This window comes from Luteimonas sp. TWI382, from assembly GCF_039674545.1.
GTDB lineage: Bacteria > Pseudomonadota > Gammaproteobacteria > Xanthomonadales > Xanthomonadaceae > Luteimonas.
Genome location: NZ_JBDJNS010000001.1, coordinates 167,252 through 223,780 on the forward strand (window position 1 = coordinate 167,252; position 56,529 = coordinate 223,780).

Consider the following 56,529-nt stretch of genomic DNA (forward strand, 5'->3'; position numbering starts at 1 on the left):
TGCTGAAGCGCTTGCGCTTGAGCGCGGCTGCCTGCCGTGCGCCGCGCGGGTGGTGGCCCAGCAGGCGGTCGTAGGTGTGCACGACATCGGCATTGGAGGCCAGCGCGTCGAGCGCGAAATGCCGGCCGTCGGCGAGCTGCACGCCGGTCGCGCGCGATTGTTCGACCTCGATCCGGGCGACGTCGGCATTGAGTTCGATGCGCCCGCCCATGTCCTCGAACAGGCGCACCAGCCCACGCACCAGCGCGCCGGTGCCGCCACGCGGGAACCACACACCCCACTGCCGTTCCAGCGCGTGGATCAGGGTGTAGATGGACGAGGTCTTGAACGGATTGCCGCCGACCAGCAGCGAATGGAACGAGAACGCTTGGCGCAGGTGCTCGTCCTGGATGAAGCGCGCCACCATGCCATACACGCTCTTCCACGCCTGCAGCCGGGCCAGACGCGGGCCGGCGGCGAGCATGTCGCGGAACGACAGGAACGGCACTGCGCCCAGTTCGATGTAACCGGCTTCGAACACCTCCTTGGAGTACGCGAGGAAGCGCCGGTAGCCGGCGACATCGGCCGGGTTGCGCGCGTGGATCTGACGGTCGAGCGCCTCCTGGTCGTTGGCGTAATCGAAATGCGAGCCGTCCTCCCAGCACAATCGGTAGAACGGCTCGACCGGCAGCAGCTCGACGTAGTCGGCCATGCGCCGGCCGGTCAGTGCGAACAGTTCCTCCAGCGCCGAGGGGTCGGTGATGACGGTCGGACCGGCGTCGAAGACGAAGCCCTGGTCTTCGTAGACGTAGGCGCGGCCGCCGGGTTTGTCGCGCTTTTCGAGCAACGTGGTCTGCCAGCCGCCGGCTTGCAGCCGGATGGCGAGCGCGAGCCCGCCGAAACCCGCGCCGATGACCACGGCGCGTCTGGGTGCCGTCATGGTGTCTTCCTCGAGGCGATGGGGGTGTCGCGCACCGCGCGCCAGGCGGCTGCGACCGGGACCGGTGGCTTGCCGGCGACGATGCGCAGCTTGTCCAGGAATTGCAGTCGGTCGGCATAGAACCGCGCGATCAGGCCCGCCGGCAGACCATAGAAGCGCTGCATCACGCGCCAGCGGTCTTGCGGGCGTCCGGCACGGAACAGCATGCGGTTGAGCGCGCGGAAAAATGCCTGGCGTTGCCAGTGCGTGTGCGCCTCATTGCGGGTGAGCGCGTACAGGGAGGCAGCATCGAGCCGGGGGCTTGCGGCGATGCGGTCGGCGAGCCGGACGGCGTGGGGCAGCGAGTAGCCGGTGGTCGGGTGAAACAACCCGGCAGCAAGGCCGGCGCGCGGCTGGCGGCCGCCCTCGTCCCAGAACGCATCGAAGTCGCCGTCGAGCACGATCGGCAGTACGCCGCGTTCCTCGCGCAGGCAGGTCGCGACCTGCCAGCCGCGGTCGCGCGCGTAGCGGTCGATGTTCGCGCCGAGCGCATCGACGTCGGGCCGGGCGTCGTCGACGTAGTGGGTGTCCTCCACCAACACGGTGTCGGCGGAGAACGGCAGCAGGTAGACGAACCGGTAGCCCTGCCCCTGGGCCACGTCGGCGTCCATGATCACCGGCAGTTCCAGCCCATGCGGTTGCGCGGTGCGCAGCACGCGACCGAGAAACGCTTGGTGGCCGAGCGCCATGAATCGGCTGGAGCGCGCGCCGCGGCCGTCGATGACGGCTCCGGCGGTGTGCGTGCGACCATCGCCGAGCACGACCTGGGTCGGCGTCAGATCGACGACCGATGTGCCGCAGCGCAGCGCATCGCCGAGCGCGTCGCGCAGGCGCGCTGCGAGGGTGTCCGACAGCACGCTGGCATAGCCCCCGTCCAGGCGCCGCTGGCGCTCGGGAAACCGCACCGTGTACGCCGGCCAGTGGCGATGCACCAGCGGCGCGAGCCAGCGCCGCTGCGCGTCGCCGAGGTCGCTGTCGTGGAACGACCAGGTGTGGTTGCCGCCGGGCTGGGGACCGCGCTCGAGCATCAGCACGCGCAGGTTCGGGCGGGTATCGCGCAGGCGCAGCGCGATCAGTGCGTTGGCCAGCCCGCCGCCGACCAGGATCAGGTCGTGGTGCGCGTCCATCAGGCCGCCTCGGCCAACACGGGGCGGGCGGTGGCCGCCACCGCTTCCGCGATCCGGGCGGCGCGTGCGCTGCCGCCCGCGGCCTGTGCCGATGCGCCCAGGGCTTGCGCACGCTGCCGGAAGTCCGGTTCGGTGAGCAGCCGGGTGAGCAGGCGCCGCAGCGTGCTGGCGCCGACCAGGTGCGCGGAGGCTTTCAGGCCGGCGCCGGCGTGGACCACGCGCGCCGCGACGCCCGGCTGGTCGAAGGCGATCGGCAACGCGAGGATCGGTGTGCCGGCGATGCAGGCATCGAGGACGGTATTGAGCCCGGCGTGCGAGATCACCGCATTGGCGCGCGCGAGCATCGCGCGCTGCGGCACGAAGTCGACGACCTCAACCGCACCGGGGACCTGCAGGCTGCGCGCCTGGGGCGGCGACAGACCGCCGCAGTGGGCCAGCACCAGATGCGCATCCAGCCGGCGGCAGGCGCGCACGATGCGACGGAAGATCCCCAGCCGCTGGCCCTGCAGGGTGCCCAGCGACGCGAACACCACCGGCCGGTCCACGGCCAGATCCAACGGCAGCGGCGGATCGGGCGTGGCGTCGCGCAACGGGCCGACATGATGGAAGTGCGCGGGCAGCGCATGGCGCGGGAATTCCAGCCCGACGACGGTCTGGCTGAGCTGCGCGTACGGCGACAGGCAGTCGTGCAGCGCTTGGCGGGGCGACAGGCCGAATGCCGCCGCGTGGCGCGCGATCACCCGCCCGTGCGGCGCCATCAGGCGGTCATAGATGCGGCTGCTCGCCTCGCACAGCTGCCGTGTCCGGGCGTCATCGGCGTAAGCCCACGGCATCACCGGCAACGGCACGCCGGGCTCGCGGTTGACCGGCAGCGCGCAGGCGACCGAGACATAGGGCAGGCCGAGTGCTTCGGCCACCAGGCCGCCGGCCGCCTCCATCTGGTCGCAGACCACCGCGTCGACCCCCGCGCGCGCGAAGGCATCGGGCAGCGTGCGGCACAGCAGGTCGGTGGCCTCGGCGATGTCCTGGATGACGCGGCGCAGGCCCAAGGGGCCACCGGGCCGCGCGGCACGCCGCAGCATCGCGGCCAGCGTGCCGGCAGGCTGGTCGGCCGCCCCGACCCCGCGAAACCCGATGCGCGAGTCGCTGAGCCAGGCCGCGGCCTCGGGCAGGTGGAAGAAGGTGGCCTGGTGGCCGCGGTCGATCAGCGCCTGCGCGACCGTCTGCAGCGCGCGCATGTGACTGGGGAAGGGCGGGGCGACGAATGCGAAGTGGGTCATGCGGGCGGCGGGACGCGATCGCCGTGCCGGTCGCGCAGGGGAGCCCGGCCCAGGGCGTCGAGATCGCGGCTGCCGGTGCAGAAGCAGGCGATCCGTAACTGGCGCACCACGATCTCGAAATGGGCGATGACCGCCTCGGTCGAGGCCACCGCGCTGGCCAGCAACGACGCGGCCTGGCCGACGAGATCGGCGCCCAGGGCGATCGCCTTGGCGGCGTCGACGCCGTCGCGGATCCCACCCGAGGCGATCAGCGTGGCCTCGGGCAGCGCCCGGCGGACGGCAGCGATCGCCTGCGCGGTCGGGATGCCCCAGCCGGCGAAGGCCATCGCCACGGCCCGGTCCGCAGGATCACGTGCGCGTTCGGCCTCGACCGCGGCCCAACTCGTGCCGCCGGCGCCGGCGACGTCGATCACTGACACGCCGGCCGCCCACAGGCGACGGGCGACGTCGGGCGACAGGCCCGCCCCAACCTCCTTGGCCACCAGCGGGACCGACGTGCGCGCGGCCAGATGCTCGATCGCGGCGAGGATGCCGCGCCAGTCGCGGTCCCCGCCCAGCTGCACTGCTTCCTGCAACGGATTGAGATGCACGATCAACGCGTCGGCGTCGATCATCTCGATCGCACGCCGCGCGAGGTCCGGGCCGCCGTCGCGTAACTGCGCGGCGCCAAGATTGGCGAGGATCGGCACATCGGGCGCGCGGCGCCGCAGGTCCCGGGTCAGGCCGTGGTCGGCCGGGGTTTCCAGCGCCACCCGCTGCGAGCCCACGGCCAACGCGATGCCCAGCGACTGCGCGGCCTCGGCGAGGTGGCGGTTGATCGCGGTCGCGCGCAGCGCGCCGCCGGTCATCGAGCTGATCAACAGCGGTGCGCGCAACGGGCGTCCGAACAGCGTCGTCCCCAGGTCGATGGCATCGAGGTCGAGCTCGGGCAGCGCGCAGTGCTCGAACGCATAGTCGGCCAGACCGGTTGCGACGCGCGTGCAGGCGCGAGCGTCGTCGAGCACGATGTCCAGATGGTCGTTCTTGCGCGCCACCAACTGCGCGGCATCGTCGGCGCCAGATGCCAGCTTCATCGCGGCGCCCCGAACAGGCGGCTGCAGTACGCTGCCAGGGCGCCGTCCTCGCCGTAGATCTCGGCCAGCGTGTCGCGGGCGCGCCGCAGATGTGCGCGCAGCCGGCGCTCGACTTCGTCGGCGCCGAGCAACGCCAGCAGCGTCGATTTGCCGGCGTCCTGGTAACTGTCCTTGCCGGTGGACGCACTGTCGTGCCGGTCGCGCAGATCGTCTTGCAGCTGGAAGGCCTGGCCCAGGTCGAGCGCGACCCGGACGAGCGCACGCCGCGTGGCGTCGTCGACATCGCTGAGCAGCGCGGTCATCTCCAGCGCCGCCGCGAACAGCGCACCGGTCTTGAGGTGGTTGGTGTCGGCGATGTCGTCGGCGGCGCGGACGCCGCTGTCGCGCAGATCCAGGCACTGGCCGCGGACCAGACCCTGCGGCCCGATCGCGGTGGCGAGCACGCCGACCATGCGCGCGCGGGCGGCCGGGGTCGCGCCCGGCAAGGCTGCGACCGTCGCAAACGCCTGGCTGAGCAGGCCGACCGAGGCCAGCGCGGCGACGTCCTCACCGAAGCGACGATGGATCGTTGGCCGACCGCGTCGCAGCGTGGCGTTGTCCATGCACGGCATGTCGTCGAGCACCAGCGATGCGGCGTGCACCATCTCCACTGCGCAGCCCAGGTCGAGCAATGCCGACGGGTCGCCGCCCAGTTCCCGACCTGCGATGACGACCATCAGCGGTCGCGTCCGCTTGCCCGACGTGAGTGCGGCCTCGCGCATGGCCATGCAGACCAGATCGCGGTGATCCGCGGGACGGGGCAACAGGTCGGACAGGCGCGCGTCGACGCTGTCTCGCAGTCGTTCGGCCGACGGCGCATCCTGCAGCGGAACGGCCAGAGCTCGCATGGAGATTCCTCGGGATGCAGGGAAACGACGTGTTAGCCCGCCGGACCGAAGACCGGTCGCAGACGACGGCGTGCGATGCAGGGACGTGCGCCCCAATCCTCGCCGAATCCCTGTCGAGCCCGCGTTCACATCCCAAGAAACCGGGGTCAGAGTGCAATTTCCAAGGAAATTGCACTCTGAACCCGGTTCTAGAGGAGGCGGGCGCGGATTTCGGTGGCGATCCGTGCGGTTTCGCGCAGGGGAACGACGGGGGTGTCGGGCAGGGCGTCGCCCAGCACATGGAGGCGGCCGTCGGCGATCAGGCTGTCGACGAAGCGGCGCGGGCCACCGTCGATGCGCTCGGGGGCGAACACGAACACCGGGGCGCGGGTCGCGGCGGCCTCGGAGAGCATGTTGACCGAGTCGGCCGAGCAGACGATGCGGTCCGCCCAGCCGAGCAGGCCGGGGTAGGGGTTCGCGCCGTCAGCGTCATCTGCCCAGACCAGGGCGGCGCGTTGGGCGTAGCGGGCGCGCAGCGCCGCGCGCACGGGGAGCGGCGTCCGCCGCGAGCCCGCGATCAGCAGGCTGCCGCCGTCGCGGGCGATCAGCGCATCGAGCTGCGCGGCGAGGGTCTCGAATGCGGTGACATCGAAGCGCCCGTGCTTGGAATCGCCGCCCAGCAGCACTGCGATCCGCGGCCCTGGCAGCATTCCCAGTGCCGGATGCGCGGCGCGGGCGGCGGCCAGCCAGTCATCATCGACCGGATGCAGGCTGCCGCGCGCGACCAGCACGTTGTCGCCGCGCAGGGCGTCGTGCGCGGGTACGACGACGAGATCCCAGTAGTGCGGATCGATGCGCGGGTCGAGGATCTGCACCGTGCGGGCGCCATGGGCGCCGGCGAGGCGGGTGGCGAGTGCCGCCTGTCGGCCGCAGCCGATCGCGAGCGCAGGGGGCGTATGCAGCTGCGCTCGATATCGGTCGCCGAACGCGGTGTCGGCGCTGGGCAGGCGTCGGGGGGCGGCCCAGCGCCAGGGCGCCCGGGGCGTGAGATGCCACTGCGTCACGCCGGCAGCCGACGCCACCGCCGCCGCCAGGGCTTCGGCCTGTCGGGCGTTGCCGGCGCGGCCGTCGCTGACTGCCCAGATATGTCGGCAATCGGCGCCGTCGTGCGGGTTTCGTTCCACGAGTGTGACCATCCGTTCCGGGCGGTGCACGCGCGCCACCGCCGCGTGACTCTACACTGCGGCCCAATCCAGTCTTTGCGAGACGTTCGATGACCGATGCCCTGCCCGATGCCGCGCTCGACCAGTTGTTCCGCACCGCCCGGACTTACAACGGGTTCGGCGGACAGATCGACGATGCCACGCTGCACCGGCTCTACGACCTGCTGAAGTTCGCGCCGACCTCGGCCAACATGTCGCCGGCCCGCTTCGTGTTCGTCAGGTCCGCCGAAGGCAAGGCGCGGCTGGCGCCGGCGCTGAGCGAGGGCAATCGCGACAAGACGCTGTCGGCGCCGGTCACGGTCATCATTGGCCACGACGAGGACTTCCACGAGAAGTTGCCGTTCCTGTTCCCGCATACCGATGCCAAGTCATGGTTCGACGGCCCGCGCGAGAACCGGCGCGAGGCCGCGTTCCGCAACGGCAGCCTGCAAGGCGCGTACCTGATCCTGGCCGCGCGTGCGCTCGGCCTCGATACCGGCCCGATGTCGGGCTTCGACAATGCCAAGGTCGACGCCGAGTTCTTCGCCGGCACCTCGGTCAAGTCGAACTTCCTGGTCAATCTGGGCAAGGGCGATCCCTCGACGATATTCCCGCGCTCGCCGCGCCTGCCGTTCGACGAAGCCGCGCGCATCGTCTGAAGGCACCCGCACCCCCGCCCCGCAACTCCCATCCACGTAACTGAGGACACTGCCATGCGCACTACCCGTCTGCTGCTCCCGCTTGCCGCCGCCATCGCTCTTGCCGCCTGCGGCCAGCAGGACGGCGCGCCCGCCACCACCGCCGATGTCCCCGCCGCGTCCGCGCCCGCCCAGCCCTCGGGCGAGGCGATGGCCGAAACCCAGGACACCGCCCAGGCGATCGCCGGCGTGTCGGGCACCTACGTGCTCGATCCCCACCACACCGACGTGGTCGCGCAGTGGAGCCACTTCGGCTTCTCGCATCCGGTGGCGCATTTCGGCCAGGTCGAAGGCCGCATCGTGTACGACGCCGACAACGTGTCCGCCTCCTCGGTCGAGGTCACGCTGCCGCTGGCCGGCCTGAACTCGCATGTCTCCGAGTTCGACGACCACCTGCGCAGCGCCGATTTCTTCGACGCGGCCAAGTATCCCAACGCCACGTTCAAGAGCACGTCGGTCGAGAGCGCGGGCACCAATAAGCTCAAGGTCACCGGCGATCTGACGATCAAGGACATCACCAAGCCGGTGGTGCTCGACGTGACGATCAACAAGTTCGGCGAGCAGCCGATGGTCAAGCGCGCCGCCGCCGGCTTCGACGCCGTCGCGCAGATCAAGCGCAGCGATTTCGGCGTGGGCGCCTATGCCCCGAACGTCAGCGACGAGGTCGAGCTGCGGATCACGACCGAGGCTGTCGTCGCCGAGGACGCCGCCGCACCGGCCGCTGCCGCCGCGCAGTAAAGTCCGCTGCCGCCGGTGCGCCGGCGGCAGGGTCGCGAGTCCCAGCGGGGCCCGTGGTCAATCCCGGGCCCTGCGTATCTTCGTCGTGGGCGCCGTGTGCCCACGGCCCATGCCCCCACCCGACGCGCTGTGCGCGTCGACCCGCCCCGCGCGGGGGAGGTGACACGCGTTCGATGCGCGTCTCCCCTCTGCTCCATCGTCGCACCGCCAGGAGTGCCGTCATGAAACTGCATCGCCCCGCCGACGCTCGCGGCCAGGTCCGGACCGACTGGCTCGACAGCCGCCATACCTTCTCGTTCGGCCACTACCACGATCCGGCGTGGATGGGCTTCGGCCCGCTGCGCGTGATCAACGAGGACCGCGTCGCCCCAGGCGGCGGTTTTCCGACTCACGGCCACGCCAACATGGAGATCCTCAGCTACGTGCTCGAGGGCACACTGGCGCACGCGGACAACCAGGGCGGCCGCGGCGCGCTGTCGGCCGGCGAACTGCAGTGGATGGGCGCCGGGCACGGCATCGAGCACAGCGAGTTCAACGGCTCGGCGCAGGCGCCGGTGCACTTCCTGCAAATCTGGATCCAGCCCGACCGCGTCAACCTGCCGCCCGGCCACGCGCAGCGCGCGTTCGACCCAGCCGCGCGGCGCGGCACCTGGGCGGTCCTCGCCTCGCCCGACGGCCGCGACGGCAGTCTGGCGATCCGCCAGCAGGCGACGCTGCAGGGCGTGCTGCTGGACGAGGGCGAGCGTGTCGAGACGACACTGTCGCCGGACCGGCGCTACTGGCTGCAGGTCGCGCGCGGCGCGGTGCGCGTCGACGGCGAGCGGCTGGCGGCCGGCGATGCGCTGGGCTGGGTCGATGAGGCCGCAACGCTGGTCGTCGAAGGCGCGGGCGAGGCCCTTGCCGACGTCTTGCTGTTCGACCTGCCACGCTGAGCGCGGCCACCGCGGCGGGGGCCCGACGGGCAGCCGGCGCGCAGGCTAGAATGGCGGCCTTCCACGTTCGATCGAAGCCGCCGCCATGACCGCAGCCAACGTCCAGCCGACGCAAGCCAATGCCGCCAAGCAGTACGAGGTGCGCCGCGCCGACCTGCCGCTGAGCTGCCCGCTGCCGTCGATGGCGCTGTGGAATTCGCATCCGCGCGTCTACCTGCCGATCGAGGCCGAAGACGGCGCGGCCGATTGCCCGTACTGCGGCGCGCACTTCGTCCTGGTCGATTGACCGTCGGCGGCGTCGCCGTCCACCGCGCCGCATGCGTCGTCCGCTGACCGTCGTCCAGCTGTTGCCGGCGTTGTCGTCGGGCGGCGTCGAGCGTTCGACGATCGAGATCGCATCGGCGCTGGTCGCGGCGGGGCACACGGCCATCGTCGTGTCGGCCGGCGGGCGGCTGGTGCCCGAGCTCGAGGCCACCGGCGCGCGCCACATCGCGCTCGACATCGGCGTCAAGCGGCCCTGGGCGCTGCGCCATGTACGCACGCTGCGGCGGCTGTTCGCCGAGACCGGTGCCGACATCGTGCACGCGCGCTCGCGGCTGCCGGCTTGGCTGGGCTGGCTGGCGGTGCGCGGCATGCCGGACGCGCGGCGCCCGCGCTTCGTCACCACGATGCACGGGCTGAACTCGCCGTCGCGCTACAGCGCGATCATGGCGCGCGGCGAGCGTGTGATCTGCGTGTCCGAGACCGTGCGCGCGCATCTGCTGCGCCACTATCCGCAGACCGACCCGACTCGCCTGCGGGTGATTCCCCGTGGCATCGATCCGGTGCGCTTCCCAGCCGCGCCGCGTCCCGATCCGCAAGCGCGCGCGGCCGTCGCCGCCGCCCATCCGGCGCTCGGCGGCGACGGCCCGCTGTTGTTGCTGCCGGGCCGCGGCACCCGCCTGAAGGGACACGGCGATGCGATCGCGCTGCTGGCGGCCGTGCGCGCGCAGGGCCTCGATGCGCGGCTGTGGATGCCAGGCGCGCGCGAGGCAGGCCGCGAGGCCTACCTCGATGCCTTGATGCGCGAGGCCGAGGCAGCCGGCTGCGGCGCTGCGCTGGCGATGACGCCGCCGACCTCGGCGATCGTGCAGGCCTATGCGGCCAGCGACCTGGTGCTGCAGCTCTCCCGCAAGCCCGAGGCCTTCGGCCGCACCGTGATCGAAGCGCTGTCGTGCGCGCGGCCGGTGCTGGGCTGGGCCCATGGCGGCGTGGGCGAGCTGCTGGCCGAACTGCAGCCCGAAGGTGCGGTGCCGCCGTTCGACGCCGCCGCGCTCGCCGACGCGGCGATGGGCCTGCTGGTCCGGCCGCCGGCGCCACCGGCTACGATGCCCTACACCCTGCAGGCCATGCAGGCAGCGACACTGACGGTCTATGACGAACTCGACGACGACGATTGAGCCTGTGGGCACCACGCCTGCACCGCAGGCGGTGGGCTGGCGCTGGGCGCCGCACTGGGTGCTGGCGTTCGTGATCCTGTGGCCTGCGCCCGGCTACGCCGAAGGCGTGATGGTGCTCGGTGCCCTGGTGGCGATCGTGCTGTTGCTGCGCGCGCGCTTCCGTGGCGGCAGCGCGCTGCTCAGCGCCCCGGCCTGGGCGCTGACCAGCGTGCTGTTCTGCGCGTACTGGCTGCCGCAGCTGATCTCGGCGATCGACTCGGTCGATGTCGGGCGCGCGTTGCGCGAAGCCCTGGTCGACCTGCGCTACCTGCCGTTCCTGTGGTTGGTCGCCTCGGCGGTCGCCGACCGGCGGGGGCGCCGCATCACCCTGGGCGGGCTGGCGATCATCCTCGCGGTGTGGACGATCGACGGCCTGGTCGAGGTGTTCTTCGGCACCAGCCCGCTGTTCTTCGGCATCGACCAGCTCAAGCACCTGATCAGCCACCGGCCGATGTGCACGCCCGAGCAGGTGGCGATGGCCGACCGCCTGGGCGGCGTGCTCGGGCCCTGCAACCTCAAGCTCGGCATCGTGCTGGCGAGCCTGGCGCCGTTCGCACTGTATGCCGCCGGGCGGCGCTTCGGCGCAGCGGGCTGGGTTGTGGCCAGTGCCGCGATCGGCGTGGTGCTGCTGTTCGCCGGATCGCGCGCGTCGTGGCTGACCTACGCGCTGGTGCTGCTGTTCTCGGGTTGGCGGTTGCTGGGCTGGAAGCGGCTGCTGGCGGTGTTCGTGGCGGGCGCGGCAGTATCGGTGGTCGTGGCACTGGTCTCGCCGCAGGTGCGCGAGCGCGTCGAACGTACCGCGATGGGGCTGTCGGCCGACCAGTCGGGCGTCGACACTGCGCTGTCGGGCCGGACCCGCATCTGGGGCGCAGCCTGGTGCATGGTGCGCGAACACCCGGTCAACGGCGTGGGCGCGCGCGGCTTTCGCGAGGCGTTTCCCGATTGCGACCCGCGGCCCGGGCAAGTGGCCGAGTGGGGTGATGGCCCGGCCTACCACGCCCACCAGATCGTGCTCGAAGTCGCCAGCGAGACCGGCCTGATCGGCGTGCTGCTGTGGCTGGCCGGCCTGGCGCTGGCCTGGCGCGCGTGGCGGTACGCGACGCCGGCCGCGCGCGCATGCGCGCGGCCGGCGATGCTGGCGTTGGCGGTGACGGTGTTCCCGCTCAACACCCACCTGGCGTTCTATTCGACCTTCTGGGGCGGCTTCACGCTGCTGCTGTCGGCGCTCTATGCCGGCAGCTTGCTGGCGCGCGAGGAGCCGGCGCCGCCGGGCGACAACGCGGTGCGCTGAAGCCGAGCCCCTTCACTCGGCTCGGCGCCCGGTGCCCGCGAATGGCGTCAGTACAGCTGCGCGCCATCCGGTTGCCGCTTGAAGCGGCGATGGATCCACAGGTACTGATCAGGCGCGGCGCGGGCCATGGCCTCGATGCCGGCCATCACCGTGGCGGTGTCCGCGGTCGCGTCGGCGGTCGGATAGGGCGCCGGTGCTGGCGTCAGGGTCAGCGTGTAACCGCCATCGGGACGGCGCACGTGCTGGTAGAACACCACCGCCGCACCAGACATGCGCGCCAGTTGGTGGGTCGAGGTCAGGCTGTGCGCGGGCCGGCCGAAGAACGGCACGTAGACCGCGTCGCCGCCGCTGGGGTCCTGGTCGGGCGCGTACCAGAGCAGGCCGCCGCGCTTGAGGTGGCGCACGGTGCCGCGCACGTCGCGTTTGGGGAACATCGCCGCCGCATAACGCGCGCGGCCACGGCGCACCGCCCACTCCATCGCAGGCGACGTGTGCGGACGGTACATGCCGGCCAGCGGGACGTAGTCGCACATCAGCCGACCGCAGACCTCGAGCGTGGTGAAGTGGCCCGACACCACGATCACCCCGCGCCCCTGCGCGCGCGCGGCCTCGATGTGCTCGACACCCGCCACGACCAGCCCGCGGCGCAGCGGTTCGATCGAGCCCCACCACGCGCGCGCGAACTCGAACAGGCCAATGCCCAGGGCGTGGAAATGCGCGCGCAGCAGCGCCTTGCGCGCGGCGGCGTCGCGCTCAGGGAAGCACAGCGCGAGATTGCGGTCGGCGATCCTGCGGCGGCTCGCAAGCGCAAGCCGCAATGTCGTACCGATTGCACGGCCCAGCGCGCGCTGCAGTGGCCAGGGCAGGCGTGCGGCCAGCGCCATCAGCCCGATGCCGCACCACGCCGGCCAGTGGCGGGGGGCGAGCGGCGGACGGGGGAAGACGGGGGGCGCGGAAGACATACGGCCATTGTAGAAGCTGTGCGTCGCTGCGCCGTCTCTCGAATCCAGCCAACCGAATCCCGCACCACGCCCATCCGCTATCCTGTCGCGATGCGCGCCGACCTTACCGAACGACTGTTGCGCGGCCTCTATTCGGCGCTGCTGGTCGTGCTCGTGCCGGTGACGGTCTACCACCTGATCTGGCGGGGCTTCCGCCAGCCGGCCTACCTGCAGCGCTGGAATGAGCGCTATGGGGTCTACAGTGGCGCACCGTCGCCGACGCCGGTCTGGGTGCACGCGGTCTCGGTTGGCGAGGTCAATGCCGCAGCGCCGCTGATCAATGCCTTGCTCGAGCGCGATCCCGGGTGCCGGTTGCTGGTGACGACGATCACCCCGACCGGCTCGGAGCGGGTACGCGCGCTGTGGGGTGAGCGGGTCGAGCACGTGTACCTGCCCTACGACCTGTCGGGCGCGGTGCGGCGGTTCCTCGCCCGGTTCCAGCCCGGTATCGGCCTGATCGTGGAAACCGAGATCTGGCCCAACCTGCTGTTCTGCTGCCGCGATGCCGGCGTGCCGACGGTCATCGTCAACGCGCGGCTGTCGGCGCGCTCGTTGCGCGGCTATCGCGTGTTGCGGCCGCTGGTGGGGCGCGCACTGCGGACGGTGCGCCGGGTCGCGACGCAGTCGGCCGACGATGCCCGCCGCTTCGTCAAGCTCGGCGCGGCGCGCGAGCAGGTCGTCGACGTGGGCAACCTCAAGTACGACATCACGATCGACGAGGGCGCGGTCGCGGCGCTAGCAGCGACATTCCGCGCGAGCATCGGCGGGCGGAAGGCGTGGATCGCCGCGAGCACGCATCCCGACGAGGAGGCGGCGGTGGTTGCGATCCACCAGCGCCTGCGCGCGCGCTGGCCGGACCTGCTGCTGATCTGGGCACCGCGCCATCCCGAGCGTTTCCGCGGCGTCGCGCAGCTGGCGGTCGAAGCCGGATGGCGCGTGGCCACGCGTGCGTTCACGCGCTGGCCGGATGCGAGCGACGACGTGTTCGTGCTCGATACGCTGGGCGAGCTCGGCGCGTTCTTCGCGTGCGCCGATGTCGCGTTCGTCGGCGGCAGCCTGCAGGACATCGGTGGCCACAACCTGCTCGAGCCGGCCGCGGTCGGCGTGCCCGTGGTGACCGGCCCGCACCTGCAGAACTTCGTCGACATCGCCCGTCAGCTCGGCCGCGCTGGCGCGCTGCGCATCGGCGAGGACGCCGACGCGGTCCACGACCATCTGGCCACGCTGCTGGCCGATGCCGATGCGCGAACTGTGATGGGCGAGGCAGGTCGCGCACTGGTCGCCAACGGCCGCGGTGCGCTCGCGCGGACGCTGGCGCTGATCGCAGACGATCTGCCGGCACCTGACACGACAACGGCGCGGATCGGTCGATCCGCACCGCACGTGCAGGAGCGCCAGTGAATCAGTTGGCCATGCAGACGGCGTAGACGGTCAGATTCTCGACCCGCGCTGGGTGCTGGGACAGCTGGATCCGCCAACCCTGGTTTCCCGATGCCGTTTGGACCGGCATCATCGAAGTGAAGATCGGCACGTTGAATTGGGCGTCCGTGAACTGGTAGCCCCCGCTGACCACCTGCTCGCCCGGCAGGCACTCGGCTTCCAACAACTGGTTCTGGTTGATGGTCTGGGTGGGCGAGGAGCGAACGGTGATCTGCGCGGCGAGCGCCCCGTTGGCCAGCAGCAGACCGACCGCGAGCCCGCTGCATACGAGCATCTGCTTCATCTCATGTTCCTATCAGTGAAGGAACCGAGACCATAGCCGCGGCGTGGCCCCGCATCTGTGACGCGGGGCACGGGTTGAGACGACGCGGCAATACACCAATCAGTTCGTACGCTGGCCGTCGCCGGTGCCAGTCGAGGCTTGCACGCCGTTGACGTCGACCGTCAGCTGACGGTTGACTTCCTGCAGGTTGCCGATGTCCAGCGTGCCCGCGGCCTGCTCGAGCAGCAGCCGGCTCTGCAGGAAGTTGTACTTGGCGAATGCATACTGCTGGCGCGCCGAGAACAGGTTCTGCTGGTTGATCAGCACGTCGATGACGGTGCGCGTGCCGACTTCCAGGCCGACCTGCGAGGCCTCGTAGGCGGCGTTGGCCGAGACCAGCGCCAGCCGGCGCGCCTCGACTTCGGTGATGCCGGCGACGAGGTTCTGGTAGGCGCTGCGGGTATTGCGCTCGATCGCACGGCGCTGGGCCTCGTACTGGTCGGCCGCGATGTCGCGCTGGGCGATCGATTGGCGCACGCGCGACTGGGTCGCGCCACCACTGAAGATCGGCACGGTCAGTGACACGCCGATGCTGTTGGTCTCGCCGCGCTGTGCGAGCGCGCCGGGGTTATCCCGGCCCCAGCTGTCGCTGTTACCGTAGCTGGCGCTGAGATCGAGCGTCGGCAGGTGCCCGGCTTTCGCCGCGGCGACGCCATGCTCGTTGGCGGTGACCTGGTACTGCAGCGCCTTGAGCTGCGGGTTCTGCTCCAGCGCGGTGGCGACCCAGGCCTCGGCGTCGCGGCCCTCGGGCAACTGCGGGGTGAAGTCGTCGGGCAGGCCGCGCAGGTCGGTGACCGGCTGACCGGTGATCTCGGCCAGCGCCTGGTAGGCGTCCTGCAGCGCGTTGCGGCGCAGGATCGTGTTCGCACGGGCGCCGTCGTATTGGGCGCGCGCTTCGTGCACGTCGGTGATCGGCGCCAGGCCGACTTCCAGGCGCTTGTCGGCGAAGTCGAACTGGCGCTTGAAGGCCTGCTCGGCCGCTTCGGCGGCAGCCAGCGTCTCGGTTGCGATCAGCACGTCGAAGTAGGCCGAGGCGGTGCGGGTGATCAGCGAATCGTTGTCGGCGTCGAGCTGGAAGTCCGCCGCAGTGCTCAGCGCGCGCTGCGAGCGCAGCGAGGCGATCCGACTCCAGTCGAACAGCACTTGGCCGGCGCTGACACCGTAGCTGCGCGTGCGCGCCTTGCCCGACAATCCCGCGACGCGGCTGTCGCTCAGCGACGCGCTGCCGTTGATCTGCGGCAGCAGACCCGCGCGCGCCTGCACCGCGCCTTCGCGGGTCGACAGCCGCTGCGACTCTGCGATCGACAGCGTCGGGTCGTTGGTGCGGGCCAGTTCGTAGGTCTGGACGAGATCGGCGGCGAACAGCGGGCCGGATGTCAGCGCGAGCGCGAGCGACAGGAACAGGGGGCGGCGGAACATCGGGGAGTCCTTCGGTCGATCAGAGGGAGAAGTGCGGCACCGGGGCAGCCCCGGCGAGATAGGCGAGCCCGGTCTCGAACAACGACTCGATGCGCGGCGCGTTGACGTCCTCGCCCTCGCGCCAGACCAGCACCGCTTCCATCGCGGGCGCCTGGCCGCGGACGATGAACATGCGGCCGCCGGGGCGCAGCCACTGCACGAAGCGGGCGGGCACGGTGTCGACGGCGCCGCCGACGCAGATCGCATCGAAGCGGCGCTCGGTGTTCCAGGCGAAGACGTCGGCGTGGACGACTTCGACATTGGCGATGCCCTGCGCCTGCAGCCGGCCGCGCGCGGCGTCGGCGAGGTCGGCGTGGCGCTCGAGGCTGACGACATCGCGGGCCAAGTAGCCCAGGCACGCGGCCAGGTAACCGCTGCCGGTGCCGATCTGCAGCACCTCGTCGCCCTGTTCGAGCTTGAGCGCCTGCAGCGTGCGGCCCTCGACGACAGGCTTGAGCATGGTCTCACCGTGGCCGATCGGCAGTTCCAGGTCGGCATAGGCCAGGGCCCGGCGCGCATCGGCGACGAACGCCTCGCGCGGCACGCGCGAAATCGTCTCGAGCACGCGTGCATCGAGCACGTCCCAGGGCCGGACCTGTTGTTCCACCATCGCCGCACGGGCCTTGGCGTAGTCGATCGTCATCGTTGCGGTTTCCTTGTTCGCCAGCGCGCAATTCTAGCGGTCGCGGGCAGGGTGATCATCGCGGGGCGCTCGGCGGGGGCGCAGTGCCGGAAGTCACCGGCCCTGTCGGCACGCCGGCCCCAGGGGGAGACACAGTCAGCGGCCGCGGCGAGCGCGGCCGTAGGCGCGCAGGAACATGTCGACCGAGGCCTCGAGATGGGCCCGACGTAGGCGCGCGCAATCGCTGACGTCCTCGCAGTCGAACACCATGCGCTGGTGCAGGTCGCCCTTGACCAGCACGAAGAACTGCGCGGCCGCGGTGGGCACCAGGGCCTCCTCGATCTCCAGGTCGCCGGTTTCGATGCGCCGGCGCAGCAGTGAGGCGAATGCCGATTGCACGCGGTCGGGGCCGCTTTGCCAGAACCGTTGGGCCAGGCGCTTTTCGACCATCTGCGGTGTGCACAGCAGCCGATGGCCGGCCACCGCCTCGGGCGCGCTGATCATCGCGAAGAAGGCCTCGGCGACCTCCAGCAGCCGCTGGCGCAGCGGCGTGCCGGGCGCGGGCTCGAAGACCGAGGCGGGCATCTGCTGCTCGCAGTACGCGGCCGCGGCCTCGGTGAACAGGGTGTCCTTGTCGCCGAAATGGCTGTAGACGGTGAGCTTGGAGACGCCTGCCTCGGCGGCGATCTGGTCCATGCTCACGCCTTCATAGCCTTGCTGCAGGAACATGCGCTCGGCCGCTTCGAGAATGGCGGCGCGTTTGGCCAGGTCCTTCGGTCGGCCAGGGCCGGCCGGGCCCCGGGCGTCGGGCTGGGAGGCGGGGACGGAAGAGGCGCGCATGCTCATGCGCTAATACTATACCAATCAGTTCTGAAAATATACGATACGGCTCTCTCGCCCGCGTTCAGCCGGAGCCTCCATGTCCTGCGTCAAGTCCACCGCCGTGCTTCGTCGCGCGACCGTGCTCCTCGCCGCCTTGCTGCTGGGCGCCTGCGGACGCGAGCCCGCGCCGCCCGAGGCTGCGCGTCCGGTGCTGGTCGTCACCCCGTCCGACGCCACGGAGGGCGATGCGCTCGCTTTTGCCGGCGAGATCCGCGCGCGGGAGGAAAGCCCGTTGTCGTTCCAGGTCGGGGGCCGGCTGGTGCGGCGTCTGGTGGATGCCGGTGCGCAGGTGACACGCGGGCAGGTGTTGGCCGAAATCGACCCGGGCGACCTGCAACTGCAGGCGCAGTCGGCGCAGGCGCAATTGGCCGCCGCCGAGGCCGAGTACGCCCGGGCGCGGACCGACCGTGCGCGCTATGCCCAGCTCGTGGACCAGCAACTGGTCAGCCGCTCGACGATGGATGCGCAGGACGCGGCCTACCGGGCGGCGCAGGCGCAGCTGCGTTCGGCGCGCGCCCAAGCCGAGGTCGCCGGCAACCAGGCCGGCTACACCCAGCTGCTGGCACCGCGCGACGGCGTCGTCGCCAGCCGGCAGGCCGAGGTCGGGCAGGTCGTGGCCGCTGGCCAGACCATCTTCACCTTCGCCGGCGACGAGGGCCGGGAAGTGGCGATCGCGTTGCCCGAGTCGCGCATCGCCGCGTTCTCGGTGGGGCAGCGCGCCTGGATCGAACTGTGGAACCGGCCCGGCGTGCGCTTGCCCGGTACGCTGCGCGAGATCGCGCCGGCTGCCGATGCGCAGGCGCGGACCTACGCGGCCCGGGTCGCGGTCGACGACAGTGCCCGCGATGGCCTGGAGCTGGGCCAGAGCGCGCGTGTGCATTTCAAGCTCGACGACGGCGACACGCTGCGCGTGCCGCTGACCGCGATCCAGCCCGGTGCCGACGGCGGCAAGGCGGTCTGGGTGGTCGATCCGCAGACCCGCACGCTGCGCTCGGTGCCGGTGGAGGCCGGGGCCTTCGGCGCGCAGACCGTGCCGATTCTCTCGGGGCTGGCGCCCGATGCGCTGGTGGTCGCCGCCGGCGGTCACCTGCTGCGCGAAGGCCAGGCGGTCACGCCGGTCGGCCGCGACAATCGGCCCCAGCTCCCCGACGCGCCGAAGCCGGCGGCGGCCCGATGAGTGGGGATGCCATCGTAAGCCGGATCCGCGCGGCACACGCTCCCCTCCCCCGCGTGCGGGGGAGGAGAGGTGGGGGCGGTGGCCGTCCTGTCATGACGCACGTGCGCATGGGTTACTTCGGGCGCACTCCATCGCGCGCAGGCGCGTCAATGTCGGGCATAGGCAAACAGGGCGCGCAGCCATGAGCCGCTTCAACCTGTCGGAATGGGCGCTGGGCAATCGCACCCTCGTGCTCTACGCGATGCTCGTCGTCGCGATCGCGGGCATCTGGTCCTACGGTCGGCTGGGGCAATCGGAGGACCCGCCGTTCACATTCAAGGCGATGGTGATCCAGACCCAGTGGCCGGGGGCGACCGCCGAGCAGGTGTCGCGGCAGGTGACCGAGCGCATCGAGCGCAAGCTCATGGAGACCGGCGACTACGAGTTCCTGCGCTCGTACTCGCGGCCCGGCGAGTCACAGGTGATCTTCTTTGCGCGCGACTCGATGCGCTCGAGCGAGATCCCGGCGTTGTGGTACCAGGTGCGCAAGAAGGTCGGCGACCTCAGGCCACAGTTGCCGCAGGACATCGTGGGCCCGTTCTTCAATGATGAGTTCGGCGACACGTTCGGCAACATCTATGCGTTGACCGGCGACGGCTTCGACTACGCCATCAAGAAGGACTACGCCGACCGCATCCAGCGTGCGCTGCAGCAGGTCGGCGATGTCGGCAAGGTCGAGCTGGTCGGGCTCCAGGACGAGAAGATCTGGATCGAGGTCGACAACACCCGGCTGGCGACGCTCGGTATTCCGATGGCGGCGGTGCAACAGGCGCTGTCTGAGCAGAACGCGATGGTGCCGGCGGGCTTCTTCGAGACCGCCGATGCGCGCGTGCAACTCCGCGTGGACGGCGCATTCGAGTCGGTCGATGCGATCCGCGCCTTCCCGATCCGCGCCGGCGACCGCACGGTGCGCCTGGGCGACATCGCGACCGTCGAGCGCGGCTTCGCCGATCCGGCCGCGCCGCGGATGCGCTTCATGGGCGAGGACGCGATCGGCATCGCGGTGGCGATGCACGACGGCGGCGACATCCTCCGGCTCGGCAAGGCGCTGGAGGCCGAGTTCGCCCGGCTGCAGGAGACGCTGCCGGCCGGCATGGTGCTGCGCAAGGTGTCCGACCAACCGCGCGCGGTACGCGATTCGGTCGGCGAGTTCGTCAAGGTGCTGGCCGAGGCGGTGATCATCGTGCTGCTGGTGAGCTTCCTGTCGCTGGGCCTGCGCACCGGGCTGGTGGTCGCGGTGTCGATCCCGCTGGTGCTGGCGATGACGTTCACCGCGATGGACCTGTTCGGCATCGGCCTGCACAAGATCTCGCTCGGCGCACTGGTGCTGGCGCTGGGCTTGATGGTGGACGACGCGATCATCGCCGTGGAGATGATGGCCATCCGCATGGAACAGGGCGACAGCCGGCTCAAGGCCGCCAGCTACGCGTGGACGCACACCGCGTTCCCGATGTTGACCGGCACGCTGGTGACCGCGGCCGGCTTTCTGCCGATCGCGACTGCGGCCTCCAGTACCGGCGAGTACACCCGCTCGCTGTTCGAGGTGGTGACGATCGCGCTGGTGGTGTCGTGGATCGCGGCGGTACTGTTCATCCCGCTGCTCGGCGAGAAGATGCTGCCCGACCTCGCCAACCCGCAGCCGCCGCGGCCCGGCTCGTTGCCGGCGCGGTGGCGCGACGCACGCAGCCGCGCCGCCGACCGTTGGCCTGCATTCGCTTTCGCACTGGCGCCGGCCGAGCCGCAGGCGCATGACCATGATCCCTACCAGCGCCCGTTCTACCGGCGGTTCCGCAGCTGGCTGCACTGGTCGCTGACGCATCGCTGGCTGGTCATCGGTGCGACGGTGGCGCTGTTCGTCGCCTCGTTGCTGCTGTTCCGTTTCGTGCCGCAGCAGTTCTTCCCCGACTCGACCCGGCTGGAACTGATGGTCGATGTCGAGCTCGCCGAAGGCAGCTCGCTGCGCGCCACCGAGGCCGCGGCCGCCCGAATCGACGCGCTGCTCGACGGGCGCGAGGGTGTCGATAGCCGTGTGGCCTATGTCGGGACCGGCTCGCCGCGGTTCTATCTGCCGTTGGATCAGCAGCTGCCGCAGGTCAACTTCGCGCAGTTCGTCGTCACCGCGACCGATGTCGAAGCGCGCGAGCGCCTGCGCAGCTGGCTGATCGACGAAGTCGCACCGACCCTCCCCGAGCTGCAGCTGCGCGTCACCCGGCTCGAGACCGGGCCGCCGGTCGGCTATCCAGTGCAGTTGCGCGTGTCCGGCGAACACGTCGAGCGCGTGCGTGCGATCGCGGACGCCATCGCGACCAAGGTGCGCGAGCACCCGCACACGATGAACGTCAATCTCGACTGGGACGAGCCCAGCCGGATCGTGCGCCTGGTTGTCGATCAGGAGCGTGCACGCGTGCTGGGGGTGAGTTCGCAGCAGATCGCCCAATTCCTGTCGAGTTCGCTGTCGGGTCAGCAGATCAGCACCTACCGCGAAGACAACGAGCTGATCGGCATCGTGATGCGCGGGCCCGCCGACGAGCGCGTCGCACTCGAGCAGCTGGCCAGCCTGGCCATGCCCAGCGCCAACGGCCCGGTGCCGCTGTCGCAGGTCGCGCGGCTGGAGTCCACGTTCGAGGACGGCATCATCTGGCACCGGGATCGATTGCCGACGATCACCGTGCGCGCCGATGTGCGCGGCGACGTCACGCCGCCCACTGTCGTTGCCCAGATCCTGCCCACGCTCGAAGAGATCCGCAGCAACTTGCCGCCGGGGTACCGCCTGGAAACGGGCGGCACGGTCGAAGACTCGGGCAAGGGCCAGGATTCGATCAAGGCCGGCCTGCCGCTGTTCCTGTTCGTGGTCGTGACGCTGCTGATGCTGCAGCTGCGCAGCTTCTCGCGCAGCGCGCTCGTGCTACTGACCGCGCCGCTGGGGCTGATCGGCGTCACCCTGTTCCTGCTGGTCTTCCGGGTGCCGTTCGGCTTCGTGGCGATGCTCGGCACGATCGCGCTGGCGGGCATGATCATGCGTAACTCGATCATCCTCGTTGACCAGATCGAACAGGACATCGCCGCCGGCCACGCGCGTTGGGACGCGGTGATCGACGCGACCGTGCGCCGCTTCCGGCCGATCGTGCTGACCGCACTCGCCGCGATCCTGGCGATGATCCCGCTCTCGCGCAGCGTGTTCTTCGGCCCGATGGCGGTCGCGATCATGGGCGGACTCACCGTGGCCACGCTGCTGACGCTGACCTTCCTGCCGGCGCTGTATGCGGCGTGGTTCCGCGTGCGCGAGGATGAGCGGCCACGCGCGGGATGAGCGCAGGACGTATATGACGGTATCGGGCGGGCCTGTTTCGTCCCAAAGGTTGCGAGCGCTGCACTCGAAAAAACGGCATGACGTGTTGCAACGTTGCGCGTGACGCCCGTCATATGCATCGAGCCGCTCCGCGAAGCGCGGCATCGACTTGAACAAATTCTGAGGCCTTAGCGTATCCATCCCAAAGTCTGTCCGAGATAGCAGCCACCTGCCACACGCTGCGCCGTTCGTTCGCCACGCATCTGCTGGAGGCCGGCCACGACACTCGCACGGCGCAGAAACTGCTTGGACACATGGATGTCGCGACGACGCAGATCACACGCATGTGCGCGGACGGAAGCATCGGTCGCACGAGTTCTCTCGACCGATGGTCCGGCGCCTTGGATTGATGTCGGCCGCGCAGTGCCTGGTAAGGGACTCAGGTGGCCGTCGCCCCGGTGTCGTGCGGCGGTGGCAGGGCGCCCGCGTGCCGATGCAGTTCCCCGTCAGCGCGCGCCGGCAGCCTTGCGCACCTCGGCGGCGACGCAGGCTTTGATGCCGTCGGGCCCGCGGCTGTCCGGCCCGCTGTAATCCAGCGCTTGCACCACAAAGGCGATGTGGTCGCCGGCGCTGAGGCAGTACGACACCAGTGCGCGGCCGCCGCCTGCCGGGCCCGACACCTGGGTAGCCAGGGCGCCCTGGTCGCTCTGCCATCGCGTGGTGTAGCCGACTGCGGCGTCGCCGCGGGCGAGCGCCGCCAAGCAGGCCTTGATGTTCAACTGGGTCGCCGGATAGCGGTCGATGTCGTAGCCGAGGCTGAAATCGTCTGCTGCAGCCGATGCCATCGGCGCGGATACTGCGAGCGCCAGCAGCGTGGCCAGGGACATCTGCTTCATGCGCGACTCCTTGTGTGGACGGAAGAAGCGGGCAGGTCAGGCGCGGACGAACACCTCGACCCGGCGATTGCGCTGGCGGCCGGCCGGATTGTCGCGACCGTCGATGCTGTTGGGCGCGACGGGCTGCGATTCGCCGAGGCCGTGCGCGCTCACCCGGTGGGTGACGCCCCGCGCCTGCAACGCTTCGTGTACGGCGCGGGCGCGGCGTTCGGACAGTGGCTGGTTGTAGGCCGGTGTGCCTTTGCTGTCGGTGTGACCGCGGATGTCCAGTTCGGCGCTGGCGACGCCGCGCAGCGCCTGGGCAAAGACATCGAGCGTGTGCGCCGCGTCGGGCCGGATGTCGGACTTTTCGAAGTCGAAGAGCACGCCTTCGTCGAGCGTCCCTCCCACCGCGCCAGGCGGCCGTCCGGATGCTAGGCAATCGATTGTGAGCCATGCGTTTCGAATGCGCAGGTGCGCCATGCGGTACCCTCTGCGCGCCGAACGGGCGGTCGGATGCGCCTGCGGTTTCTTTCGGGGGAACTCACGCTTGCCTGCCGCGCCCGTTCACGCGACGCGTTCGCCGCTGCCCGCCGCGCGCCGATCCGGCGGGCGCGGTCTCGCGTGCCGTCTCCGCGGCGCGCTGCGCCGATGCGCATGGCTGCTCACGGCCTGCGCACTGGCCGGACCCACCATGGCCGCCGCACCCGGCGATGGCCGGCTCGATCCCCAGTACCGCAACACCCTGCGCCACTACGGGGACGAGGAGGGGCTGCCGCAGGCCAGCGTGAACGCGATGCTGCAGACCCGCGACGGGTTCCTGTGGTTGGGCACCTTCGGCGGGCTGGTGCGTTTCGACGGCCGCGAGTTCCGTCTCTACGGCGCCGATGCGCACGATCGTGATGCGCCAGGCGATGACGGGCTGCCGAGCAACCGGGTCCTCGCGCTGCACGAGGATGCCTACGGCCGGCTCTGGATCGGGACGCAAGATGCGGGGATCAGCCTGCTCGAGCATGGCCGCTTCCGCCAGTTGCCGGTGTGCGGGGCACGCTGCCAGGTCAATGCCCTGTATCCCGATGGCGACGGCGCGGTGTGGGCGCTGAGCACCCAGGGCGTATTCCGGATTGATGCCGTGACGCTGCAGGCCAGCGTCCAGGTGGATGTCTACAACGCGTTCGACTGGGCGGCGCCGATGGGTGACGGCGTGCTCTATGCCGGTGGCAGGAATGGATTGTGGCGGCTGACGACGACCGACAGTGTCCGTGTGCCGTTGCCCGACGGACGCGCGGCCGTTAACCGAATGGCATCGACGCCGGATCTGCTGTGGCTCTTGCTCAGCGACCGCGCGCTGTACCGCTTTCGACCCTCGACCGGCGCGTGGACCCTGATCCGACGCGACCTGCCGCCTGAGGCCCAACTGGTGCCGTCGAACGACGGCCGCGTGCACGTCTCCGACGAGGCATCGGGGCTACGCCTGCTCGCGGCCGATGGGCGCGAGGTGCCGGTGCAAGGCGCCGAATCGCTGCATGCGCGGATCCTGCATCTCGACGATGCGGGCAATACCTGGATCGGCACCACCGGCCAGGGCCTGTGGCGGATGCGGCCTGCGCGCGTGGCGATGCTGCACGCCCCCGGCCTCGGCGGGCGCGCCCCGGGCCGGGTGGTGGAGGACGACGGCCATGGCGGCCTGTGGCTGGGTTTCGGCTGCGCGGGGCTGTGGCATCGACGCGCGGATGGTGGAGCGCGCCGGGTGGTGGTCGAGGGCGTGCTCGACGATGCCTGCATCTCCAGCCTGTTCCGCGACCCCACGACCGACGCCCTGTGGATTGGCACCTCGAACGCGGGTCTCGGGCGGTTCCGCGACGGACGCCTGGAACGCGTTTGGCATTGGCCGGGCGAGGCGATGCTGGGCATCTGGCGTTCGCACGACGGCGACTGGTGGGCGGCGACGCTGCGCGACGTCTACCGGCTGCAGGTGGATGCCGACGGTGTAGTGCGCGGCGCTCAGCCGGTCGCCGCGTTCTCCGGCATGAGCATCGTCAGGATGGTCGACGCTCGCGCCGGTGGCGTCTGGTTCGTCGGCGATCGCGGCGCGTTCCGCCTGGTGGGCGACACCGTGGTGGAGCAGTGGACCGTGGAGGACGGTGTGCCGGCGTTCGCGCGCGCGCTCCACGAGGACGACGACGGGCTGTGGATTGGCACCTACGGCGGCGGCCTGGTCCATGTCCGCGATGGCGAGCTACGACGCTACACCACGGCCGACGGCCTGTTCGACGACACCGTCTCGTGCATCCTGTCCGACCCCGACGGTCGGTTGTGGCTGGCAGGAAACCGCGGCCTGTCGGTGCTGCGGGCGCACCCTGTCGACGCTACCGGTCCCCGCCTGACCACCATCGGCACCGCCGACGGACTCGATCCGGTGGAGTTCAACGGCGGTACGGTCTCGGCCTGCCGGACCGGTGCCGACGGCAGGCATCTGTTCGCGATGATCCGCGGATTCGCGCTGGTCGAACCGTCGCGCTTCGAGTCGGCCGCTCGCCACCCGCCGACGCCTTATATCGACCGCGTGACGCTCGCCGGCCGCGCGCTTGATCCGTTCGACCTGCCGGCGCTGGGTGTGGACGCCGCGAATCTGGAAATCGTGGTCGGTGTCATCGGCCTGGCCGATCCCGAGCGCACTCGTGTGCGCTACCGCGTCGGCGATGGGGCAGAGTGGGTGGAGGCAGGCTCGGGGCGCAGCCTGCTGTTGCCCGATGTGCCCTGGGGCGAGCTGCGGTTCGAGGCGCAGGCGCGCTACCTCGATGGCGGCTGGTCGGAGTCGGTGGTGCTGCGCTTCCTGCGTCCGATCCCGTGGTACCGCCGCGACTGGATCTGGCTGGCCGCGAGCCTGGCGGGCCTGTTGTGCCTGCTGTGGGCCACGCGCGAGCGACGCAGGGACGATGGCGATTACGATGCGCTGGTGACGCGCGCCCGCGAACGGCTCCGGGAGGGCCGCTCGATCGACTGACGTCTGCTACGCCGCGGCGACGGTGGTGCCGGACGGCGCGGGTTGCCTCGGCAACTGCAGCACGAATCGGGCGCCGGCTCCCGGAGCGCTGTCGCAGTCGATCGTGCCGCCGGCTTCAGTGACGACCCTGTGCACCATCGCCAGGCCGATGCCCGAGCCGCGCTCGCGCGGCTTGGTCGTGAAGAACGGCTCGAAGATCCGCGCTCGCGTCTGCGCCGACATGCCGTGGCCGGTGTCTTCCAGCCGCAAGCGCACCGCCTCGCCCTCGATCTCGGTCGCCAGCGTCAGCCGTCCGCCGCCCGGCATCGCATCGACCGCGTTCTTGGCCAGGTTGAGCACCGCCGCCTCGAACTCCGCCCGGTCCATGCGGATCCAGGCCGCGTCGCCGCACAGCGTCGCTCGCGTTTCCGCGCCGGGGCCGGCGATCGAATGCAGCATCGGCTGCAGGTCGTCGAGCACCTCGTTGGCGTCGAAGGTTTCGCGTAGCGCCGCATCGTTGCGGGCGAGCGTCAACAGCTTCGACGTCAGTCCACGGCCGCGTCGCGTTGCCGCCTCGATGCGCTGCAGGCAATGCCGCGTCTCGTCGTCGATCCCGCGATGGCCCAGCCCGCGCTGCGCGAAGCCCAGCACCACGCCCAGCAGGTTGTTGAAGTCGTGCGCGACGTTGCTCGCCAGCTTGCCGAGCGCGTCGATGCGCTGGGACTGCAACAGCTGCGCCTGCGAATCTTCCTTGTCGCGGATCTCAAGCTCAAGGTGACGACAGATCAGCGTCAGCTCTCGGTTGCGTCGGGCCGCGATGTCGGACTTGAGGATCAGCCGGTCGAGAATCAGCGCGACGATCGCATTGGCCAGCACCGGCTGCAGCAGGTGCGAGACGATCTCGCGCCATTCGTCGGCGTTCGCCGCCTGACGCTGCAGGTCGGCCCAGGCGCCGAGCAGCAGGATCGCCAGGTACGCCGCCGCCGTCGCCCACAGCCCGCGCCGGCCGAGCAGCAGGCCGGCGAACAGCAGCGGCAGGATGCTGAGCATCACGCTGCCCGACTGCGCCGCCAGCCCGTAGCGCACGTGGCTCAGCCCGAGTAGGACCAGGCCGCCGGCGATGAGAACGGCGGCGACCGCACGTTGGACAGGATGGTGGCGGAGCGGCATGCCGGCATTATGCGGGCCATCGCGGCGACGACGCTTGTGCGCCGCTGCCGGGCGCGCCGGGTCCGGAGGAGGTGGATGCGCGGGCGGCGCCCGCCTCAGAAATCCAGCCGGTAGCCGACCGTCACTGTGCGGCCGCGACCAGCGAAGTAGCGCGCCGGCTCGACCAGCGCGCTTTGCGAGTAGTAGCTGATGTACTGCCGATCGAGCAGGTTGGCGATGCCCAGGCTCACCTTGCCGCGCGCCAGTCCGATGTCCAGCCCGGCGTCGAGCAGTGCGTAGCCGTCGAAGGTCTTGGCGGGGTCGTCGAAGCTGCGGTCGAAGGCGACCTGGCCCTGCACGAACGACGACAGCGTCGGCGTCCACTGCACCGACCAGGTGCCGATCAAGCGGTTGGGGGCGACGTTCAGGCCGTCGAGTCGCGCATCGAGCCGCCCGTCTGCGTCGCTGTCGTAGCGGGCGCGAGTCCAGGCGTAGGACAGACCGACGCGATGGGCCTCATTGACGCGGTAACGCACGCTCGCGTCCAGGCCTTCGATCGCGGTCTTCTCGCGCGACAACTGGAAGGCGCCATCGACCGCGATCACGCGCGCGCCGAAATCCGAACGCGATTGGAACGCGCTCACGTCCACGTCCCAGGCCCGGGTCCGCAGCCGCGCGCCGACTTCGGCATTGCGGGTGAGGATGGGTTCGAGCGAGCGCAGGTCGGCGACCGAGGTGCCGGGCGTGTCGATCGCGCGCAGCACGCGGCCGACGTCGGGCATGCCGAAGCCTTCGGAGTAGCTGGTGTAGACGTTGAAGGTGTCCGACGGCGCGTACACCAGCCCCGCATTGCGCAGCGACTGCTGGAACGACAACTCGCCGCCCTCCACCTCGACCCGGTTGAAGCGGTACAGCGTGCGGTAGCTGTCGATCCGCAGCTTGGCGTCCTCGTGCCGCCAGCCGCCCTGCAGCGTGAGCTTGGGCAGCAGCCGGTAATCGGCCTGCACGAACGCAGCGAGGCTGCGGAACTTTGACTCCGGCACATAGGTGCGTCCGGTCGCGTAGAGGTCCTGCTCGCCGGTGTCCCACAGTCCATCGATGCCGCTGGTCAGCTTCAGGCGGCCATCGAGCAGGTCGTCGCGCCCCAGGCTGGTCTTGGCGCCCCACTTGGAGGCCAGCGAGCGGGATTGGTCGTAGAGCGTGCCGATCGGCGCGATCTCCGGGTCCTGGAAGCTCGACGAACGGTCGGCACCGAACAACCCCTCGAACTCCTGGTTGAACACCATCGCCTGCAGCGTCATGCCGGCGAGATCGTGATGGGTGTAGTGCAGCCCGGTCGTCCAGACATCATTCCAGGCCGGCGTGCCGGGCGGCGTGCCGCGGACCGAGGTCGTCGGCCGCCGGCTGGCGCGGTCGCCGGGCACGGTGAGGTAGTCGCCGTCGGCGCGGATGCGATAGCGGTTGAGGCTGAACTGCAATTCCTGGTCCGCATCGATCCAGTAACCGAGCTTGGCATGGACGTCGTAGGCCTTCGATGCCATCAGGTCGCCCTGGGTGACATCGGTGCCGATGGCGGTCCCGTTGCCGTCCAACCACAGCCCCTGGTCCTCGTAACCGGCGCCCAGCAGGTAACTCCACTGGCCCTGCATCCCGCTGATCCGGTAGTCGGCACGGACGCCGATCGTCTCGTCGTCGGCTCTATGCGTCGCCGCGGTGGTCTGCAGTGCCAGGTGCTGTTGCGCCTTGCCCGGCTCGGGTCGTCGGGTGATCAGATTGATCGTGCCGCCTGTCGCGCCCAGGCCATTCATCGCGCTGGCGCCCTGGATCACTTCGATGCGCTCGACCATCGCGTAGTCGATCGTGTGCGCCTCGCGTCCGGTCGGTCGCAGCGGATTGGACTGCGGGATGCCATCGACGAGGATCAGCGGCGTGCGGCCGCGCAGTGTTTCGCCGCTGCCGGTCAGCTTGCCGCGGCTGGGGGTGTAGGCGGGCAGCAGATTGGACAGCACGTCCGATGAGTTGCTGCTCAGCCGCAACTGCTGGTCGATCTGTTCGCGATCGATGATCACCACCGTCTGCGGCGCGGTCTCGGCGAGCTGGCCGGTGCGCGACGCGGTCACGACGACCTTGTCGAGCGTGCGGGCGGTGGGATCCTGGGCATGCGCGGCGGCGCAGACGGACAACGAAACAGCAACGAACAACCGGCAACGCCTGCGCACCATGACTTCCTCGATCGGGACGAGGGCGTGGCGGTCTGGCTGGCCCGAAGCGCGGAATTCTTGCGTGCATGCTTTGCGCTGTCAACGCGCATGAGACCGAGCTGCACTGGTCTAAGGTCGGGCTAAGGCGTGCCGCGAAGCGGCTCCGGGTTGAATGAGTTGTCAGGCCGATGGTGGGACAAGTTGGACATCGGCGCCGACTGACTGCAGGGCATGGCGCATCGACTGAGCGAGCGTTGCATCCTGAAGCGGAAGGTCCGTCTCCGTGCCGGCGAGCACAGCCTTGACCAAACGCTTCGCCTGGACATGGCCCAGTGGTGAGGACTTGCGGAGCATCCGAACAAGCATGTTGCGCGTGTGCGCGAGATCATCTGTCCAAGCTCGCGACCTGTCGAAACTTGTTACCCGCAGGATGGTGGTATGCCTAGTCAGAGGGCTACGCCTGAATTAAGCCGCACCCAAAAAGTGGCGTCGGCTTGGATGAATGTTGGGCGGCAACGCTACCAACTGCAGTTGCGCGCTTGGTCTGGAATGCATGAGCTGCCCTGTAGAACTGCAGGTGGCGACGTAACTGGAATGACCAATCTGTATTCGAACGCGGCTATGCCACCGTGCTCGTACTCGATGATCCATTCGCGTTCTCTTCTTTCTGTACGCGTGAGGCGCCGTCTAGGCAAACGGTCGTCCATGATCACATCGGTGGCATTCCAAGCTGCATTTGTGTCTGCAAAGGAGCAGCCGTTGCACAACGACACCAGGAAAGCTTGAACTTCTGTGGGCAAGTGGCTCATGGCCGCGACTGGCGGGGTAATAGGTTCTTGAAGCGCAAGTGGCGGATCCGGACGTGCGCTGTAATCCCTTAGCTGGAGCCCACCAAGCACAGCGAGCACTGCGAAGAGTGCCAGCGCAGTAATTATGATCCGCGTCCAACTCATTGCGGTGACTAACTTGAAGTGGGCTCCACGCTGTTCCATCTGCTGCCTGACGCCTTAGTTAAGCCGTGCCCGCAGAACTGCCGGCGCCGAGCAGGCCGTCGAATTCCTGGCTAAACCATTGGCTGCAAATCCGTAGTCGCCGAGTGGCATCGTCTCGAAGCGTTCGCCAAATCCGGTGATGTGCGGCCGTGCTTTTGCGATGGCTGCCTGGATCGCCGGCAGCGCGAGGGATGCCTGATGATCGGCCTGGCGGGCCCAGACCTCGGTCACCCAGATCGCATCCGCATCGGACGGGTCTTCGGCCACGATGTAACTCAGGCAACCGGGCATCGCCCGGGTGCCTTCCAACAGCGCCGACACCACCAGCGCGCGCTGGCCGGGCGCCAGCGTCATCTTTTCGACCAAGCCGTACATGGAATGGGCTCCTGGATGTTGCGGCAGCGCGTTCTAGGACGAACAGTCAGGTGTGGTCTGCGCTGAGGCGTCGATATGATCATGCGGTCGTGCCTGGATCTGCCGCAGGATGTCGGGCGGCGGTGGGCGGCAGCCGCATGCCGCCGCATGGGCCCGATGCCAGGCGATACGCTGCTCGGCCGTCGCATGCTCGGGCATGCGGTGCTGCGCATGCCAGGTCTTATTGGTCTTGCCCATCAAAGGCCTCCAGCGCGGCGGGCACGGCGCCGATGACGACCGCGCCCGCGGCCGGCAGGCCGATCAGCACTGCGCTCAGCACCTCCTGCCGCGAGGCGCCGTGCGACTTGGCCGACTGGACGTGGAACGCCAAGCCCGAGGTGTTGCCGGTGGCAGCCAGCACCGCGAGATAGGCCAGGTCCGCGGTCTTGGCATCCAGCGCGCTGGCGGCGCCCAATCCATCGGCCGCCTGGCGCCAGGCCCTGGCGTGCTCCGGGGCTTGCTGCATGAACATGGCGAATGCGGGCGATACGTGCATCGGCGGTCCTTCGGGGTTCAGTGGGTGGGATCGAGCGCTACTGCTGCGGGCGTGGCCTGGCGCGGTGCTTCGGGCTGCGTCCATCGCATCGCGTACTCGTCCTGGCCTGTTGCCGCATCGACAGTGTGTCCAATGATCGAGAAGCCTTGCGATTTGTAAAACGCGATGCTGGGTGCATTCGACGCATACACAGACAACTCGAGGCCCGATCTGCGTTGCTGGGCATGTCGCAACAACGCTGTGCCGATGCCATTGCCCTGTCGCTCCGGTGCGACGAACAGCGCCGCCAGCCGATCCTCGACCAAAGCGCAGAAGCCGACGACGGTCGACGCGTGCTCGAACACGTGGACCTCGGCGGCGGGCAGATACTGCGTGCGCATGGCCTCGAGTTGGTCCTGCCAGAAGTCCGCTGGCACGAAGTCGTGGGCGCGGATGGACGCTCGCAGCCAGATGTCGAGAGCGGCCTCCATGTCGGCGGGTGCGAATGTCCTGATCATCGCGTGCGTTGTGCGTTGTGCGTCGTGCGTCGTGCAAAGGGCTTCGGTCGCAGCGCAAGAGCGTGGTCTGCGTCGCCGCGAAGCGCGTCGGCCGGATGTGCGACCCCGCTGGCATTCTCGGCGCGCCCTCACGGCGGGTCAATGCGTCGTCGGCGTCGGGCGCGCTGATGCTTGCGCGCGGCATGCTGCGAGGCACGGGCAGTCTATCTCGATCCCCAGCCGCGTGGTCGCGTCACAGCTGGCGGCGGCACTGCCGAACGACGTCGCGGCCGCCGCCAAGCGTGGGCAGGCATGCCGGATTCGGCTGCCCGCGCGCCCAGCGACGGCCGCGATGCGACGATGCCTTAGTAGTAGCGCAGGAAGTCCGGCGCCGACTGCGGGCGCACCGGCACCGGTGCCACGATGTCTGGCGATGTGGATGTCGGCAGCGACGGGCCATGCGAGGAGAGCAATGGGGCCGGCGTGCCCGGCACCGGCGTCGACGGTGCGGTCGTGTACGGCGTGACCAGCGGTGTGCTCGGCGGCGTCGGCATCGGGGTCGGTGCCGGCGCTGAGAACGGCGAGGGCATCGGAGTCGGTGCCGGCGCTGCGAACGGCGAGGGCACCGGGGTCGGCGCCGGCGACACGAAGGGCGAGGGCAGCGGCGAGGCGAGTGGCGTCGTGCTCGGGCTGCCCGGCGGCGTGGTGGAGGTGGGCGTCGGCACCGGTTGGGCGTTCGGCGCGCCCTGCGATGGCGCAGGCGTGTTGCCCGCAGCCGGTGTGCGGAACGGCGCCGCCAACGGCGTCAGATTGGGCAAGACGCCGTTGGCGATGCCGTTCATGGCATTGGCGGGGCTGGAGAACAGGTTCGGGTCGAGCATGGTGTTGGTGATGTTGACCCCGCCTGCGAAGGCCTGGGCAGCCGGGTGCGGGATCAGGCTGGCGGCCGCGCCGCCGAGATTGAGCATGGGACGCAGATAGTCGTCGCGGATCACGTCCCAGTTGTCGCGGTTGGTGCCGTCGGCCTTCACGTGCTTGTCGTTGGTGCTGTCGAGCGTGCCGTTGGCGCGCTCCAGGTGGCCGAGGCCGTACTTGTTGACGTCCTGCAGCATGCCGGCCTCGGTGCCGTGGCGCGCATGGCCGTCCTTGGTGAACCCTTCGATCTTGCCGTTGCCCATCACCTCCTCGGAGCGGGCGGTGCCGTCGGCCTGGCCGAGACTCTTGATATGGGTCAGGATCGCCGCGGCCCGGAAAGCCTGGTCGGGATCGTTGTGCATGTCGCCGCCGACCAGCTCGTTGAGGTTGTCGCGCACCTTGCTCTGGTTGCCCAGGTTCGCCAGCACGGGGTTGTCTTCGCGGATCTCCGCCGCGCTGCGCGTGTCGCCCGGCGGACGCGCGGTCGATTCGTTCGGCGGCACCATGGTGTACATCGTCATGGTGCGGTCGGAGGTAACCGGGTTGCGCAACTGGGTGTAGTCGATCTGTCCCGGCTGCATGCCGCCATAGGCCTGCGGCTGGGCGTAGAGCGCCAACTCGGGCGGCATGCCGGCAGTCTGCGTGCCAAGCGGGAACTGCACCGCCTGGGCATACGGATTGGCCAGGCCGGCCGGAAGGGCGTTTGCGGAAGGATAGGCCTGTGCGTACATGTCGGGTCCTCAAAGTCGGGGAGGGTCGACGCATGACGGCGTCTTGGGGCCGACTCTAGGTCGCGTCCTGCGCGCTGCCTATCGGGGCACGCCCTGACTTGTCCACGGGACAATCGGCATGTTTTCATGGAGCACTTTTTTGGCGCTTTGTAGGCCTCGCGTGCCGGGATCGCGGGGGCGGTCCGGGCCTGCAGCGCGCGGCGCACATCCTGCGGGCGACCCGCCTCCTGTCCATGCCGACGGGGCGCAACGCCGGGCGGATCCGGCCTCGGCCAGTGGGCTCAGTCGCCCAGCAAGGCCCGATCGCGCACCGCCCCCTTGTCGGCGCTGGTTGCCAGCAGCGCGTACGCCTTGAGCGCTGTGCTCACGCGGCGCGCACGCGGCGTCGCCGGCCGCCAGCCACGTGCGGCCGGCGCATCGCGGCGCGCCGCAAGCTCGCTGTCGTCGACCAGCAACGCGATCGAGCGCGATGGAATGTCGATGCGGATGCGGTCGCCGTCGCGCACCAGGGCGATCGTGCCACCGGCGGCGGCTTCGGGCGAGACGTGGCCGATCGACAGGCCGGAGGTGCCGCCTGAGAATCGGCCGTCGGTCAGCAGCGCGCAACGCTTGCCCAGGCCCTTGGATTTCAGGTAGCTGGTCGGATACAGCATCTCCTGCATGCCGGGGCCGCCCTTGGGGCCCTCGTAGCGGATCACCACGACCTCGCCGGGCTGCACTTCGTCGCCGAGGATGCCGGCGACTGCGGCGTCCTGGCTTTCGTACACGCGCGCCGGGCCTTCGAAGACGTGGATCGCCGCGTCGACACCGGCGGTCTTGACCACGCAGCCGTCGGCGGCGAGGTTGCCGGCGAGCACGGCCAGGCCGCCTTCCTGCGAGTACGCGTGCGCGAGGTCGCGGATGCAGCCCTGGGCACGGTCGAGGTCGAGCGTGGGCCAGCGCGTGGCCTGGCTGAAGGCGGTCTGCGTGGGAATGCCGGCCGGGCCGGCGCGGAAGAACGTGTGCACCATCTCGTCCTGCACGGTGGCGACATCCCAGGCCGCGAGCGCGTCGCCAAGCGTCCTGGCGTGCACGGTGGCGACCTCGGTGTGCAGCAGGCCGCCACGTGCGAGTTCGGCCAGGATCGCCGGCACGCCGCCGGCGCGATGGACATCCTCGACGTGGTAGTCGGGCGCGTTGGGCGCGACCTTGCACAGCTGTGGCACGCGACGCGAGAGCCGATCGATGTCAGCCATCGTGAAGTCGACTTCGGCCTCCTGGGCGGCGGCCAACAGGTGCAGGATGGTGTTGGTCGAGCCGCCCATCGCGATGTCGAGCGTCATCGCGTTCTCGAACGCCTCGAACGTGGCGATGCCGCGCGGCAGCGCGGTCGGGTCTTCGCCGCCGTACCAGCGGTGGCACAGCTCGACGGCGGTGCGCGCCGCTTGCAGGAACAGCTGCTTGCGGTCGGCGTGGGTGGCCAGCAGGGTGCCGTTGCCCGGCAGCGACAGGCCCAGTGCCTCGGTCAGGCAGTTCATCGAGTTGGCGGTGAACATGCCCGAGCACGAGCCGCAGGTCGGGCAGGCACTGCGTTCGACCGCGGCGACTTGCTCGTCGCTGGCGGCGGGGTCGGCGGCCATCACCATCGCATCGACCAGGTCGAGCTTGTGGTCGGCGAGCCTGGTCTTGCCTGCTTCCATCGGCCCGCCCGAGACGAACACCACCGGGATGTCCAGCCGCAATGCCGCCATCAACATACCCGGAGTGATCTTGTCGCAGTTGGAGATGCACACCAGCGCATCGGCGCAGTGCGCGTTGACCATGTACTCGACCGCGTCGGCGATCAGCTCGCGGCTCGGCAGCGAATAGAGCATGCCGTCGTGGCCCATCGCGATGCCGTCGTCGACCGCGATGGTGTTGAACTCCTTGGCGACGCCGCCCACGCGTTCGATCTCGCGCGCGACCAACTGGCCCATGTCCTTGAGATGCACGTGGCCGGGCACGAACTGGGTGAACGAGTTGGCGATCGCGATGATCGGCTTGTGGAAGTCGCCGTCGGTCATGCCGGTCGCGCGCCACAGCGCGCGGGCGCCGGCCATGTTGCGGCCGGAGGTGGAGGTGCGGGAGCGATAGTCGGGCATGGGCGTGGCTGCAGTCGGGGGATACCGGCGGTGGCGGCGGAGAGGGCGGTCAGGTGACGCCCTGGGCGAGCATCGCATCGGCGACCTTGATGAAACCGGCGATGTTGGCCCCGGCGACGTAGTCGACGCGGCCGTCGGCGCGCTTGCCGTGGCGGACGCAGTGGGCGTGGATGTCCTTCATGATTGCGTGCAGGCGCTCGTCGACCTCGGCGTGGTGCCAGGCCAGACGCTGTGCGTTCTGGCTCATCTCCAGGCCCGAGGTCGCGACGCCGCCGGCGTTGCTGGCCTTGCCCGGTGCGTACAGCGTGCCGGCGGCCTGGAAGGCATCCACCGCTTCGAGCGTGCACGGCATGTTCGCGCCTTCGGCGACGCAGATCACGCCGTTGTCGATCAGCCTGCGCGCATCGGCCTCGTCGAGTTCGTTCTGGGTGGCGCAAGGCAAGGCGATCTGCGCCGGGATGTGCCAGGGACGCCGGCCTTCGAGGTAGTCGAAACGCGGGTCGTCGGCCAGTTCGGCCAATCGGCCGCGACGCTGGTTCTTCAGTGCCATGAGCGCTTCGACCGCCTCGCTGTCGAAGCCGGCTTTCGCGTACAGCGTGCCGCCCGAGTCGGAGAAGGTCAGCACGCGGCCGCCCAGTTCGATGGCCTTGAGCGCGGCGTATTGGGCGACATTGCCGGCGCCCGAGACCAGCACGCGCGCGCCGTCAGTGTCGCGGCGTGCGTGGTGCAGCATCTGTTCGACGAAGTACACCGTGCCGTAGCCGGTGGCCTCCGGGCGCATCAGGCTGCCGCCGTAGGCCAGGCCCTTGCCGGTGAACACACAACCGGCGTGGTTGGCGAGTTTCTTGAGATAGCCGGCCATGAAGCCGATCTCGCGCGCGCCCACGCCGATGTCACCGGCCGGCACATCAGTGTCGGGGCCCAGGTGGCGATGGAGCTCGGCGATCAGCGCCTGGCAGAAGCGCATCACCTCACCGTCGCTGCGCCCCTTGGGATCGAAGTCCGAGCCGCCCTTGCCACCGCCCATCGGCAATGTCGTGAGCGCGTTCTTGAAGGTCTGCTCGAACGCCAGGAACTTCAGGATCGACAGGTTCACCGACGGATGGAAGCGCATGCCGCCCTTGAACGGGCCGATCGCCGCGCTGTGCTGCACGCGCCAGGCGCGGTTGACCTGCACGCGGCCGCGGTCGTCGACCCACGGCACCCGGAACTGCACCACACGCTCAGGTTCGATCAGGCGCTCGAGCAGCGCCTGGTCGCGGTAGTGCGGGTGGCGGTCCAGGAACGGCCACAGGCTGACCATGACCTCGCGCACCGCCTGCAGAAACTCGGGCTGGTGCGGATCGCGCGCGGCGACCGTCCGCAGGAACGCGTCGAGCCCGGCGGGTGCGACCTCCGCGCCGCTCATGCAGCCTGTTCGCTGGCCAAGGCCAGCTGCTGCACGATCGCGTCGGTCGCCTCGCGGGTCGAGCGGGCCGCGTCGTGTGGGGCGAGGTCGGCGGTGAACACGCCGGCATCGAGCACCGCGTCCACCGCTTGCTCGATGCAGGCCGCTTCCTGCGACAGGCCCAGCGAGTAGCGCAACAGCAGTGCGGCGCTGAGGATCGTGCCGACCGGGTTGGCGATGCCGCGGCCGGCGATGTCCGGCGCCGAGCCGTGGATCGGCTCGTACATGCCCACGCACCCCTCGCCCAGCGACGCCGATGGCAGCAGGCCGAGCGAGCCGGCGAGCATCGAGGCCTCGTCGGTCAGGATGTCGCCGAACATGTTCTCGGTCACGATCACATCGTACGCGCGCGGCTTGGCCAGTAGATGCATCGCCATCGAATCGACCAACTGGTGCTCGAGGGTGATGTCGGGGAACTCGTCGCACACCACGCGCGTGGCGACTTCGCGCCACAGCCGCGAGGTCTCGAGCACGTTGGCTTTGTCGACCGAGGTTACGTGCCCGCGGCGCCCGCGGGCGAGCAGGCAGGCGCGACGCACGACGCGCTCGACCTCTTCCACCGAGTACCGGCACAGGTCGGTGGCGTCCTGCGCGCTGCGGGTCTTGTCGCCGAAGTAGATGCCGCCGGTGAGCTCGCGCACCACCAGCAGGTCCACGCCGGCCAGCAGATGCGACTTGATCGGCGAGGCGCCGGCGGCCGCGGCATGCGGGCGCACCGGGCGCAGGTTCGCGTACAGGCCCAGCGCTTTTCGGATTGCCAGCAGACCCTGTTCCGGGCGCACCGGCGCATCGGGCGCCGACCACTTGGGCCCGCCGACCGCGCCCAGCAGCACCGCATCGGCATCGCGCGCGGCGGCCAGCGTGGCCTCGGGCAACGGCTGGCCGGTGGCGTCGATCGCGGCGCCGCCGATCAGATGCTCGTGCAGCGTGAAGCGGTGGCCGAAACGCTGCGCGACCGCCTCCAGCACCTCGACCGCGGCGGCGGTCACTTCAGGGCCGATGCCGTCGCCCGGCAGTACGACGATGTCAGCGTGCATGGTGGCGCTCCTCGTAGGATCGGATCTCGGCGCTGCGTGCCAGCAGGTAGCCCATCTCGTCGACACCCTCGAGCAGACAGGTGCGCGCGAACGCGTCGAGCGGGAAACGATGGACGGCGCCAGCCGGTGTCCGCAGCTCGCAGGCGTCGATGTCGACGGTCAGCACGTCGTCGGGTCGCGACATCAGGTCCTGGACGACCGTCTCGGGCAGCACGACCGCCAGCAGGCCGTTCTTGAGCGCGTTGTTGCGGAAGATGTCGGCGATCTCGCTGCTCACGACCACGCGCAAGCCCAGGTCGCGCAGCGCCCACGGCGCATGTTCGCGCGAGGAGCCGCAGCCGAAGTTGCGCCCGGCCAGCAGGATCTCGCGGCCGGCGTTGTGCGGCTGGTTGAACGCGAAATCGGGATTGGGCGTGCCGTCCTCGCGCCAGCGCCAGTCGTTGAAGGCGTGCCGTCCCAGCCCCTGGCGCTCTGTCGTCGACAGGAAGCGCGCGGGAATGATCTGGTCGGTGTCGATGTTGGTCTGGGCCAGCACGACGCTGGCCGAGACGATCCGGGAACTGTCGGGCATCGGTGTTTGTTCAGGCAAGGGGGCGGAAGGGGACCGGGGCGCGTGCATCAGGCCACCGCCCGACGGTCGTCGAACAGCTCGCGCGGATCGGCGACAACACCCCGCACGGCGGCCCAGGCGGCGGTGGTCGGCGAGGCCAGCAACGTACGCGCGCCGGGCCCCTGGCGGCCTTCGAAATTGCGGTTGCTGGTGCTCACCGCCAGTTGTCCGGGCGCGACCAGGTCGCCGTTCATCGCGATGCACATCGAGCAGCCGGGCTCGCGCCACTCGGCGCCGGCCGCGCGCACGACCGCATCGATGCCTTCGGCTTCGGCCTCGCGCTTGACGATCTCCGAACCGGGCACCACAAGCATGCGCACGCCGGCCGCGACGCGGCGACCCTGCAGCACCTGAGCGACCTCGCGCATGTCGCGCAGCCGCCCGTTGGTGCACGAGCCCACGAACACCACGTCGACCGGCATGCCGGCCAGCGAGCGGCCGGCGGCGACGCGCATGTAGTCCTGCCCCTTGCGCTCGGCGGCATCGCTCGCCTCGGGCACGGGCACGTCGACGCCGATCGCGGTGCCGGGGTGGGTCCCCCAGGTCAGCGTCGGGCGGATGTCGGCCGCGTCGATGCGCACTTCGACATCGAACTCGGCGCCCGGATCGCTGCGCAACGTGCGCCAGTGCGCGACCGCGGCATCGAAGTCCGCGCCCTTGGGGCCGCGCGGCGTGCGGGCGATCCAGTCGAACGTGGTGTCGTCGGGCGCGACCATGCCGGCGCGCGCGCCGGCCTCGATCGACATATTGCACAGCGTCATCCGCTGTTCCATGTCCATGGCCGCGATGGTCGAACCGCGGTACTCGATGACGTGACCGGTGCCGCCGTTGACCCCGATTACGCCGATCGCGTGCAGGGTCACGTCCTTGGCGCCGACGCCGGGGGCGAGTTGGCCCTCGACGGTGATCGCCATCGTCTTTGGCCGCCGCTGCAGCAGGCACTGCGTCGCCAGCACGTTGCCGACCTCGCTGGTGCCGATACCGAAGGCGAGCGCGCCGAACGCGCCGTGGGTCGAGGTGTGGCTGTCGCCGCAGACGATGGTCATGCCGGGCTGGGTGAAGCCCTGTTCGGGCGCGATCACGTGCACGATGCCGCGCTGGTCGGAAGCCATGTCGAACAGCTCGATGCCGAACTGCGCGCAGTTGGCGGCGAGCGTCTCGACCTGTTTCTCGGCGGCCGCGTTGGCGTAGGGCAGGCGGCCGTCGGGTCCTGCCGGCAGCGTCGGCGTGGAGTGATCCATGGTCGCCTTGGTGCGGTCGGGCCGGCGCGGCGACAGGCCGCGCGCGCGCAGCTCGGTGAAGGCCTGCGGCGAGGTGACCTCGTGGATCAGATGCAGGTCGATGTACAGCACCGCGGGCGCGGCGTCGGTCTCGGGGATCACGACGTGCGCGTCCCACAGCTTGTCGAACAGGGTTTTGGGCGAACTGGCGGTCATTGCTGGCTCTGGACAGTGGCGGTCAGGCATGGGCGGCGTGGGGCTTTGCAGCGGCCCCGGCTGTGGCGGTCGCGACGCGGCCGCGAAGAATGCGGTTGGCCACGTCCAGCCAGGCCAGCGCGCTGGCCTCGATGATGTCGCGGCTGGTGCCGCTGCCATCGAAGATGGCGTCGCCGTGGCGCACGCTGACGCTGGCCTCGCCCCGGGCGTCGCGGCCGGTGCCGACACTGTGCACCTGATAGCTTTCCAGCGACAGGTCCACGCCGGTCGCCGTCGCCAGCGCGGCGAACAGGGCGTCCACCGGCCCATCGCCCAGTGCGCTTTCGCCGACCTTGTTGCCGTCCGGGTCGGACAGTTCGATCACCGCGCTCGCGCGCTGGCCGCGATCGCTGATCGTCATCGACGCCAGGCGCCAGCCCTGGCCATGCACGTCGCCGTGCATCAACGCCTCCAGGTCGTCGTCCTCGACCACGCGCTGGCGCTCGCACAGCGCCTTGAACGCAGCGAACACCTGATCGAGCTGCGCATCCTCGACCGTGTAGCCCAGCGCGCGCAGCCGGTGGCCGACCGCGGCGCGGCCGCTGTGCCGGCCCAGCACCAGCTTGGAATCGGGCCAGCCGACGTCCGAGGGGTTCATGATCTCGTAGGTGCCGCGGTGGCGCAGCATGCCGTGCTGGTGGATGCCCGATTCGTGCGCGAACGCGTTCTCGCCGACGATCGCCTTGTTGCGCTGGATGCTCATCCCGGTCAGGCGGCGCAGCAGTTGCGAGGTCGGGACCAGACGGCGGGTATCGATGCCGGTGCCGATGTCGTAGAACGCGTTGCGGACTTTCAGCGCCATGACCATCTCTTCCAGCGCTGCATTGCCAGCGCGCTCGCCGATGCCGTTGATCGTGCACTCGACCTGGCGCGCGCCGCCCTCGATCGCGGCCAGCGAGTTGGCGACCGCCAGGCCCAGGTCGTTGTGGCAGTGCGCGCTGAAGATCACGTCACGTGCGCCGGGGACGTTGGCGATCAACCGCTGGAACAGCGCGCGGCTTTCCTCGGGTGTCGCATAGCCCAGGGTGTCCGGAACGTTGATCGTGCCGGCGCCGCTGGCGATCGCCGCGGCGATGACCTCGGCCAGGAAATCGTCCTCGGTACGGGTGCCGTCCTCGGTCGAGAACTCGACGTCGTCGACCAGCCGTCGGGCATGCGCGACGCTGGTGGCGGCCATGTCCAGCACCTGTTGCCGGCTCATGCGCAGCTTGTGCTCTCGGTGCAGCGGGCTGGTGGAGATGAAGACGTGGATCCGCGGACGGGCGGTGCCCTCGAGCGCACGCGCCGAGGCTTCGATGTCGGCGGGCAGGCAGCGCGAGAGCACCGCCAGCGTCGGCGTGCGGACTTCGCGTGCGATCAGCCGTGCGGCCTCGCGGTCGGATTCCGAACTGGCGGGAAAGCCGGTCTCGATGATGTCCACGCCCAGCTCGGCGAGTGCGCGGGCCATCACGACTTTCTGTTGCGGCGACATGCTGCAGCCCGGCGATTGCTCGCCGTCGCGCAGGGTGGTGTCGAAAATTCGGATGGTGTCGGAAGCGGTCATGCGGGAAGTTCCTCGGCAATACGGTGGGGCGTGCGGTCGGGCGGCGCTTTGATCGCGCGTCGAAGTCGCGGTTCGCCGCCTCCGGCCGGCGCCGTGGTGCCCAGGTCGTTGCGCCGCCGTGGCGTGGCGGCCGGTGCCGGCGGCGCCGCGGTGGTCGCGGTCGCGTCGACGATGCGCTGGCGACGCCTCGGCTTGCGCGGTGGCCGCGGGCGGACCTCCGACAGCAGGCGCGCCAGCACCCCGGCGTCGAGGTTGCCGCCCGAGACCACCGCGACCTTGCGGCGCCCGGCGACGCGACGGCCGGCCGCCAATGCCAGTGCGCCCGCGCCCTCGGCGATCACGTGTTCCTCCAGCGCCAGACGCACCAGCGTCTCGCGCAGTTCCGCCTCGCGGACGATGACCACATCGTCGAGCAGGTCGGCCAACAATGCCCGGGTCAGCTGGCCGGGGTCGGCCACGCGCACGCCGTCGGCCAGCGTGGCGACCGGCGAGAACGGGGCGTCATCGCCGCGCAGCACGCGTGCCATCGCGTCCACGCCCTCGACCTGGGCACCGACGATGCGCACCCCCTGACTCTTGAGTGCGAGGGCCACGCCGGCCGCGAGCCCGCCGCCGCCGATTGGCACGATGACCACGTCCGGCACCAGGGCCGCGGCGATCTCCAGGCCCACAGTGCCCTGGCCGGCGATCACGTCGATATCGTCGAAGGCCGACAGCAGCCGGAAGCCGTTCTGCGCCGCCAGTTCGCCTGCGAACGCCTTGGCCTCGTCGTAGGTGTCGCCGTGCAGGCGCACTGTGGCGCCCCAGTGCGCGACGCCGGCGATCTTGGTCTGCGGCGCGTTGCGCGGCATCACCGTGATCGCCGGAACGCCGAGCCGGTAAGCGGCCCAGGCCATGCCCTGGGCGTGGTTGCCGGCCGAGGCGGCGATGACCGTGCGGTCGTCGCCGCGCTCGCGTGCAGCCAGCAGCGCGTTGAGGGCGCCGCGCACTTTGTACGAACCGGTGCGCTGCAGATTCTCCAGCTTCAGCCAGCAGCCGAAGCGCTCGGCATAGTGGATCGGCGTGACGTCGAGATGGCGGCGCAGCCGCGCCTGCGCCGCCAGCACATCGCTGGCGGTGGCGCGCGGCACGCGGCGTACATCGGGGTCGGGCATGCTCAAACCGCCGTCAGCCAGCCGCGGCCGGCCTCGGCCTGGCCGCGCACCACGCGGGCGTAGAGATCGGCCAGTTCGCGGGTGACCGGATTGTCGCCATAGCTCCGGTCCTCGATCGCCTGCACCGGCGCCACCTCGGCGGCGGTACCGCAGGCGAACACCTCGTCGGCATCCAGCAGTTCGGCGACGGTGACCGCGCGCGAGGACGCGCCGGTCAGCGCGATCAGCGTGTCGCGGGTGATCCCGGGCAATGCGTCGCGGTGGGCAACCGCGGTCAGGCGGCCGTCCTTGACCAGGAACACGTTGGCGCCGGTGCACTCGACCACGAAGCCGTCGGCATCGGTGAACAGCGCTTCGTCGAAGCCGCGCGACTTGCTCTGCCGTTTGGCCAGGATCGAGTTGACGTAGGCGCCGCACAGCTTGAGCGGCGGCAGCGAATCGGCGGGATTGCGCCGCCAGCTGCTGATGCCCAGCCGTGCGCGGGTGCCGGCCAGGTGCACGCGCGTGGCCGTGGTGGCGACCATCAAATGCTCGGCATGGCCCTCGACATCGAGCCCGAAGCCGCCTTCGCCGAACCAGGCCAGCGGTCGGATGTAGGCGTCGCGATGGCGGTTGGCGCGCAGCGTCGCCAGCACCGCCTCGGTCGCGAGTGCGGGATCGAACGTCATGCCCAGCAGCGCCGCCCCCTCGCGCATCCGCGCCAAGTGCTCGGGCAGCCGGAACACAGCGGCGCCGTCGTCGGTGGCATAGGCGCGGATGCCCTCGAACACGCCGCTGCCGTAATGCATCGCGTGTGTGGTCAGGCCCGCCTGCAGCGCATCGACAGCGTGCAGCGCGCCGTCGAACCAGACCCGGTCGCTGGGCGCGCGTGCGGCCTCGGCGATCGGTGCGACCGCGACCGCGGCATCGGCGGCGACGTTCAACGACATGGCTGCACCTCCACCGACAGGCAGTCGTAGAGCTTGGCCAGCTGGCCTTGCAGTGCGCTCGCGGCGCGGTCGCCCTCGACGGTCATGCGCAGGCACCAGCGGTCGTCGTCCTCGCCGGCGGCGCCTTCGAAGGTCAGCGGTCGGAAGCCGCGGCGCTCGGTGGTACCCAACACACGCACCAGCGCACCTTCGGCGCGGCGCAGGGTCATCTCAAACTGGTAACGCATGGCGGCATTCCTCGGGCGCGGGGGCAGTGGGGTCGGTCAAGGCGGAGGCGCCGGCTGTCGCGGCATCGTCCTCGATGTCGGCATCGGCGTGGTCGAGCATCTGCGCGTTGTTGTGGTTGGGCGGCACCAGCGGCCAGACGTTGGCGGCGGTGTCGATGGCGACATGCAGCAGCGCCGGGCCCGGCGCATCGAGCAGGGCCTGCAATGCCGTTTCGACGTCGTCGCTGCGGTCGACCGACAGCGCCTGGATGCCGAACGCGCGGGCGACCTGGGCGAAGTCGGGGTTGTCGGACAGGTCGATCTCCGAGTAGCGACGATTGAAGAACAGCTCTTGCCATTGCCGCACCATGCCCAGCGCCTGGTTGTCGAGCAGCACGATCTTCACCGGCACCTGGTAGCGCTTGAGCGTCGCCAGCTCCTGCACGTTCATCAGAAACGAACCGTCGCCGCTGACGCAGACCACGCGGCGCCTCGGGTCCTGGAGCTGGGCGCCGATCGCGGCCGGCAGGCCGAAGCCCATCGCGCCCAGCGCGCCACTGGTCAGGTGCTTGCGCGGATGGTCGAAGCGCCAGTGCTGGGCGACCCACATCTGGTGCTGGCCGACGTCGCAGGCCACCACGGCGTCAGGCGCCAGTTCGCTCAGGCGCTTGAGCAGCGCGGGGGCATAGACCTTGTCGCCCGGGGCGTCGTAGCGGGCAGCGAAGCGTTCGCGTCGCTCCGCGCACAGCGTGCGCCATTGCGCACGCGCCGCGGCAAAGCGCCCGTGTGTGTGCGCCGCGCATGGCGCGGCCAGCCGCGACAGGCTGGCGGCGACATCGCCGCAGACCGCGACATCGGTCTGCCGCAGCTTGCCGATCTCACACCCGTCGCCGTCCAGGTGCACGATCCGCGCGTGCGGGGCGAACTCGGCCAGCTTGCCGGTGGCACGGTCGTCGAAGCGGGCGCCCACGACCAGCAGCAGGTCGGCCTCCTGCACCGCCAGGTTCGCGGCGCGCGTGCCGTGCATGCCGAGCATGCCCAGGTTGGCAGGGTGCGATGGCGGCAGTGCGCCGAGACCACGCAGCGTCAGCACGGTCGGGATCGCGGTCAGGTCGGCGAACTCGCGGAATGCCTCCAGTGCATCACCCAGCACGATGCCGCCGCCGCCGTAGACGACCGGACGCTGCGCTTGCGCCAGCAGCGCCGCCGCCTCGTGCAGCGCGTGGTCGGCGCAGGGCGGCATGGTGTCGGCGCGCGAGGGCACGTGCGCTCCCAGATGGGCGGCGTCGCCGATCTGCACATCCTTGGGCATGTCGATCAGCACCGGCCCGGGACGCCCGGAGCGGGCGATCCGGAACGCCTCGGTGACGGCATGCGGCAGCTCGTCGACGCTGCGCACCAGGAAGCTGTGCTTGACGATCGGCAACGTCATGCCGAACACGTCCAGCTCCTGGAACGCGTCGGTGCCCATCAGCGGCGTGGCGACCTGGCCGGTGATGATCACCATCGGCACTGAATCGAGCATCGCATCGGCGATGCCGGTGACCAGGTTCGAGGCGCCCGGGCCGGAGGTCGCTACACAGACGCCGACGCGCCCGCTGGCCCGCGCGAAGCCGTTCGCGGCGAATGCCGCGCCCTGTTCGTGGCGGACCAGGACGTGCTTCAGCGACGCGCCATGCAGCGCGTCGTAGAATGGCATGATCGCGCCGCCCGGATAGCCGAAGATCGTCTCGACTCCTTCGGCCTCCAGCGCCTGCACCAGCCAGCGGGCGCCATTCATCACGCGACTTCCGTACGCTGTGAAGGAGCGTCGGCCTGCTCGCCCAGCCAGGTCATCTTCGCGCGCAACTGGCGGCCGACCTGCTCGATCGGGTGGTCGAAATCGGCCTGCTTGTAGCGCTTGTAGTTCGGCAGCCCGGCCTCGTACTCGGCAACCCAGTTCTTGGCGAATGTGCCGTCCTGGATGTCGGCCAGCACGTCCTTCATGCGCGCCTTGACGCCGGCGTCGATCACGCGCGGACCGCTGACGTAGTCGCCGTACTGCGCGGTCTCGGAGATGAACTCGAGCATGCGGGTGATGCCGCCCTCGTAGAACAGATCGACAATCAGCTTGAGTTCGTGCAGCACCTCGTAATAGGCGATCTCGGGCTGGTAGCCGGCTTCGACCAGCGTCTCGAAGCCGGCCTGCACCAGCGACGACGCACCGCCGCACAGCACCGCCTGCTCGCCGAACAGGTCGGTCTCGGTCTCTTCCTTGAACGTGGTCTCGATCACGTTGGCGCGCGCCCCGCCCAGGCCCGCGGCATAGGCCAGCGCGGTATCGCGGGCATGACCACTGCGATCCTGGTGCACGGCGTAGATGCACGGCACGCCGCGGCCGATCTCGTATTCGCGGCGCACCAGGGCGCCGGGCCCCTTGGGCGCGACCAGGACCACGTCCAGGTCCTCGCGCGGGGCGATCATGCCGTAATGCACGTTCAGGCCGTGCGCGAACAGCAGCGTCGCGCCCTGCTTCATATGCGGCGCCAGCACCTCGGCATAAAGCTGCTTTTGCACCATGTCCGGCGTCAGCACGGCGACCAGGTCGGCCTCGCGCACGGCGTCGGCGGGCGCCTTGACGGTGAAGCCGTCGGCCTTGGCCTTCTGTTCGGTCGGCCCGCCGGGACGCAGGCCGACAACGACGTCGAAGCCCGAGTCGCGCAGGTTCAGCGCGTGCGCGCGACCTTGGCTGCCGTAGCCGACGATGGCGATGGAGGGGTGTGCATTGCTCATGGGCGATCGTGTCCGCTGGAGGAAAAGGAGGAGGGGGGCGTCGGGATCGACGCCCGGATACGACGACGGCCGGAGGTCGAGGGCATCGCCCTGTTCCATCCGGCCGTCGCATGCGTCGTCGCCATCGCAGCGCCCGTGCGTGCAGGTGTCCGACACGCCCGCGCCGCGCCGCGAGCGCCTTGGGCGGCGCTGCGGGCGGGGGTGAAGACGGGCATCGTGTCGGGCATCGGTTCGCTCTGGTGCTAGGCAATGGGCAACAAAAAACCCCGCGCTTGTCGGCGCGGGGTTCGGTTCTTTCGACCTTGGGTTTCGCTTTTTCTTACACGAACCCCGTTCCCGCGCCTGACTGGACGGTAATAAGAAGTACGGCAATAAGAAGCGCGGTGGTCGCGGCGAACATGACGGTCCGGCCGTCACCGGTGGCGGTGCGGGCGGGGAGCTGCATGCGGGTGCTGCGCTGCGTCATGGGTCGAGAAAACCATGCCCGGGACGGGCTGTCAACAGTTGCGTCGACAACCAATTCATTGACCCGGCAGATCAGCGCTTGCGCGCCGCGCGATGGGCGCGGCGCAGCAGGCCGAGCGTTGCCTGTTCCCACTGCCGCGGACCGCGCGCGTTGGCGGCTGCGCGCTGCAGGCGGCCGTCGCGCCACGCGGTGTAGAGCACCGGATCGATGTAGGCCTTGCGGCACACCGACACCGTGTTGCCCAGCGTCGCGGCGACATCGGCGATGACCTGCTTCTCCTGCAGCGCCAGCGCCCGCTCGCTCGGCGGGCCGCCATTGCGTCCGGTGGGCAGGGGCCGCGCGGCGAACTGACGGAACGCCAGTGCGGTGCCGCCCCAGGTGCGGAAATCCTTGGCGGTGAACGACTCGCCCATGGCCTCGCGCAGGTAGTCGTTGACCATGCCCGAATCCACACCGCGGCACTCGCCCTCGTCGTCCATGTACTGGAACAGCGCCTGCCCCGGCAATTGCTGGCAGCGGCGCACCAGCCGGCACAGCCGGGCGTCGTCGATCGCGATGTCGTGCGCCTGACCACTCTTGCCGCGGAAGCGCAATCGCGCGCCGCCGGCCTTGGCCCGCTCGAAGTGCCGGTTGCGCAGCGTGGTCAGGCCGAACGATCCATTGCTGCGGGCGTAGGTGTCGTTGCCGACCCGGATCAAGGTCTGCGACAACAGCGACACGACGATCGCCAATACCTTCTCGCGTGGCATGCCCGGGCGCGCCAGGTCGCGTTGCAGCGCACGGCGCAGGCGTGGCAGTGCGTCGCCGAACGCGACGATCCGGTCGAACTTGCCCAGGCCGCGCGTGGTCGACCAGTCGGGATGGTAGCGATACTGCTTGCGCCCACGTGCATCGCGCCCGGTGGCTTGCAGATGGCCGTTGGCATATTGGCAGATCCACACGTCGGTGTAGGCAGGCGGGATGGCCAGTTGCCGGATCCGGGCGAGCACCTCGCGGTCCCGCACCGCTGCGCCGCCGGGATCGCGATAGCTGAATCCTTTGCCGGCGCGGCGGCGGCACAGGCCGGGATCGCGATCGCAGACCCAGCGCAGGCCGGCGGCCCGGGCCGCTTCGAGACTCGCCTGCGTGACAGGCGCGGCAGGGGGGAGATGACGATTCATGAGCGGCTGATAACAACGGGGCGCGCTGCGCGCCGTGAACGTGTCGCCTTCACCCCCCCGGCACGGGGAGGCTGCGCAGACTCGCGGCACACCATAAGATTCGGAGGACGCCCAATGAAGACTCTGCACAAGACCCTGATGGCTGGCGCGCTTGCAGGTGCGGTTGCATTCACCGGTTCGGCGCTCGCGCAGGATCACGACCGCAAGGATCACACCACTGCCGCGCAGACCGATTCGCATCAGCCGATGTCCGATACCTGGATCACCACCAAGGTCAAGGCCGATCTGCTGGCGTCGAGCGATGTGTCCGGTCTGGATATCAGCGTCGAGACCAGCAACGGCATCGTCAGTCTGTCGGGCGACGTCGAGTCGCAGGCGCAGATCGATCGCGCGACTGCGATCGCACGTGGCATCGAAGGCGTGAAAAGTGTGGACGCCAAGCAGCTGAAGGTTGCCACGGGCACCCGCACCTCGCGGCCCTGATCGACAGCATTGCATTATCGAAGGCCCCTGCCATCCGGCGGGGGCCTTTTTCATTGGGCGCCGGGACACCACACGGCACCGGTGCTCGGTCATCGGCACAGGCGCCTCGCGCTTACGCGGTCGCAAGCACGGCCAGATGGTCTGCAAGTCCGCCCGCGTCGCAGGCCGCGTTCACATGGTCAAAGTAGTCGTACCAACCGCTATCGCGAATACCGGCCAGTAGGACATCCCGGGCCGTCGTGTTGGGAAATCGCCACACCCCCAAGTAACGGTGGCCGCTCGCATGATCGATGTCGGCGTCCGCTTCGCCCAGCGCCAGGACCTCAATGCCGAGACTGGACAGTCCGCCCATTCCAGCGTGGACGCCGGCCAGGAAGCGTTCGCGGTTGGCGGTGGGCAACGCGCGCCATGCGGCGTTCGCGCTATAGAGTTCGACGAGGTAGTGAGCCATGGGCTTGGGGTCTTCGTTTCAGGTTGTATGGCAGGAGTGGCGGAGATGCCGGCGTGTATGGATTGCGTGTGGTCGCAGCAACTGCGCACGCGCCATGGGGCGATCCGGTCGCTCCGTCGTCGTCTTCGCCGCATGCTCATCCGTACGCTTGAGGCGAAGGGTCGGATCGGTATCGGGTTAGTCGCCGTATGGTATGGCGGCTAATTATATCGACATTGTGCACAACGTCCAGCCGGTCTGGCTGGACAAGGCGATGCGTCAGCGGCGTCGCTGCCGCCCGCGTCTTCGCACGACCCACCTGGGCATGGGGGCCAGCGCCCGGTGTGTCGGGCCTGGGACGCTTGCTCGGGCGCACGCCGCCCGAACGAGCGTCGGTCAGCCCATGTCGGCAGTCCGGTGCCAGCGTTCGAGCGTTTCGGCGAGTGCGTCCGCATCGGCCGGCAGCGGAGTGTCGCGCGCGGGGTGTGCCAGGCAGTCGGCGAGCGCGGGCGGTAGCGGCACGTCGTGTCCGATCAACGGCTCGACGATGGTTTCGAACTTCGCCGGGTGTGCGGTCGCAACGACCGCCCAGCCGCGTGTATCGCCGGCTTCGCGCAGTCGTTCGAGCACGGCCAGCGCCGTCGCGGTATGCGGACAGGACACGATGCCGTGCCCCGCCGGTGCCGCTGCGATGATCCGGCGGATCGTGGCATCGTCCACGCTGTCTGCGGCGAAACCGGCGCGCAGCGTGGCGTCGTCGACATGCCAGTGGCGCAGCCGCTCGAAGTTGCTCGGCGCACCGACGTCCATCGCATTGGCGAGCGTGGCCCGCGTGGGCTGCGCGGCGTAGTCGGCACCGGCGAAGAAGCGTGGCAGCGTGTCGTTGGCATTGCAGACCAGGCGGATCTCGCCCAGGGGCGCGCCCATCGCGCGCGCGAGCACCGCAGCGCAGGCATTGCCGAGGTTGCCGGTGGGCACGATGAGGTTCAGCGGCTCTCCATGCCGGGCGTGATGTGCGGCCGCGGCATGCACGTAGTACGCCGACTGCGGCAGCAGACGGCCCAGACTGATGCTGTTGGCCGAACCCAGCGGCACGCGCGCCCGCAGCGCGGCATCCGACAGCGCGTGCTTGGCGAGGCGCTGGCAGTCGTCGAAGCTGCCGTCGACGCGGAACGCGCGTACGTTGTCCCCCCAGCATGCCAGGCCGTGCGCCTGACGCGGAGATACCCGGCCTTCGGGATAGAGGATGGCGACACGGAAGCCCGGCCGCCTGTGGAAGGCCGCGGCCACCGCGGCCCCGGTATCGCCCGAGGTGGCGACCACGATCGTGGTGTCGGGCGCGGTGGGCGAGCGCAATGCGCCCAGCGCACCGGCCAGGAAACGCGCGGCGTAATCCTTGAACGCGGCGGTCGGGCCGTGGAACAGCTCGAGCACATGGTCACCGGCGCCGCGCAGCGGGCGCAACGGCGCCTCGAAGGCGAACGCCTTGTCGCACAGTGCCGGTAGCTGTGCCTCGAGCCGGGATCCCGAGAACCAGGGGGCCAGGGTCGCGGCCGCGGTCTCGGCGAGCGTGGCGCGCGGCACCTCCAGGTCGAGGACAGGAATCGACGCGGGCACATACAGGCCACCGTCGGGCGCGAGACCCGCCACGAGGGCATCGTCGATCGGTGTCGGCGGCACGCCACCGCGGGTGCTCAGGAAATGCATGGTGCGCTCGTCACTGGGAGAAGGGTAGATGCGCGGCGCGCGCGCCAAGCGGCCGCGATACCGGGCCCGGGTCGAGCAGCGCGGCCCGTGGGCCAGCCACTGGACCGACATAGGTGCGGGCGTCGAAACCGGCGTCGGCGAACGCCTGGCGCATGGCTGGTGCAGCGGCCTCGGCCTCGGTGCGCGAGGCGAACCAGGCGAAGACGCTCGGTCCACCGCCCGAGATGCTGGCGCCGAGCGCGGCGTGGTCGAGTGCGGCCGACTTGACCTGCGCGAACCCGGGAATCAATCCGGCGCGGCGCGGCTCGACCAGCACGTCGTGCAGTCCGGCACGCACCAGATCGAGGTCACCGCGTTGCAGGCCGGTCAGAAACAGCGCCAGGTGCACGCCATGGGCAACGATGTCGTGCAATGGATAGGGGGCGGCGAGCACCGCACGCGACCGGCGCGTTTCCAGCACCTGGTCGGGATGCACGACGACCGCGTGCAGCGTCGCTGGGACGTCGAGTGCGATCGCACGGTCGGCGGTGGCCAGGGTCACCCCGCCCAGCAGCATCGGCGCGACGTTGTCGCCGTGCCGGCTGCCGCTGGAGATCGCTTCGCCGTCCAGCGCGAACGGGTACAGCGCATCGCGCGGCAGGGGGGCGTCGAGCAGCGCATTCGCGGCCACCAGTGCCGCGACGCACGAGGCGGCCGAGCCGCCGAGCCCCGATCCCAGCGGGATGCCTTTCTCCAAACGCAGTGCGAAGCCGTACGGCAGCGACAGCGCCTCGCGCAACGACTGCAACGCAAGGCCGGCGGTATTGCGCGTCGGATCGAGCGGGATCGCGTCGATGCCCGCAACGTCGCCGTCGATCGCCTCGATGACGACGGTCGGCGCGGCGATGCGACGTACCCGGGCGATGTCCCGCGGCCCGTCGATCGCGTGGCCGAGCAGGTCGAAGCCGACGCCGATGTTGCCGACGCTCGCCGGCGCAAACGCCGCGACCCAGGGATGTTCGGGCATGGTGGAGCCTCCTGCTGCCGCCCGGTCGGCGGCGTTGGATCGTGACATCGACATCGTATCGACCAGGGGCGGCCGGGTCGGCTTTCGTGCCTGCGCCGTCATCCGCAGGCCGCCGATTCGATGGCCTGCGCGTTGCATCCATCATGCCGCAGGAACGGCAGGCCGGCCTGCTTGCCGAGCGCATGGGCGATCGTCAGCACATCGGCGAATACGCCCGCGGCGGTCACTTCCGGGCCGGCCCCTGGCCCCTGGACGACCAGCGGGTTGTCCGCGTAGCGGGCGGTGCGGAACTGCACGAGGTTGTCGGTCAGCCGGGTGTGGCAGCACGAGTGCTCGGCCGGTAGCGCGACCACGCCGACACTGGCCCGGCCGTCGCCTTGCAGGCGTGCCAGGTGACGCAGCGCATGGCCGTTGGCGCGGGCGGCATCGAGCCTGCTTTGCATCGGCGCGTCGAGCTCATGCAGGCGGTCGAGAAACGCCTCCAATGGCACGTCGCGCAAGGTCTCGGGCACCAGGCTTTCGACCGCGACGTCCTCGAGGGACAGCGTCCGGCCGGCTTCGCGCGCCAGAATCACCAGTTTGCGCGCGACGTCCAGGCCCGACAGGTCGTCGCGCGGGTCGGGCTCGGTGTAGCCCAGCGCCCGGGCCTCGCGTACCAATTCGGAGAACGGGCGACTGCCGTCGTAGCGATTGAACAGCCAGGCCAGCGTGCCCGAGAGCATGCCGTCGATGCCGTGCAGCGTGTCGCCGGTATCGAGCAGGCCGCGCAGGGTCTGGATCACTGGCAGGCCGGCGCCCACGGTGGCCTCGTACAGGAAGCGGCCGCCCCCGGCGCGCTGGGCCCCGCGGATCGCCGCATAGCGTGCCCACGCGCCGCTGCCGGCGTGCTTGTTCGGGGTGACGACGTGGATGCCGGCGGCCAGCCACTCGGGATACTTCGCCGCGACGGCATCGCTGGCGCTGCAGTCGACGATCAAGGCATGCGGCAGATGACTGGCGCGCACGTGCGCGGCGAACGCGTTCAGGTCGCAGGCCGGCGCGGTGGTATCGAGCGTCGCGGCGGCATGGGCGGGATCGAGCGGCGCGTCGTCGAGATGCATCCGCCGGCTGCTGGCGATCGCGCGCAGCCGCAGGTCCACGCCTGCGCGCTCGCGCAGCGCCGGTCCCACGTCGGCCAGTTGCGCCAGCAGTGCACGGCCGACGTTGCCTGGCCCGATCACGCCAACCGAGACCGTCTGCGGCGACAGCCAGAAGGCCGCATGCGCGGCGCGCAATGCGCGGGTGGCGTCGGTCTGGGCGATCGCGACCGAGATGTTGCGCTCGCCCGCGCCCTGCGCAATGGCGCGGATGTTGACGTGGGCCTGGGCGAGGCCGGCGAACAGCCGCGCGGCGACGCCCTGGGTCCCGACCATGCCGTCGCCGACCGCCGCCAGTACGCACAGGTCGCTGGTCACGGTCACCCCCTGGGCCTGGCCCTGGGCGATTGCGTCGGCGAACGCGGCGACGATCGCGGCGCGGCCGCGCTCGACCTGGCCGGCCTGCACGACGCAGCAGATCGAATGCTCCGACGAGCCTTGCGAGATCATCGTCACCGATACGCCGGCCGCATGCAGGGCCGCGAACATGCGCTCGGCGGTGCCGGGCACGCCGACCAGACCATTGCCGACCAGTTCGAGCACGGCCACATCACGCACCAGGCTCAGGCCCTTGACGGGCGAGGCCGCTGCCGCGGCCGCCGGTGCGATCGTCGTGCCCGGCGCAGACGGATTGCGGCTGTTGCGGATGCGCACTGGAATGCCCCGGGCCTGTACCGGCGCCAGGGTCTGGGGGTGCAGCACGCTTGCACCGAAGTAGGCGAGTTCGCAGGCCTCGGCATAGGACATCGCCGGCAAACAGACCGCATCGGGCACCAGGCGCGGATCGGCCGAGAGCACGCCGTCGACATCGGTCCAGATGGTCAGGGCTTGGGCGTCGAACAGGTTGGCGAAGATCGCTGCCGAGTAGTCGCTGCCGTTGCGCCCGAGCGTGGTGTCGCGACCGTCGCCGTCGCGGGCGACGAAGCCGGTGATCACCACATCGCGCGCGGCGTGGGCCAGGCGCCAGCTCGCCAGACGGGCGCGACTTGCGTCCCAGTCGACGACCGCGCCCATCTCGCCGTGCCGGACCACCAGCACGTCGCGTGCGTCCAGGCGCTGCCAGCCCGGACCGAGCGCGGCCTGGGCCAGTCGTGACGACAACTGCTCGCCGCAGCCGTGGATACGCGCCAGCCGCGCGTCGCGATCGGCGGCGTCGGTGTGCAGACTCTGCAGGTCGTGGGCGAGGGCGGCGAACTCGTCCTCGAGCGCGGCGTGCAGCGGGCCGTCGGCCTCGTGTTCGAACGCGTCGGCGGCCGCGACGTGGCGCTGGCGCAGCGCGTCCCACGCCGGCTTCCAGTCATCGAGTGCGAGGGCGGCGTCGGCGAGCGCGATCAAGGCATTGGTGGTGCCCGACATCGCCGACACGATCACCGGCCGCACCCGCGCGTCGGCCTGCACCAGGCGGGCCAGCGCCGCGATGCACGCGGCATCGGCCAGGCTGGTGCCGCCGAACTTGTGGACATGGCAGGCGAGCGCCGGCGACGCATCGTCGGCGGTGGGGACGGACTGGGCGCGAAGCGCGACGGCGGACGACATGGGGAGCTCCTGGAAAGGGGCTCCGCATCACGATCGGGCGGGACGTGGCGTCCGCATCCCGGGAGGGATGCGGAGCGGGCGGTCAGGTCAACTGGCGGCGCGCGTCCACATCCCGGTCCCGGTGATACCGGTGCCGGTAATGCCGACGATCGTCGTGATGATCGCCGCCGCCGCGCGCCCACGCACCACCGCACGGATGGCGGTCGTCGACAGGCGGGAGACGTTGGTGCGATGCATCATGTCCGCAGCACACCACGCCGCCGCGCGCGTTGTCAACCGGTTTTTCGTACAGGCCTGCGCCGCGGGGTGCCGGGAGATCCTACGTCGACTGATCCGCGCACAACGGCGTCGGGACGCCGGTGGCGCCGGTCTCGGCTTGGGTGTTCGCGCCCCGCATGGTCTAATCGGCCCCGAAGCGGGGGTACCGACGTCAGTCGGTTGAGACAGTCCCTTCGAACCTGATCCGGTTGATACCGGCGTAGGGAAGCTTCGCAGCCGGCCCCCGGACCGATGGCGCGCGCATGCGTGCCAGCGGCACGCGGTCCGGGCGCGCCGCCGCTTCGTCCCGCCTTGCGAATCCCTCGCTGGCGACGCCCGCATCCCACGATGCGGCATCCAACAGGACGAATGCCATGAACGCCCAGCCCGTCAGCTTGTTGCAGCAGGCCCAGCAACTCTCCGATTCGGTCACCCGGCCCATCCCCGGGTCGCGCAAGATCCATGTCCAGGGCTCGCGCCCGGACCTGCGCGTGGCGATGCGCGAGATCGCGCTGACCCGCACGCCGACGCTGTTCGGCGGGCAGGACAATCCGCCGGTCACTGTCTACGACCCATCGGGCCCCTACACCGACCCGGACGTGAAGATCGACCTGGCTGCGGGCCTGGCACCGCTGCGCGCGGCCTGGATCGCAGAGCGCGACGACACCGAGGTCCTGCCGGGCCTGTCGTCGAGCTTCGGGCGGGCGCGCGAACACGATCCGCGGCTGGCCGGCGTGCGCTTCCCGTCGCGCGTGCAACCGCGTGCGGCCAAAGCCGGCGCCAACGTGACCCAGATGCACTACGCGCGCCGCGGCATCGTCACCCCCGAGATGGAGTACGTCGCGATCCGCGAGAACCAGCGTCTGGAACTGGTGCGCGATGCGCTGCTGCGCAGCCAGCATCCCGGTCAGGCCTTCGGTGCGAGCATTCCGCCTTCGATCACTCCGGAGTTCGTGCGCGACGAGATCGCGCGTGGTCGCGCGATCCTGCCTTGCAACATCAACCATCCCGAAAGCGAGCCGATGATCATCGGCCGCAATTTCCTGACCAAGATCAACGCCAACATCGGCAACAGCGCGGTGTCGTCGGGCATCGCCGAGGAAGTGGAGAAGCTGGTCTGGGCGATCCGTTGGGGCGGCGACACGGTCATGGACCTGTCGACCGGCAAGCACATCCACGAGACCCGCGAATGGATCGTGCGCAATTCGCCGGTGCCGATCGGCACGGTGCCGATCTACCAGGCGTTGGAGAAGGTGGACGGCCGCGCCGAGGCGCTGACCTGGGAGATCTTCCGCGACACGCTGATCGAGCAGGCCGAGCAGGGCGTGGACTACTTCACCATTCACGCCGGCGTACTGCTGCGCTACGTGCCGCTGACCGCCAAGCGCGTGACCGGCATCGTCTCGCGCGGCGGTTCGATCATGGCCAAGTGGTGCCTGGCGCACCATCGCGAGAGCTTTCTGTACGAACATTTCGAAGACATCTGCGAGATCATGAAGGCCTACGACGTGGCGTTCTCGCTCGGCGACGGCCTGCGCCCGGGCTGCATCGCCGACGCCAACGACGCAGCGCAGTTCGGTGAGCTGGAGACGCTGGGCGAGCTGACCAAGATCGCCTGGAAGCACGACGTGCAGACCATGATCGAAGGGCCCGGCCATGTGCCGATGCAGCTGATCAAGGAGAACATGGACAAGCAACTGCGCGAGTGCGGCGAGGCGCCGTTCTACACACTCGGCCCGTTGACCACCGATATCGCACCGGGCTATGACCACATCACCAGCGCGATCGGTGCGGCGATGATCGGTTGGTACGGCACCGCGATGCTGTGCTACGTCACGCCAAAGGAGCACCTGGGTCTGCCCAATCGCGAGGACGTGCGCGACGGGATCATGGCCTACAAGATCGCCGCGCATGCCGCCGATCTCGCCAAGGGGCATCCGGGCGCG

47 protein-coding genes, 3 pseudogenes and 1 riboswitch (2 of these 51 only partly in view) are annotated in these 56,529 nt (G+C 70.1%); of the genes and pseudogenes, 13 read left to right on the top strand and 37 right to left on the bottom strand.

Going from position 1 to position 56,529, the window contains the following annotated elements; genetic code table 11:
* The 6 genes from ABE505_RS00815 to ABE505_RS00840 all read right to left on the bottom strand — a co-directional run.
* Positions 1-919, bottom strand: partial view of a phytoene desaturase gene (locus ABE505_RS00815; RefSeq protein ID WP_346444294.1) — the 5' portion only. Its footprint begins 572 nt before the window's first position; the window shows 919 of its 1,491 coding nt (coding positions 1-919); its start codon is at positions 917-919; the stop codon falls past the left edge of the window.
* Complete coding sequence (gene crtY / locus ABE505_RS00820) at positions 916-2,085, bottom strand: lycopene beta-cyclase CrtY (protein ID WP_346444295.1); 1,170 nt, start codon at positions 2,083-2,085, stop codon at positions 916-918. The genes ABE505_RS00815 and crtY overlap by 4 nt, the downstream gene beginning before the upstream one ends.
* Entirely contained in the window at positions 2,085-3,365 is a 1,281-nt protein-coding gene (locus ABE505_RS00825) for a glycosyltransferase (protein WP_346444296.1), read from the bottom strand. The genes crtY and ABE505_RS00825 overlap by 1 nt, the downstream gene beginning before the upstream one ends.
* Positions 3,362-4,438, bottom strand: coding sequence for a type 2 isopentenyl-diphosphate Delta-isomerase (fni, locus tag ABE505_RS00830; RefSeq protein WP_346444297.1), 1,077 nt, complete (start codon positions 4,436-4,438; stop codon positions 3,362-3,364). Before fni ends, ABE505_RS00825 begins: the two co-directional genes overlap by 4 nt.
* On the bottom strand, positions 4,435-5,325 hold the full coding sequence (locus ABE505_RS00835) for a polyprenyl synthetase family protein (protein ID WP_346444299.1): 891 nt from the start codon (positions 5,323-5,325) through the stop codon (positions 4,435-4,437). Before ABE505_RS00835 ends, fni begins: the two co-directional genes overlap by 4 nt.
* 188 nt (positions 5,326-5,513) lie before the next feature.
* Complete coding sequence (locus tag ABE505_RS00840) at positions 5,514-6,500, bottom strand: mitochondrial fission ELM1 family protein (protein ID WP_346442630.1); 987 nt, start codon at positions 6,498-6,500, stop codon at positions 5,514-5,516.
* Between the two features lie 77 nt (positions 6,501-6,577).
* On the opposite strand from ABE505_RS00840, the gene ABE505_RS00845 reads away from it, so the two are divergent.
* The 6 genes from ABE505_RS00845 (at position 6,578) to ABE505_RS00870 (ending at position 11,643) form a co-directional block, all read left to right on the top strand.
* Positions 6,578-7,165: a malonic semialdehyde reductase gene (locus ABE505_RS00845; RefSeq protein ID WP_346442631.1), complete on the top strand. Its 588-nt coding sequence runs from the start codon at positions 6,578-6,580 to the stop codon at positions 7,163-7,165.
* Positions 7,166-7,219: 54 nt separating this feature from the next.
* Positions 7,220-7,942 carry a YceI family protein gene (locus ABE505_RS00850; RefSeq protein WP_346442633.1) on the top strand — a complete coding sequence of 241 codons (723 nt, stop codon included), beginning with the start codon at positions 7,220-7,222 and terminating at the stop codon, positions 7,940-7,942.
* Between the two features lie 221 nt (positions 7,943-8,163).
* The gene (locus ABE505_RS00855) at positions 8,164-8,874 is read left to right on the top strand and encodes a pirin family protein (RefSeq protein ID WP_346442634.1); all 711 of its coding nucleotides are present in this window, start codon (positions 8,164-8,166) and stop codon (positions 8,872-8,874) included.
* Between the two features lie 85 nt (positions 8,875-8,959).
* The gene (locus ABE505_RS00860) at positions 8,960-9,160 is read left to right on the top strand and encodes a zinc-finger domain-containing protein (RefSeq protein ID WP_346442636.1); all 201 of its coding nucleotides are present in this window, start codon (positions 8,960-8,962) and stop codon (positions 9,158-9,160) included.
* A 31-nt stretch (positions 9,161-9,191) separates the two neighbouring features.
* Positions 9,192-10,313: a glycosyltransferase gene (locus ABE505_RS00865; protein WP_346442638.1), complete on the top strand. Its 1,122-nt coding sequence runs from the start codon at positions 9,192-9,194 to the stop codon at positions 10,311-10,313.
* On the top strand, positions 10,288-11,643 hold the full coding sequence (locus ABE505_RS00870) for an O-antigen ligase family protein (RefSeq protein WP_346458259.1): 1,356 nt from the start codon (positions 10,288-10,290) through the stop codon (positions 11,641-11,643). The genes ABE505_RS00865 and ABE505_RS00870 overlap by 26 nt, the downstream gene beginning before the upstream one ends.
* Before the next feature lie 47 nt (positions 11,644-11,690).
* Here ABE505_RS00870 and lpxL read toward each other — a convergent pair whose 3' ends face one another.
* Positions 11,691-12,605: an LpxL/LpxP family Kdo(2)-lipid IV(A) lauroyl/palmitoleoyl acyltransferase gene (gene lpxL / locus ABE505_RS00875; protein WP_346442641.1), complete on the bottom strand. Its 915-nt coding sequence runs from the start codon at positions 12,603-12,605 to the stop codon at positions 11,691-11,693.
* Positions 12,606-12,695: 90 nt separating this feature from the next.
* Here lpxL and waaA point away from each other — a divergent pair, with 90 nt between their 5' ends.
* Entirely contained in the window at positions 12,696-14,045 is a 1,350-nt protein-coding gene (waaA, locus tag ABE505_RS00880) for a lipid IV(A) 3-deoxy-D-manno-octulosonic acid transferase (RefSeq protein ID WP_346442642.1), read from the top strand.
* Position 14,046: 1 nt separating this feature from the next.
* Here the strand turns inward: waaA and ABE505_RS00885 are convergent, their stop codons facing one another.
* The 4 genes from ABE505_RS00885 to ABE505_RS00900 form a co-directional block, all read right to left on the bottom strand.
* A complete protein-coding gene (locus tag ABE505_RS00885; protein ID WP_346442644.1) occupies positions 14,047-14,367 on the bottom strand; it encodes a hypothetical protein in 321 nt (106 codons plus the stop codon).
* A 99-nt stretch (positions 14,368-14,466) separates the two neighbouring features.
* On the bottom strand, positions 14,467-15,825 hold the full coding sequence (locus ABE505_RS00890) for a TolC family outer membrane protein (RefSeq protein ID WP_346442646.1): 1,359 nt from the start codon (positions 15,823-15,825) through the stop codon (positions 14,467-14,469).
* A 19-nt stretch (positions 15,826-15,844) separates the two neighbouring features.
* The gene (locus ABE505_RS00895) at positions 15,845-16,507 is read right to left on the bottom strand and encodes a protein-L-isoaspartate O-methyltransferase (RefSeq protein ID WP_346442648.1); all 663 of its coding nucleotides are present in this window, start codon (positions 16,505-16,507) and stop codon (positions 15,845-15,847) included.
* 135 nt (positions 16,508-16,642) lie between these two features.
* A complete protein-coding gene (locus ABE505_RS00900) occupies positions 16,643-17,326 on the bottom strand; it encodes a TetR/AcrR family transcriptional regulator (RefSeq protein ID WP_346442650.1) in 684 nt (227 codons plus the stop codon).
* Positions 17,327-17,405: 79 nt separating this feature from the next.
* Here ABE505_RS00900 and ABE505_RS00905 point away from each other — a divergent pair, with 79 nt between their 5' ends.
* The 3 genes and pseudogenes from ABE505_RS00905 to ABE505_RS00915 all read left to right on the top strand — a co-directional run.
* A complete protein-coding gene (locus ABE505_RS00905) occupies positions 17,406-18,545 on the top strand; it encodes an efflux RND transporter periplasmic adaptor subunit (RefSeq protein WP_346442651.1) in 1,140 nt (379 codons plus the stop codon).
* A gap of 181 nt (positions 18,546-18,726) precedes the next feature.
* Positions 18,727-21,894 (top strand): efflux RND transporter permease subunit, encoded by a 3,168-nt coding sequence (locus ABE505_RS00910; protein ID WP_346442653.1) that lies wholly within the window; start codon positions 18,727-18,729, stop codon positions 21,892-21,894.
* Between the two features lie 203 nt (positions 21,895-22,097).
* Positions 22,098-22,283, top strand: a pseudogene (locus ABE505_RS00915) (tyrosine-type recombinase/integrase); the annotation flags it as partial.
* A gap of 96 nt (positions 22,284-22,379) precedes the next feature.
* Here the strand turns inward: ABE505_RS00915 and ABE505_RS00920 are convergent.
* The gene (locus ABE505_RS00920; protein WP_346442654.1) at positions 22,380-22,769 is read right to left on the bottom strand and encodes a DUF6180 family protein; all 390 of its coding nucleotides are present in this window, start codon (positions 22,767-22,769) and stop codon (positions 22,380-22,382) included.
* Between the two features lie 36 nt (positions 22,770-22,805).
* Positions 22,806-23,171 (bottom strand): annotated as a pseudogene (locus tag ABE505_RS00925) (OmpA family protein); the annotation flags it as partial.
* 271 nt (positions 23,172-23,442) lie between these two features.
* Here ABE505_RS00925 and ABE505_RS00930 point away from each other — a divergent pair.
* Positions 23,443-25,755, top strand: a complete 2,313-nt coding sequence (locus tag ABE505_RS00930) for a two-component regulator propeller domain-containing protein (RefSeq protein ID WP_346442656.1) — start codon at positions 23,443-23,445, stop codon at positions 25,753-25,755.
* A gap of 6 nt (positions 25,756-25,761) precedes the next feature.
* Here ABE505_RS00930 and ABE505_RS00935 read toward each other — a convergent pair whose 3' ends face one another.
* The 19 genes from ABE505_RS00935 to ABE505_RS01025 form a co-directional block, all read right to left on the bottom strand.
* The gene (locus ABE505_RS00935; protein WP_346442658.1) at positions 25,762-26,904 is read right to left on the bottom strand and encodes an ATP-binding protein; all 1,143 of its coding nucleotides are present in this window, start codon (positions 26,902-26,904) and stop codon (positions 25,762-25,764) included.
* A 95-nt stretch (positions 26,905-26,999) separates the two neighbouring features.
* Positions 27,000-29,066, bottom strand: coding sequence for a TonB-dependent receptor (locus ABE505_RS00940; RefSeq protein WP_346442659.1), 2,067 nt, complete (start codon positions 29,064-29,066; stop codon positions 27,000-27,002).
* A gap of 1,025 nt (positions 29,067-30,091) precedes the next feature.
* Positions 30,092-30,451, bottom strand: a complete 360-nt coding sequence (locus ABE505_RS00945; protein ID WP_346442661.1) for a putative quinol monooxygenase — start codon at positions 30,449-30,451, stop codon at positions 30,092-30,094.
* A 220-nt stretch (positions 30,452-30,671) separates the two neighbouring features.
* Positions 30,672-30,986, bottom strand: a complete 315-nt coding sequence (locus ABE505_RS00950) for a carboxymuconolactone decarboxylase family protein (RefSeq protein ID WP_346442662.1) — start codon at positions 30,984-30,986, stop codon at positions 30,672-30,674.
* A gap of 17 nt (positions 30,987-31,003) precedes the next feature.
* On the bottom strand, positions 31,004-31,483 hold the full coding sequence (locus ABE505_RS00955) for an N-acetyltransferase (protein ID WP_346442664.1): 480 nt from the start codon (positions 31,481-31,483) through the stop codon (positions 31,004-31,006).
* Between the two features lie 344 nt (positions 31,484-31,827).
* Positions 31,828-33,108, bottom strand: coding sequence for a hypothetical protein (locus ABE505_RS00960; RefSeq protein WP_346442666.1), 1,281 nt, complete (start codon positions 33,106-33,108; stop codon positions 31,828-31,830).
* A 281-nt stretch (positions 33,109-33,389) separates the two neighbouring features.
* Positions 33,390-35,228: a dihydroxy-acid dehydratase gene (ilvD, locus tag ABE505_RS00965; RefSeq protein ID WP_346442668.1), complete on the bottom strand. Its 1,839-nt coding sequence runs from the start codon at positions 35,226-35,228 to the stop codon at positions 33,390-33,392.
* A gap of 49 nt (positions 35,229-35,277) precedes the next feature.
* Entirely contained in the window at positions 35,278-36,636 is a 1,359-nt protein-coding gene (gdhA, locus tag ABE505_RS00970; RefSeq protein WP_346442670.1) for an NADP-specific glutamate dehydrogenase, read from the bottom strand.
* The gene (leuB, locus tag ABE505_RS00975) at positions 36,633-37,712 is read right to left on the bottom strand and encodes a 3-isopropylmalate dehydrogenase (RefSeq protein WP_346442671.1); all 1,080 of its coding nucleotides are present in this window, start codon (positions 37,710-37,712) and stop codon (positions 36,633-36,635) included. The genes gdhA and leuB overlap by 4 nt, the downstream gene beginning before the upstream one ends.
* Positions 37,702-38,283 carry a 3-isopropylmalate dehydratase small subunit gene (leuD, locus tag ABE505_RS00980; RefSeq protein ID WP_346442673.1) on the bottom strand — a complete coding sequence of 194 codons (582 nt, stop codon included), beginning with the start codon at positions 38,281-38,283 and terminating at the stop codon, positions 37,702-37,704. Before leuD ends, leuB begins: the two co-directional genes overlap by 11 nt.
* A 47-nt stretch (positions 38,284-38,330) precedes the next feature.
* Positions 38,331-39,758: a 3-isopropylmalate dehydratase large subunit gene (leuC, locus tag ABE505_RS00985; protein ID WP_346442675.1), complete on the bottom strand. Its 1,428-nt coding sequence runs from the start codon at positions 39,756-39,758 to the stop codon at positions 38,331-38,333.
* Between the two features lie 22 nt (positions 39,759-39,780).
* Positions 39,781-41,340 carry a 2-isopropylmalate synthase gene (locus ABE505_RS00990; RefSeq protein ID WP_346442677.1) on the bottom strand — a complete coding sequence of 520 codons (1,560 nt, stop codon included), beginning with the start codon at positions 41,338-41,340 and terminating at the stop codon, positions 39,781-39,783.
* The gene (locus ABE505_RS00995; RefSeq protein WP_346442679.1) at positions 41,337-42,494 is read right to left on the bottom strand and encodes a threonine dehydratase; all 1,158 of its coding nucleotides are present in this window, start codon (positions 42,492-42,494) and stop codon (positions 41,337-41,339) included. Before ABE505_RS00995 ends, ABE505_RS00990 begins: the two co-directional genes overlap by 4 nt.
* A 2-nt stretch (positions 42,495-42,496) precedes the next feature.
* A complete protein-coding gene (locus ABE505_RS01000) occupies positions 42,497-43,423 on the bottom strand; it encodes an aminotransferase class IV (RefSeq protein WP_346442681.1) in 927 nt (308 codons plus the stop codon).
* Entirely contained in the window at positions 43,414-43,650 is a 237-nt protein-coding gene (locus ABE505_RS01005; protein ID WP_346442683.1) for an ACT domain-containing protein, read from the bottom strand. The genes ABE505_RS01000 and ABE505_RS01005 overlap by 10 nt, the downstream gene beginning before the upstream one ends.
* Positions 43,634-45,409 carry an acetolactate synthase 2 catalytic subunit gene (gene ilvG / locus ABE505_RS01010; protein WP_346442685.1) on the bottom strand — a complete coding sequence of 592 codons (1,776 nt, stop codon included), beginning with the start codon at positions 45,407-45,409 and terminating at the stop codon, positions 43,634-43,636. The genes ABE505_RS01005 and ilvG overlap by 17 nt, the downstream gene beginning before the upstream one ends.
* Complete coding sequence (gene ilvC / locus ABE505_RS01015) at positions 45,409-46,401, bottom strand: ketol-acid reductoisomerase (protein ID WP_346442687.1); 993 nt, start codon at positions 46,399-46,401, stop codon at positions 45,409-45,411. The genes ilvG and ilvC overlap by 1 nt, the downstream gene beginning before the upstream one ends.
* Before the next feature lie 319 nt (positions 46,402-46,720).
* Complete coding sequence (locus ABE505_RS01020) at positions 46,721-46,867, bottom strand: hypothetical protein (protein ID WP_346442689.1); 147 nt, start codon at positions 46,865-46,867, stop codon at positions 46,721-46,723.
* 71 nt (positions 46,868-46,938) lie between these two features.
* Positions 46,939-48,027 (bottom strand): DNA topoisomerase IB, encoded by a 1,089-nt coding sequence (locus ABE505_RS01025; RefSeq protein WP_346442691.1) that lies wholly within the window; start codon positions 48,025-48,027, stop codon positions 46,939-46,941.
* A gap of 114 nt (positions 48,028-48,141) precedes the next feature.
* Between ABE505_RS01025 and ABE505_RS01030 the strand changes: the two genes are divergently transcribed.
* The gene (locus ABE505_RS01030) at positions 48,142-48,510 is read left to right on the top strand and encodes a BON domain-containing protein (RefSeq protein WP_346442693.1); all 369 of its coding nucleotides are present in this window, start codon (positions 48,142-48,144) and stop codon (positions 48,508-48,510) included.
* 112 nt (positions 48,511-48,622) lie between these two features.
* Here the strand turns inward: ABE505_RS01030 and ABE505_RS01035 are convergent, their stop codons facing one another.
* The 5 genes and pseudogenes from ABE505_RS01035 to ABE505_RS01055 all read right to left on the bottom strand — a co-directional run bounded on the left by ABE505_RS01035 (position 48,623) and on the right by ABE505_RS01055 (position 54,565).
* Positions 48,623-48,961 (bottom strand): DUF6616 family protein, encoded by a 339-nt coding sequence (locus ABE505_RS01035; protein ID WP_346442695.1) that lies wholly within the window; start codon positions 48,959-48,961, stop codon positions 48,623-48,625.
* Between the two features lie 375 nt (positions 48,962-49,336).
* The gene (gene thrC / locus ABE505_RS01040; protein WP_346442697.1) at positions 49,337-50,647 is read right to left on the bottom strand and encodes a threonine synthase; all 1,311 of its coding nucleotides are present in this window, start codon (positions 50,645-50,647) and stop codon (positions 49,337-49,339) included.
* Between the two features lie 10 nt (positions 50,648-50,657).
* Positions 50,658-51,701 (bottom strand): homoserine kinase, encoded by a 1,044-nt coding sequence (locus tag ABE505_RS01045; protein WP_346442699.1) that lies wholly within the window; start codon positions 51,699-51,701, stop codon positions 50,658-50,660.
* A 137-nt stretch (positions 51,702-51,838) separates the two neighbouring features.
* Positions 51,839-54,325, bottom strand: a pseudogene (thrA, locus tag ABE505_RS01050) (bifunctional aspartate kinase/homoserine dehydrogenase I); the annotation flags it as partial.
* Between the two features lie 87 nt (positions 54,326-54,412).
* On the bottom strand, positions 54,413-54,565 hold the full coding sequence (locus ABE505_RS01055; protein WP_346442701.1) for a hypothetical protein: 153 nt from the start codon (positions 54,563-54,565) through the stop codon (positions 54,413-54,415).
* Positions 54,566-54,732: 167 nt separating this feature from the next.
* A riboswitch (TPP riboswitch) is annotated at positions 54,733-54,828 on the top strand.
* A 129-nt stretch (positions 54,829-54,957) separates the two neighbouring features.
* Between ABE505_RS01055 and thiC the strand changes: the two genes are divergently transcribed.
* A protein-coding gene (gene thiC, locus ABE505_RS01060; protein WP_346442702.1) for a phosphomethylpyrimidine synthase ThiC crosses the window boundary here: on the top strand, positions 54,958-56,529 show its 5' portion. It continues 306 nt past the right edge of the window; the window shows 1,572 of its 1,878 coding nt (coding positions 1-1,572); the start codon lies at positions 54,958-54,960; its stop codon lies off the right edge, out of view.

Bases quoted from the DNA above. Each gene is read 5' to 3' on its own strand.
- ABE505_RS00845 (WP_346442631.1), top strand. From the start codon at position 6,578: ATGACCGATGCCCTGCCCGATGCCGCGCTCGACCAGTTGTTCCGCACC.
- ABE505_RS01035 (WP_346442695.1), bottom strand. From the start codon at position 48,961: ATGGCTCACTACCTCGTCGAACTCTATAGCGCGAACGCCGCATGGCGC.
- ABE505_RS00900 (WP_346442650.1), bottom strand. From the start codon at position 17,326: ATGCGCGCCTCTTCCGTCCCCGCCTCCCAGCCCGACGCCCGGGGCCCG.
- ABE505_RS00825 (WP_346444296.1), bottom strand. From the start codon at position 3,365: ATGACCCACTTCGCATTCGTCGCCCCGCCCTTCCCCAGTCACATGCGC.
- ABE505_RS01020 (WP_346442689.1), bottom strand. From the start codon at position 46,867: ATGACGCAGCGCAGCACCCGCATGCAGCTCCCCGCCCGCACCGCCACC.
- ABE505_RS00885 (WP_346442644.1), bottom strand. From the start codon at position 14,367: ATGAAGCAGATGCTCGTATGCAGCGGGCTCGCGGTCGGTCTGCTGCTG.
- leuC (WP_346442675.1), bottom strand. From the start codon at position 39,758: ATGACCGCCAGTTCGCCCAAAACCCTGTTCGACAAGCTGTGGGACGCG.
- ABE505_RS00910 (WP_346442653.1), top strand. From the start codon at position 18,727: ATGAGCCGCTTCAACCTGTCGGAATGGGCGCTGGGCAATCGCACCCTC.
- ilvG (WP_346442685.1), bottom strand. From the start codon at position 45,409: ATGAATGGCGCCCGCTGGCTGGTGCAGGCGCTGGAGGCCGAAGGAGTC.
- ABE505_RS00835 (WP_346444299.1), bottom strand. From the start codon at position 5,325: ATGCGAGCTCTGGCCGTTCCGCTGCAGGATGCGCCGTCGGCCGAACGA.
- ABE505_RS00960 (WP_346442666.1), bottom strand. From the start codon at position 33,108: ATGTACGCACAGGCCTATCCTTCCGCAAACGCCCTTCCGGCCGGCCTG.
- ABE505_RS00890 (WP_346442646.1), bottom strand. From the start codon at position 15,825: ATGTTCCGCCGCCCCCTGTTCCTGTCGCTCGCGCTCGCGCTGACATCC.
- waaA (WP_346442642.1), top strand. From the start codon at position 12,696: ATGCGCGCCGACCTTACCGAACGACTGTTGCGCGGCCTCTATTCGGCG.
- ABE505_RS00955 (WP_346442664.1), bottom strand. From the start codon at position 31,483: ATGATCAGGACATTCGCACCCGCCGACATGGAGGCCGCTCTCGACATC.
- ABE505_RS01030 (WP_346442693.1), top strand. From the start codon at position 48,142: ATGAAGACTCTGCACAAGACCCTGATGGCTGGCGCGCTTGCAGGTGCG.
- ABE505_RS01055 (WP_346442701.1), bottom strand. From the start codon at position 54,565: ATGATGCATCGCACCAACGTCTCCCGCCTGTCGACGACCGCCATCCGT.
- leuB (WP_346442671.1), bottom strand. From the start codon at position 37,712: ATGCACGCTGACATCGTCGTACTGCCGGGCGACGGCATCGGCCCTGAA.
- fni (WP_346444297.1), bottom strand. From the start codon at position 4,438: ATGAAGCTGGCATCTGGCGCCGACGATGCCGCGCAGTTGGTGGCGCGC.
- ilvD (WP_346442668.1), bottom strand. From the start codon at position 35,228: ATGCCCGACTATCGCTCCCGCACCTCCACCTCCGGCCGCAACATGGCC.
- leuD (WP_346442673.1), bottom strand. From the start codon at position 38,283: ATGCCCGACAGTTCCCGGATCGTCTCGGCCAGCGTCGTGCTGGCCCAG.
- thrC (WP_346442697.1), bottom strand. From the start codon at position 50,647: ATGCATTTCCTGAGCACCCGCGGTGGCGTGCCGCCGACACCGATCGAC.
- ABE505_RS00950 (WP_346442662.1), bottom strand. From the start codon at position 30,986: ATGCACGTATCGCCCGCATTCGCCATGTTCATGCAGCAAGCCCCGGAG.
- ABE505_RS00920 (WP_346442654.1), bottom strand. From the start codon at position 22,769: ATGAAGCAGATGTCCCTGGCCACGCTGCTGGCGCTCGCAGTATCCGCG.
- ABE505_RS00870 (WP_346458259.1), top strand. From the start codon at position 10,288: ATGACGAACTCGACGACGACGATTGAGCCTGTGGGCACCACGCCTGCA.
- ABE505_RS00855 (WP_346442634.1), top strand. From the start codon at position 8,164: ATGAAACTGCATCGCCCCGCCGACGCTCGCGGCCAGGTCCGGACCGAC.
- gdhA (WP_346442670.1), bottom strand. From the start codon at position 36,636: ATGAGCGGCGCGGAGGTCGCACCCGCCGGGCTCGACGCGTTCCTGCGG.
- lpxL (WP_346442641.1), bottom strand. From the start codon at position 12,605: ATGTCTTCCGCGCCCCCCGTCTTCCCCCGTCCGCCGCTCGCCCCCCGC.
- ABE505_RS00865 (WP_346442638.1), top strand. From the start codon at position 9,192: ATGCGTCGTCCGCTGACCGTCGTCCAGCTGTTGCCGGCGTTGTCGTCG.
- ABE505_RS01005 (WP_346442683.1), bottom strand. From the start codon at position 43,650: ATGCGTTACCAGTTTGAGATGACCCTGCGCCGCGCCGAAGGTGCGCTG.
- ABE505_RS01000 (WP_346442681.1), bottom strand. From the start codon at position 43,423: ATGTCGTTGAACGTCGCCGCCGATGCCGCGGTCGCGGTCGCACCGATC.
- ABE505_RS00935 (WP_346442658.1), bottom strand. From the start codon at position 26,904: ATGCCGCTCCGCCACCATCCTGTCCAACGTGCGGTCGCCGCCGTTCTC.
- ABE505_RS01025 (WP_346442691.1), bottom strand. From the start codon at position 48,027: ATGAATCGTCATCTCCCCCCTGCCGCGCCTGTCACGCAGGCGAGTCTC.
- ABE505_RS01045 (WP_346442699.1), bottom strand. From the start codon at position 51,701: ATGTCACGATCCAACGCCGCCGACCGGGCGGCAGCAGGAGGCTCCACC.
- ilvC (WP_346442687.1), bottom strand. From the start codon at position 46,401: ATGAGCAATGCACACCCCTCCATCGCCATCGTCGGCTACGGCAGCCAA.
- ABE505_RS00995 (WP_346442679.1), bottom strand. From the start codon at position 42,494: ATGCCCGACCCCGATGTACGCCGCGTGCCGCGCGCCACCGCCAGCGAT.
- ABE505_RS00945 (WP_346442661.1), bottom strand. From the start codon at position 30,451: ATGTACGGCTTGGTCGAAAAGATGACGCTGGCGCCCGGCCAGCGCGCG.
- ABE505_RS00840 (WP_346442630.1), bottom strand. From the start codon at position 6,500: ATGGTCACACTCGTGGAACGAAACCCGCACGACGGCGCCGATTGCCGA.
- ABE505_RS00990 (WP_346442677.1), bottom strand. From the start codon at position 41,340: ATGACCGCTTCCGACACCATCCGAATTTTCGACACCACCCTGCGCGAC.
- ABE505_RS00850 (WP_346442633.1), top strand. From the start codon at position 7,220: ATGCGCACTACCCGTCTGCTGCTCCCGCTTGCCGCCGCCATCGCTCTT.
- ABE505_RS00905 (WP_346442651.1), top strand. From the start codon at position 17,406: ATGTCCTGCGTCAAGTCCACCGCCGTGCTTCGTCGCGCGACCGTGCTC.
- ABE505_RS00895 (WP_346442648.1), bottom strand. From the start codon at position 16,507: ATGACGATCGACTACGCCAAGGCCCGTGCGGCGATGGTGGAACAACAG.
- ABE505_RS00930 (WP_346442656.1), top strand. From the start codon at position 23,443: ATGGCCGCCGCACCCGGCGATGGCCGGCTCGATCCCCAGTACCGCAAC.
- ABE505_RS00860 (WP_346442636.1), top strand. From the start codon at position 8,960: ATGACCGCAGCCAACGTCCAGCCGACGCAAGCCAATGCCGCCAAGCAG.
- crtY (WP_346444295.1), bottom strand. From the start codon at position 2,085: ATGGACGCGCACCACGACCTGATCCTGGTCGGCGGCGGGCTGGCCAAC.